Source organism: Streptomyces sp. NPDC002490, from assembly GCF_040296045.1.
Classification (GTDB): Bacteria; Actinomycetota; Actinomycetes; order Streptomycetales; family Streptomycetaceae; genus Streptomyces.
Genome location: NZ_JBEOWM010000046.1, coordinates 1 through 48,315 on the forward strand (window position 1 = coordinate 1; position 48,315 = coordinate 48,315).

Annotated in this window: 35 protein-coding genes; 14 read left to right on the top strand and 21 right to left on the bottom strand. The window is 72.6% G+C overall.

What is annotated here, in order from left to right:
- Window positions 1-188: 188 nt before the first annotated feature.
- From ABT092_RS24710 to ABT092_RS24730, 5 genes are read right to left on the bottom strand one after another with little or no spacing between them, the layout of a single operon-like run.
- Entirely contained in the window at window positions 189-1,499 is a 1,311-nt protein-coding gene (locus tag ABT092_RS24710) for a DUF58 domain-containing protein (protein ID WP_351247452.1), read from the bottom strand.
- An 11-nt stretch (window positions 1,500-1,510) separates the two neighbouring features.
- Window positions 1,511-2,500, bottom strand: coding sequence for an AAA family ATPase (locus tag ABT092_RS24715; RefSeq protein ID WP_351247509.1), 990 nt, complete (start codon window positions 2,498-2,500; stop codon window positions 1,511-1,513).
- On the bottom strand, window positions 2,500-3,732 hold the full coding sequence (locus ABT092_RS24720) for a DUF4350 domain-containing protein (protein ID WP_351247454.1): 1,233 nt from the start codon (window positions 3,730-3,732) through the stop codon (window positions 2,500-2,502). Before ABT092_RS24720 ends, ABT092_RS24715 begins: the two co-directional genes overlap by 1 nt.
- The gene (locus ABT092_RS24725) at window positions 3,729-4,439 is read right to left on the bottom strand and encodes a DUF4129 domain-containing protein (RefSeq protein ID WP_451363581.1); all 711 of its coding nucleotides are present in this window, start codon (window positions 4,437-4,439) and stop codon (window positions 3,729-3,731) included. Before ABT092_RS24725 ends, ABT092_RS24720 begins: the two co-directional genes overlap by 4 nt.
- Before the next feature lie 4 nt (window positions 4,440-4,443).
- Window positions 4,444-5,691 (bottom strand): DUF7847 domain-containing protein, encoded by a 1,248-nt coding sequence (locus ABT092_RS24730; protein WP_351247456.1) that lies wholly within the window; start codon window positions 5,689-5,691, stop codon window positions 4,444-4,446.
- A gap of 477 nt (window positions 5,692-6,168) precedes the next feature.
- Here ABT092_RS24730 and mtrA point away from each other — a divergent pair, with 477 nt between their 5' ends.
- From mtrA to ABT092_RS24760, 6 genes are all read left to right on the top strand, one after another.
- A complete protein-coding gene (mtrA, locus tag ABT092_RS24735) occupies window positions 6,169-6,858 on the top strand; it encodes a two-component system response regulator MtrA (protein ID WP_351247458.1) in 690 nt (229 codons plus the stop codon).
- A gap of 1 nt (window position 6,859) precedes the next feature.
- Window positions 6,860-8,998 carry an MtrAB system histidine kinase MtrB gene (gene mtrB, locus ABT092_RS24740; RefSeq protein WP_351247460.1) on the top strand — a complete coding sequence of 713 codons (2,139 nt, stop codon included), beginning with the start codon at window positions 6,860-6,862 and terminating at the stop codon, window positions 8,996-8,998.
- Window positions 8,991-10,895, top strand: a complete 1,905-nt coding sequence (locus tag ABT092_RS24745) for an LpqB family beta-propeller domain-containing protein (RefSeq protein WP_502968496.1) — start codon at window positions 8,991-8,993, stop codon at window positions 10,893-10,895. The genes mtrB and ABT092_RS24745 overlap by 8 nt, the downstream gene beginning before the upstream one ends.
- Window positions 10,896-11,016: 121 nt before the next feature.
- Window positions 11,017-11,733, top strand: coding sequence for a ComF family protein (locus ABT092_RS24750; RefSeq protein ID WP_351247462.1), 717 nt, complete (start codon window positions 11,017-11,019; stop codon window positions 11,731-11,733).
- A 398-nt stretch (window positions 11,734-12,131) separates the two neighbouring features.
- Window positions 12,132-12,830, top strand: a complete 699-nt coding sequence (gene hpf / locus ABT092_RS24755; RefSeq protein ID WP_445401540.1) for a ribosome hibernation-promoting factor, HPF/YfiA family — start codon at window positions 12,132-12,134, stop codon at window positions 12,828-12,830.
- Window positions 12,831-13,045: 215 nt separating this feature from the next.
- Window positions 13,046-13,786: a response regulator gene (locus ABT092_RS24760; RefSeq protein ID WP_351247466.1), complete on the top strand. Its 741-nt coding sequence runs from the start codon at window positions 13,046-13,048 to the stop codon at window positions 13,784-13,786.
- Window positions 13,787-13,870: 84 nt separating this feature from the next.
- Here the strand turns inward: ABT092_RS24760 and ABT092_RS24765 are convergent, their stop codons facing one another.
- Both ABT092_RS24765 and ABT092_RS24770 read right to left on the bottom strand, forming a co-directional pair.
- Window positions 13,871-15,049 carry a winged helix-turn-helix domain-containing protein gene (locus ABT092_RS24765; protein WP_351247468.1) on the bottom strand — a complete coding sequence of 393 codons (1,179 nt, stop codon included), beginning with the start codon at window positions 15,047-15,049 and terminating at the stop codon, window positions 13,871-13,873.
- Window positions 15,050-15,092: 43 nt separating this feature from the next.
- Window positions 15,093-15,728, bottom strand: a complete 636-nt coding sequence (locus ABT092_RS24770; protein WP_351247470.1) for a GNAT family N-acetyltransferase — start codon at window positions 15,726-15,728, stop codon at window positions 15,093-15,095.
- Between the two features lie 230 nt (window positions 15,729-15,958).
- Between ABT092_RS24770 and secA the strand changes: the two genes are divergently transcribed.
- Window positions 15,959-18,778: a preprotein translocase subunit SecA gene (secA, locus tag ABT092_RS24775; RefSeq protein WP_351247472.1), complete on the top strand. Its 2,820-nt coding sequence runs from the start codon at window positions 15,959-15,961 to the stop codon at window positions 18,776-18,778.
- A gap of 58 nt (window positions 18,779-18,836) precedes the next feature.
- Here the strand turns inward: secA and ABT092_RS24780 are convergent, their stop codons facing one another.
- Entirely contained in the window at window positions 18,837-19,352 is a 516-nt protein-coding gene (locus tag ABT092_RS24780; RefSeq protein WP_351247474.1) for an Rv3235 family protein, read from the bottom strand.
- A gap of 350 nt (window positions 19,353-19,702) precedes the next feature.
- Here ABT092_RS24780 and ABT092_RS24785 point away from each other — a divergent pair, with 350 nt between their 5' ends.
- Both ABT092_RS24785 and ABT092_RS24790 read left to right on the top strand, forming a co-directional pair.
- Window positions 19,703-20,212: a DUF6912 family protein gene (locus ABT092_RS24785; RefSeq protein ID WP_351247476.1), complete on the top strand. Its 510-nt coding sequence runs from the start codon at window positions 19,703-19,705 to the stop codon at window positions 20,210-20,212.
- Window positions 20,213-20,263: 51 nt separating this feature from the next.
- The gene (locus ABT092_RS24790) at window positions 20,264-20,926 is read left to right on the top strand and encodes an HAD family hydrolase (RefSeq protein ID WP_351247478.1); all 663 of its coding nucleotides are present in this window, start codon (window positions 20,264-20,266) and stop codon (window positions 20,924-20,926) included.
- Window positions 20,927-21,006: 80 nt separating this feature from the next.
- On the opposite strand, the gene ABT092_RS24795 is transcribed toward ABT092_RS24790, so the two are convergent.
- Complete coding sequence (locus ABT092_RS24795; protein WP_351247480.1) at window positions 21,007-21,564, bottom strand: DJ-1/PfpI family protein; 558 nt, start codon at window positions 21,562-21,564, stop codon at window positions 21,007-21,009.
- Between the two features lie 592 nt (window positions 21,565-22,156).
- Between ABT092_RS24795 and ABT092_RS24800 the strand changes: the two genes are divergently transcribed.
- From ABT092_RS24800 to ABT092_RS24820, 5 genes are all read left to right on the top strand, one after another.
- Window positions 22,157-27,106 carry an NAD-glutamate dehydrogenase gene (locus tag ABT092_RS24800; RefSeq protein ID WP_351247482.1) on the top strand — a complete coding sequence of 1,650 codons (4,950 nt, stop codon included), beginning with the start codon at window positions 22,157-22,159 and terminating at the stop codon, window positions 27,104-27,106.
- A gap of 188 nt (window positions 27,107-27,294) precedes the next feature.
- Window positions 27,295-27,876: a GtrA family protein gene (locus ABT092_RS24805; RefSeq protein ID WP_351247484.1), complete on the top strand. Its 582-nt coding sequence runs from the start codon at window positions 27,295-27,297 to the stop codon at window positions 27,874-27,876.
- Between the two features lie 11 nt (window positions 27,877-27,887).
- Complete coding sequence (locus tag ABT092_RS24810) at window positions 27,888-29,384, top strand: hypothetical protein (RefSeq protein ID WP_502968497.1); 1,497 nt, start codon at window positions 27,888-27,890, stop codon at window positions 29,382-29,384.
- A gap of 76 nt (window positions 29,385-29,460) precedes the next feature.
- Complete coding sequence (locus tag ABT092_RS24815) at window positions 29,461-31,713, top strand: CDP-glycerol glycerophosphotransferase family protein (protein WP_351247486.1); 2,253 nt, start codon at window positions 29,461-29,463, stop codon at window positions 31,711-31,713.
- Window positions 31,710-33,392: a glycosyltransferase family 2 protein gene (locus tag ABT092_RS24820; protein WP_351247488.1), complete on the top strand. Its 1,683-nt coding sequence runs from the start codon at window positions 31,710-31,712 to the stop codon at window positions 33,390-33,392. Before ABT092_RS24815 ends, ABT092_RS24820 begins: the two co-directional genes overlap by 4 nt.
- Here ABT092_RS24820 and galE read toward each other — a convergent pair.
- The 12 genes from galE to ABT092_RS24880 form a co-directional block, all read right to left on the bottom strand.
- Complete coding sequence (galE, locus tag ABT092_RS24825) at window positions 33,337-34,461, bottom strand: UDP-glucose 4-epimerase GalE (protein ID WP_351247491.1); 1,125 nt, start codon at window positions 34,459-34,461, stop codon at window positions 33,337-33,339. The genes ABT092_RS24820 and galE overlap by 56 nt on opposite strands.
- Before the next feature lie 261 nt (window positions 34,462-34,722).
- Entirely contained in the window at window positions 34,723-36,345 is a 1,623-nt protein-coding gene (locus tag ABT092_RS24830) for a glycosyltransferase family 2 protein (RefSeq protein ID WP_351247493.1), read from the bottom strand.
- Entirely contained in the window at window positions 36,318-37,517 is a 1,200-nt protein-coding gene (locus ABT092_RS24835; RefSeq protein ID WP_351247517.1) for a glycosyltransferase 87 family protein, read from the bottom strand. Before ABT092_RS24835 ends, ABT092_RS24830 begins: the two co-directional genes overlap by 28 nt.
- Window positions 37,518-37,911: 394 nt before the next feature.
- Entirely contained in the window at window positions 37,912-38,775 is an 864-nt protein-coding gene (locus ABT092_RS24840) for an NAD-dependent epimerase/dehydratase family protein (protein WP_351247495.1), read from the bottom strand.
- A gap of 138 nt (window positions 38,776-38,913) precedes the next feature.
- A complete protein-coding gene (locus ABT092_RS24845; RefSeq protein ID WP_351247497.1) occupies window positions 38,914-39,819 on the bottom strand; it encodes a carbohydrate ABC transporter permease in 906 nt (301 codons plus the stop codon).
- Window positions 39,816-41,120, bottom strand: coding sequence for a carbohydrate ABC transporter permease (locus ABT092_RS24850; RefSeq protein WP_351247519.1), 1,305 nt, complete (start codon window positions 41,118-41,120; stop codon window positions 39,816-39,818). The genes ABT092_RS24845 and ABT092_RS24850 overlap by 4 nt, the downstream gene beginning before the upstream one ends.
- Before the next feature lie 44 nt (window positions 41,121-41,164).
- Entirely contained in the window at window positions 41,165-42,571 is a 1,407-nt protein-coding gene (locus tag ABT092_RS24855; RefSeq protein ID WP_502968498.1) for an ABC transporter substrate-binding protein, read from the bottom strand.
- A gap of 262 nt (window positions 42,572-42,833) precedes the next feature.
- Window positions 42,834-43,160, bottom strand: coding sequence for a hypothetical protein (locus ABT092_RS24860; RefSeq protein ID WP_351247499.1), 327 nt, complete (start codon window positions 43,158-43,160; stop codon window positions 42,834-42,836).
- Window positions 43,123-43,347: a hypothetical protein gene (locus ABT092_RS24865; protein WP_351247501.1), complete on the bottom strand. Its 225-nt coding sequence runs from the start codon at window positions 43,345-43,347 to the stop codon at window positions 43,123-43,125. The genes ABT092_RS24860 and ABT092_RS24865 overlap by 38 nt, the downstream gene beginning before the upstream one ends.
- Before the next feature lie 90 nt (window positions 43,348-43,437).
- On the bottom strand, window positions 43,438-44,661 hold the full coding sequence (locus ABT092_RS24870; protein WP_502968499.1) for an NsdA family TPR-like regulatory protein: 1,224 nt from the start codon (window positions 44,659-44,661) through the stop codon (window positions 43,438-43,440).
- A gap of 30 nt (window positions 44,662-44,691) precedes the next feature.
- Window positions 44,692-46,014 (bottom strand): NsdA family TPR-like regulatory protein, encoded by a 1,323-nt coding sequence (locus tag ABT092_RS24875; protein WP_502968500.1) that lies wholly within the window; start codon window positions 46,012-46,014, stop codon window positions 44,692-44,694.
- 34 nt (window positions 46,015-46,048) lie between these two features.
- Entirely contained in the window at window positions 46,049-47,530 is a 1,482-nt protein-coding gene (locus ABT092_RS24880; protein ID WP_502968501.1) for an NsdA family TPR-like regulatory protein, read from the bottom strand.
- Window positions 47,531-48,315: the final 785 nt, after the last annotated feature.

Genomic DNA, 48,315 nt, shown 5'->3' on the forward strand with positions numbered 1-48,315 from the left:
CGCCCGTGGTTGCGGGCGGGGCGCCCGTTTTTCTTTTGACCCCCCCCCACAAAATATTTTTGTTTGTGGGGGTGGGCCCGCGTCGGCATCCCCCCGCCCCCCCACGACTTTTTTGCGTTCACGGCCGTGTGCTGCCCGAGCCGTCCGTGGGGATCCTGTGGTGGAGAATCCCCACGGACGGCCGTGCGTCAGAGGCGGCCGGCGGCCTTGAGGGCCAGATAGGCGTCCGCCACGGCGGGGGCCAGGTCCTCCGGAGTGGTGTCGACGACGGTGACGCCGTGACGGCGGAGCAGATCGGCGGTGTGCTGCCGCTCGGTCCGGGTGCGGGCGGCGGCAGCGGCTCCGTACACCGCTTCCACCGTGCCGCGGGCCGTGGCCATGGCGGCGAGGCGGGGGTCGGCGACGGCAGCGACCAGCACCGTGTGGCGTTGGGTGAGCCGGGGGAGGACCGGGAGCAGGCCCTCCTCGACGGGGGTCGCGTCCAGGCCGGTGAACAGCACGATCAGGGAGCGACGGGGGGCGGCCCTCACCGCGGTGGCCACCAGGCCGCGGGCGTCCGTCTCGACGAGCTCCGGCTCCACGGTGGCCATGGCGTTGACCAGGGCCGGTAGCAGCTGCCCGGCCGTCTTGCCCTGGACGAGGGCGCGGGGCCGGCGGTCATGGGCGAGGAGGTCGACGCGGTCGCCGGCCCGGGAGGCCAGGGCGGCGAGGAGGAGCGCCGCGTCCATGGCGGCGTCCAGTCGGGGCGCGTCGCCCACCCGGCCCGCGGAGGTGCGGCCGGTGTCGAGGACCAGCAGGACGTGACGGTCGCGTTCCGGGCGCCAGGTGCGCACTGCGACCGAAGAGGTGCGCGCGGTCGCGCGCCAGTCGATCGAGCGGGTGTCGTCACCGGGGACGTACTCGCGGAGGCTGTCGAACTCGGTGCCTTCGCCGCGGGTGAGCACACTGGTGCGGCCGTCCAACTCGCGGAGCCTCGCCAGTTTGGACGGGAGGTGCTTGCGGCTGTGGAACGGGGGCAGGACGCGCACCGTCCACGGCACCCGGTGGGAGCCCTGGCGGGCGAACAGACCGAGGGGGCCGTAGGAGCGGAGGGTGACCCGGTCCGCGTGGCGGTCGCCGCGGCGGGTGGGCAGCAGTCGGGTGGTGATGCGGCGGCGTTCGCCCGCGGGCACGGTCATCCGGTGCCGGGAGGCCTCCGCCTCCGTGCCGGGCGTCCACGCGCTGGGGGGCCAGGCGTCGCGGAGCCGGGCGCGCAGCGGGCGGCCGGTGGGGTTGGTGACCGTCAGGGTGACCCGGGCCGGCTCGCCGAGGCGCACGGAGGTGTCGCCGGAGCGTTCCAGCCGCAGTCGTCGTACGGGGGCGGCCAGGGCGGCGTCGCAGGCGCAGGCCAGGGCGAGCGGGGCGTTGACGGCGAGCACGCCCGTCCAACTGGGGTCCCAGAGGCCGACGGGCAGGGCGCCTACGGCGGCCAGGAGGGCGGCGCGTCCGGTGAAGGGCATGGGTCCTCGGCTCAGCGGGGTACGGGGACGTGGGCGAGGATCGCGGTGATGACGGAGTCCGCGGTGACGCCCTCCATCTCGGCTTCCGGGCGGAGCTGCACCCGGTGGCGCAGGGTCGGCAGGGCCAGGGCCTTCACGTCGTCGGGGGTGACGTAGTCGCGGCCGGTGAGCCAGGCCCAGGCGCGGGCGGTGGAGAGCAGGGCGGTGGCGCCGCGGGGGGAGGCGCCGAGGGTCAGCGACGGCGAGTCGCGGGTGGCGCGGCAGATGTCGACGATGTAGCCGGCGATCTCGGGGGAGACGGAGGTGCGGGCGACGGCGTCCCGGGCCGCGGCGAGAGTGGCCGCAGTGGCCACCGGGCGTACGCCGGCGGTGCGCAGGTCACGCGGGTTGAAGCCGTCGGCGTGGCGGCGCAGCACGTCGATCTCGTCCTGCCGCTCGGGCAGGGGCACCGTCAGTTTGAGGAGGAACCGGTCGAGTTGGGCTTCGGGGAGGGGGTAGGTGCCCTCGTACTCGACGGGGTTCTGGGTGGCGGCGACGAGGAACGGGTCGGGCAGCGGGCGGGCGGTGCCGTCGACGGTGACCTGGCGTTCCTCCATGGCTTCGAGGAGCGCGGACTGGGTCTTGGGCGGGGTGCGGTTGATCTCGTCGGCGATCAGGAGGTGGGTGAAGACGGGGCCGGGCTGGAAGGAGAACTCGGCGGTGCGGGCGTCGTAGACGAGGGAGCCGGTGATGTCGCCGGGCATCAGGTCGGGGGTGAACTGGACGCGTTTGGTGTCGAGTTCGAGGGTGGCGGCGAGTGCGCGGACCAGGAGGGTCTTGGCGACGCCGGGGACGCCTTCGAGGAGGACGTGGCCGCGGCACAGCAGGGCCACGACGAGGCCGGTGACGGCGGGGTCCTGACCGACCACGGCCTTGGCGATCTCGGCGCGCAGGGCCTCCAGGGAGGCGCGGGCGGCCTGCGGATCGCCGGTGGTGCCGGCGGTGTCAGTGGTCGGGTCCATCATGAAACGCGTACCTCTCTTTCGAGGGCGTCGAGGTGGTCGGCGAGGGCGAGGAGGGCCGTGTCGTCCCGGGGCGGCGGGCCGAAGAGGAGGGTGTGGGGGTCGGGGAGTCGGGTGGTGGCCGCGGTGCGGGCGGTGAGCGGGGGGAGGAGGTGTTCGGGGGAGTGGGCGCGGGCGGGGGGCACGCCGAGGAGGGGGGCGAGGCGGCTGCGGGTGGTGGCGCGCAGGGCGTCGGCGGCGCGGTCGCGGGCGCGGGCCTTGTGGTAGAGGCGGGCGCGGCCTTCGGTGGTTTCGGAGGCGCGGACGGCGACGGGGAGGTGTTCGGGGACCAGGGGGCCGAGGCGGCGGGCCCGCCACAGGGCGAGGACGACGGCGGCGATGCCGAGTTGCAGGGTGGCCCAGCCCCAGCCGGCGGGGACGTGGTCGGTGAGGCCGCGTTCCTCCTGGACGGTGGCGGTCTCGTCGGAGAGGGAGGGCAGGTACCAGGCCAGGTGGGGGCGGGAGCCGAGGAGTTGTAGCGCGAGGGAGGCGTTGCCGTGTGCGTCGAGGCGTTCGTTGACCAGGACGTGGGGGGAGCCGAGGACGGTGGTGCCGGTGGTCGGCGTCGGGGTGTCGCGGGGCTCCGGGGCGGCGGGGTCGGTGGGTGCGGGGAGGTGGACCAGGGTGGGCAGCCGGTCGCTGGGGTAGCAGGTGAGGGCGTCGGGGACGGCGACGTGGTAGCGCAGGCCGCCGGTGTCGGCGTCGCCCGCCCGTTCGGCCGCGGGGAGGGTGCAGCCCGGGGGGAGGGTGCGGTCGGGGCTGGTGGCGTCGTCGGGGGTGACCCCGGGGGCGAGGGCGTCGGTGGAGAAGTCGGGGGCGACGAGGACGGTCCGGGCGTCGGGGTGGGCGATGGCCGTGCGCAGGGCGTCCTGTTGGTCCGGGCCGAGCAGGTCGGGGGCGGCCACCAGCAGGGTGGTGTCGGGGTCGGCGGCGGCGGCGGTGGCGGCGTCCAGAGTGGTGACGACACGGGTGTCGACGCCGCGGTCGGCGAGGAGTTCGCTGATGGCGAGGGAACCGAGGGGGTCGGCGGAGCGGGGGTCGAGCCGGCCGTGCACGGTGCCGGAGCGGAGCGCGGCGATGACGATCGCGGTGAGGAGCAGGAGCAGCAGGGCGACGAGGGGGCCCCGCGCCCGGTGCCACAGGTGGCGTGGGGTGGGCGCGGTGGAGGTGCCCGCCGTGGTGGTCTCGGTCATGCCGTGCTCCCGGGGGCGAGGGCCGGGCGGGTGTGCTGGAGTTCGGCGTCGAGGTCCGTCAGGCGTTGGTACGCGGCCCGGTCGGCGGTCCGTCCGCCGTAGGTGACCTCGTCGAAGGTGCGGGCGGCGGCCCGCAGCCGGTCGGCGTGGTCGGGCAGCGGGCGGCCCGCTTCGGCGGCGGCCTCGTCGGCGGTCCGGCCGGGGCGGGCGTCGAGGAGGGCGCGTTCCTCCAGGGACCGGACGACGGCGCGCATGCGTTCCTGGACGGCGGGGCCCCAGTCGCCGCGGTCGGCGTGCGCGGTGGCGGCGGTCCGGTGGTCGGCGGCGCTGCGCGGCCGGTCGTCGAAGAGGGCGGCCGGGGAGCCGGCGGTGCGGGTGGGGGTGCCGAGTCGCCACCACAGGGCGGCGACCAGGGCGCAGACCACCAGGGCGAGGACCAGCAGGCCCAGCGCACCGCCCGGGGTGGCGCCGGAGGCGGCGGCGAACAGGTCCCCCACCCAGTCGAAGAACGCGTCCGCGGCCCGTTGGAGGAGGCCGGGTTCGTTCTCCTGGTACACGGAGCGGGAGAGTTCGTGCTCGGCCGCCTCCCGGGCCGGGTCGCGGGGCACGGTCAGGGGCGGGCCGTCGCCGTCGGCGCCCCGGGCGGGCGGGCCCGCGGCGAGGACCGGCACCGGTGCGGTGTCGGACGCGCCCCCCGTCGCGCTCACGCGGTCAGCTCCCCGGGGGACGGTGGTCGGTGGCCGGGGTGGTGGTGTCGGCGGCGCGCGCCAGTTCCAGGTCGAGGCCCTCGCGGCGGATGCGCTGGTCGATGTAGAGGAGGACGGTGACGCCGGCGGACACCGGGAAGGTGAGGGTGGACGCGATGACCGAGCCGATCCCGGTGACGATCAGGAACGTCCAGGAGGCGCCGGTGGTGGTGAGCAACCCGGAGTCGACGTCGCCGCCGGCGACGGCCGCGACGATGGTGAACGGGATGAGGACGAGGAACGCGACGATGTTGGTGATCAGCCCGGCGAGCAGGGTGATGCCCAGGACGCGCCACCAGGAGCCGCGCACCAGCTTCATGGAGCGGCCCATGGCCTTGCGGATGCCCTGCTTCTCCAGCATGAGGGCGGGTGAGGCCAGCCAGAGGCGGAACATCAGCCACACCACGACGACCAGGGCGGCCAGCATGCCGAAGACGGTGACGACCAGGCCGTCGTTGCCGGAGAGGCCGATCAGGAAGCCCGGGGCCAACCCGACGGCCATGATCAGCATGGGGATGAGCATCAGCAGCAGCGTCAGTCCGAGCAGGCGCAGCAGGCGGGGGCGGGCGTCGATCCACGCCTCCCGTATCGACACGGGCCGGCCCAGGACCGCACGGCTGGTGACGGTGGTGAGCAGGGCGGTCGCGACGATGGTGCCCAGCAGGGTGATCACCAGCGCCGCACCGCCGCCGGTGATGGCGGCGACCAGGCTCTCGCCGATCTCGTCGGCGGAGGCGCCGGGGTCGTCGAGGGCGCTTGAGTCGAGGTCCTTGAGGAGGGTCCCCTGGACCAGGACGAGCGTGAGTTGGGTGACCACGGCGACGGTCAGCGAGATGCCGAGGACGGTGCGCCAGTAGGTGCGCATCATGGTCACCGTGCCGTCCAGGATCTCGCCGACGCCCAGCGGGCGCAGCGGGATCACTCCGGGCTTGGCGAACTGCGGTTGCGCCTGCCAGCCGCCCCAGCCGGGTCCGGGGGGCGGCGGGGTGCCCCAGCCGGGGTGTTGGGGGGCGCCGCCCTGGGGCGGGCCGGGCTGACCGCCGGTGCCCGGAGCGGACCAGCCGCCGGCCGGGGGCTGGTCCTTCGACCACTTCGAGGCGGGACCGGTGTGGGGGGCCGGCCGGTCCGTGGACCCGTCGGGGCGCGGGGCGCCCTCGCCGTCGCCGCCGGAGGGGGCGGCGCCGGGCGGGGTCCAGCCCGGAGTGTCGTTCATCGTCGCTCCTCGTTCCTGTGTCTGGCGCCCGGTGTCGCCGCGGGACGCGTCGGCCGCGCCCCGCGCGGCCGCGGGTGCGGGCACGTCGGCAGCCATCGTGTCACGCCGGTCCGTCAGACGAACCGGCCGGATCGGGTGGACCGCAGGGGCCGGGACCGGTAGACCTTCGGGTGTCGGACGGGAGCCGGGACGTGGTGGACGCGTGCGGGGCGGGCAACGGGAAGGGCGGACGGAACGGATGGTCGACCAGTACCGGTCGTCGCTGCGCCGGGGCGCGGGCCGCCCGAGGTCCGTCGACGGTTCGAGCGCCGGCACGGTGGGGAGCCATCCGGTCGCGGTGCGTAGCCGCGTCCGGGCTTGCCGGTGCGGTGGTCGTCGCTATCGCCGCAGGTGGTCGCGGACCATCGCCCACCGTCACGGCCCCGGCACGCGCCGGGCTGTGTGTCAGGTCACGCCAGGTAACAAAGAGATAATGGGATGATGTCGTTTATGAAGGGACGAGTCCTCGTCGTCGACGACGACACAGCACTGGCCGAGATGCTCGGCATCGTGCTGCGCGGTGAAGGTTTTGAACCGTCGTTCGTAGCGGACGGCGACAAGGCGCTAGCCGCCTTCCGGGAGGCCAAGCCCGATCTGGTCCTCCTCGACCTGATGCTGCCCGGCCGCGACGGCATCGAAGTGTGCCGTCTCATCCGGGCGGAGTCCGGCGTCCCGATCGTCATGCTCACAGCGAAGAGCGACACGGTCGACGTCGTCGTCGGCCTGGAATCCGGCGCCGACGACTACATCATCAAACCCTTCAAACCGAAGGAACTGGTCGCCCGCATCCGGGCCCGACTGCGCCGCTCCGAAGAACCCGCACCGGAACAGCTCACCATCGGCGACCTCGTCATCGACGTCGCCGGCCACTCCGTCAAGCGCGACGGCCAGTCCATCGCCCTCACCCCCCTGGAGTTCGACCTGCTGGTCGCCCTCGCCCGCAAGCCCTGGCAGGTCTTCACCCGCGAAGTCCTCCTCGAACAGGTCTGGGGATACCGGCACGCCGCCGACACCCGCCTCGTCAACGTCCACGTCCAGCGGCTGCGCTCCAAGGTCGAGAAGGACCCCGAGCGCCCCGAGATCGTGGTGACCGTACGCGGAGTCGGCTACAAGGCCGGGCCGAGCTGACATGACCGGGAACGACGGAGTCGTCCCGGCCCCGGCGCCCGGCACCCCGGGCACGGGTGCCGGACGGCCTGTCGGCCCCCGCGGCCCGGTCCGGACCCGGCTGCGACACCTCTTCGACGGCGCACTGCTCCTCCAGGACGGCGTCGGCAACAGCCCCGTGCTGCGCCTCTTCGCCCGCTGGGTCCGCCGCCCCCTGCTGCCCGCACTCCGGCTGTGGCGCCGCAACATCCAGCTCAAGGTCGTCGTCACCACCCTGCTGATGTCCCTCGGCGTCGTGCTGCTGCTCGGCTTCGTCGTCATCGGCCAGGTCCGCAACGGCCTCCTCGACGTCAAGGTCAACGCGTCCCAGAGCCAGGCCGTCGGCGGCTTCCAGGACGCCGAGTCCCGCGCCCGGTCCGCCCGCGAGGCCAGCCCCGAAGGCGCCGCCGACGGCCTGCCCGGCCAGAACGCCGCCATCTGGCTCAACGACCTCGTCCAACAACTCTCCAGCAGCGGACAGGGCGCCTTCCACGTCGTCACCCTCTCCCCGCTCGGCGAGAGCGACACCGGCACCGGCAGCGCCCGCGCCCCCCGCGGCTCCGGCAACATCGACGCCACCGCCAGCGTCCCCGAAACCCTCCGCGAACGGGTCGACGCCCACACCGGCGCCTCCCGCAGCTACACCAGCATCCACTACAGCGACGGCCGCCCCTCCCAACCCGGCCTCGCCATCGGCAAGCAACTCGCCACCCCCCAGACCGACCGCTACGAGCTGTACTACCTCTTCCCCCTCACCCAGGAGGAGAAGACGCTCAGCCTGGTCAAGACCACCCTGGCCACCGCCGGACTCTTCCTCGTCGTCCTCCTCGGCGCCATCGCCTGGCTCGTCGTCCGACAGGTCGTCACCCCCGTCCGGATGGCCGCCGGCATCGCCGAACGCCTCTCCGCCGGACGCCTCCAGGAACGCATGAAGGTCACCGGCGAGGACGACATCGCCCGCCTCGGCGAAGCCTTCAACAAGATGGCCCAGAACCTCCAGCTCAAGATCCAACAGCTGGAGGAGCTGTCCCGGATGCAACGCCGGTTCGTCTCCGACGTCTCCCACGAGCTGCGCACCCCCCTCACCACCGTCCGCATGGCCGCCGACGTCATCCACGAGGCGCGCGAGGACTTCGACCCCGTCACCGCGCGCTCCGCCGAACTCCTCGCCGACCAACTCGACCGCTTCGAGTCCCTCCTCGCCGACCTGCTGGAGATCAGCCGCTTCGACGCCGGCGCCGCCGCCCTCGAAGCCGAACCCATAGACCTCCGCGAAGTCGTCCGCCGGGTCGTCGGCGGAGCCGAACCCCTCGCCGAACGCAAGGGCACCCGCATACGCGTCGTCGGCGACCAACAACCCGTCGTCGCCGAAGCCGACGCCCGCCGCGTCGAACGCGTCCTGCGCAACCTCGTCGTCAACGCCGTCGAACACGGCGAGGGACGCGACGTCGTCGTCCGACTCGCCGCCGCCGGCGGCGCGGTCGCCGTCGCCGTGCGCGACTACGGCGTCGGCCTCAAACCCGGCGAAGCCACCCGCGTCTTCAGCCGCTTCTGGCGCGCCGACCCCGCCCGGGCCCGCACCACCGGCGGCACCGGACTCGGCCTCTCCATCGCCCTGGAGGACGCCCGCCTGCACGGCGGCTGGCTCCAGGCGTGGGGCGAACCCGGCGGCGGCTCCCAGTTCCGCCTCACCCTGCCCCGCACCGCCGACGAAGCACTGCGCGGCTCCCCCATACCCCTGGAACCCGAGGACTCCCGCCGCAACCGGGCCGCCCGACCGGCGCTCCCCGCCCCCACCACCACCCCGCACTCCGGCGCGCTCGCGACGGTGCCCGCCCAGGGCCCCGCCGCCCGCGGCCGGACCACGGGCGGCACCGAACTCCCCGGACTTCCGAACCTGCCCGCCACCCTCACCGCCCCCGCCGGCACCACACCCCGCTGCGCCCCGACCGTGAACCCCGCCGCGCTGCCCAGCAACGGCGCCCGCGTCGTCCCGCGCCCCGGCGACACCGAAGCACCCCCCCGCGACACCGCGGCGGACCAGCACCCGACGCTCCCCGACGCCCCCCGCGCCGGCGCGCCGACACCCGACGACGAGGGGCGGGAGGCCACCCGTGGGTGACGCCGCGGAAACAGCCCGACAGCACCGGCAGCGGACCCCGGGACGCCCCGGACGGGGACAGCCCGCCCGCGCCCGTCGGCACGCCCTCGCCCTGGCCGGCTGCGGTGCCCTCCTCGCGGGCTGCGCCTCCATGCCCGCCAGCGGCGACCTGCGCGGCGTCGACGGCGCGCAGCTCCCCGACTCGCAGGTCAGGGTCTTCGCGATGCCCCCGCGCGAGAACGCCGACCCCGCAGAGATCGTCCAGGGCTTCCTGGAGTCGCTCACCAGCGACGACCCCCAGTTCGAGATGGCCCGCAAGTACCTCACTGAGAAGGCGTCCGAGGAATGGCGCCCCGAGGTCTCCACCTCCGTCCTCGCGGACGGCCCCCACACCACCGCCCAACGCCCCGGCGACGACGGCGCCCGCACCTACACCCTCACCGGCACCCGCATCGCCACCGTCGACGTCCAACACGCCTACAAGCCCGCCAGCGGCACCTACAGCCAGCCCGTCCACCTGGTCCAGGACCCGGCCTCCGGCAACCAGTGGCGCATCGACCGACCGCCCCGCGGCGTCGTCCTCGGCGAATCCGACTTCCTGCGCATCTACCGCCCCGTCAACAAGTACTACTTCGCCGCCGACGACACCCACGGCCAGGGCCAGGAACGCCTCGTCGCCGACCCCGTCTACGTGCGCCAACGGGTGGACCCCGTCACCCAGACCGTACGGCTGCTGATGGAGGGCCCCACCCAGTGGCTCGCCCCGGTCGTGCGCTCCGAGTTCCCCAGCGGGATACGACTCGACACCAGCGCCGAATCCCTCGCCCCCGACAGCAACAACACCCTCAAGGTGCCGCTGGAGCCCGCCGGGGACGGCATAGGCCAACCCCAGTGCACCAAGATGGCCGCACAGCTGATCTTCACCCTCCAGGACTGGGCCGCCAACGGCATCGAGGAGGTGGAGGTCCAACGCTCGGACGGCTCCCCGCTCTGCCGCCTCACCGCCGACCGCGCCGAGACCGTCGCACCGCACCGCACCCGCGGGAACCCGGACTACCAGTACTTCCTCGACGACAAGAAGCGGCTCGTCCGCCTGCCCGGCATCAGCACCGGCGCCGACCCCGAGCCGGCGCCCGGCCCGCTCGGCACCACGGAGAAGCCCTTCGGCTCGGTGGCCGTCTCCCGCGAGGAGGACCAGGCAGCCGGGGTGTCCCTCAACGGACGCGAACTGTACGTGGGAGCCCTCGCCGCCGGAACCGCCCTCGGCGAGCCGGTGCTGACCAGCCGGGCCAAGAACGTGAAGGACGGCCTGACCGCGCCCAGTTGGGACGGACGCGGCGACCTCTGGGTCGCCGACCGCAACCCCGGCGACTTTGGCCTTTACCTGCTGCGCCAGGGCTCCGGCACCCCCGTCCCCGTCCAGACGCCCGGCCTCGCGGGCGGACGGATCGAGGCGGTGCGGGTCGCCGCGGACGGGGTGCGCATCGCCCTGCTCGTCGAACGCGAGGGCTCCCGGACGCTCCGCATCGGCCGGGTCGAACGAGAAGCCCCCGGGAGCGCCGGCGTCTCGGCCGGCAGCGCCGACCACCCCACCGGCACCGTCCGGGTCGCCGAACTCCGCTCCGCCGCGCCGCAGCTGGAAGAGGTCACCGCCATGTCCTGGGCGGGTGGCAGCCGGCTGGTCGTCGTCGGCCGGGAGAGCGGCGGCGTCCAGCAGATCCGCTACGTGCACACGGACGGCTCCACCCCGGAGGGCGGCGCGCTGCCCGGACTCACCGGAGTGCAGGAGATCGCCGCGAGCGACGACGAGCGACTGCCGCTGGTCGCCCACTCCGACGACGGGATCGTCCGCCTGCCCCCCGGGGAACCGTGGCGCACGGTCCTCAAGACCGGGACCTCGCCCGTCTACCCCGGATGACCGCCCCCGCCGAGGCCAGAGGATAGGGCGAAACGGCTGGTCAGAGCCATTTCGTCGAGTTATCCACAGCCCGTTGTCCACAGGGGTGGCCGACTTCGTCGACCCTTGGCAGAGTGGAGGCATGCGGCGCTGGTGGCAGGACTTCACCGACTTGGCGCTGCCGACCGCGTGCGGCGGGTGCGGCACCCCCCGTACGGCACTGTGCGCACGGTGCCGGGCCGCGCTGACGGACGGCGCGGCCCGGCGGGTCCGCCCGCGGCCCGAGCCGTCCGGGCTGCCGGCGGTGCACGCGGCGGCGCCCTACCAGGGCGCCGTGCGGCAACTGGTGCTCGCGCACAAGGAGCGCGGCGCCCTGGCCCTGACCGGGCCCCTGGGCGAAGCACTGGCGGGGGCGGTGGGGGGAGGGGCGGGGGTGGGGGGAGCCCCCCGAACCGCCCTCCTCCACCTGGTGCCGGTGCCTTCCTCCCGTGCGGCGACCCGCGCCCGGGGCCACGATCCGACCCGCCGGATCGCCCGGGCGGCTGCCGGGGCGCTGCGGCGGGCCGGGTGGGCGGCGCAGGTGGTTCCGGTGCTGCGGCAGCGGCGGGGCGTGCGGGACCAGGTGGGGCTGGATCCGGGGGAGCGCCGGGCCAATCTGCACGGTGCGCTCCGGGTGGCGGAAGGAGGTCACGCATTGCTCGCGGTGGGCGGACGGGTGGTGATCGTGGATGACGTGATGACCACCGGAGCGTCATTGTCGGAGGCGGCCCGTGCATTATCGGCCGTGAACGGGGTAAGGGACCTGACTGCCGCCGTGGTGGCCGCCCCGTCGGATTCTTTCGAAAGGAACCGGAACTGACGAACCGGAACTGACAGGGAATCTGCTTCGTTGCAGGTAGTGAGAGGTTGAATTCGGATGAGTGGAGGTGGGGCGGCAAGGAGGGTGACGTCATCCCTCCGGGCGAGATATGTTCGGTGGTGAGGGAAAGGCAAGCGCCGAACCCTCGATATCGGAATGCCGTTGCCCGTCGCAGTTCTGATCGGTTGCGGATCGCTATCCGGATCGGTTCCGAAGTGGGGGAGCCGAAGTCGGAAGGTGATTTTGGAAAAGGTCGGGAAGCGAGGGGTGGGGATCTCGTCCCCGGGGGAGGAGGAGGTGAAGGTCGCCGAGTCCGTGGCCTCGGGAGTCGCCGGGGCCTGGTGCAAGAGGGAGACGCTCCGCCGAGCGGGCGGAGCCATCCGGGAACGGAGTTCTGCGTGGACATCGTCGTCAAGGGCCGCAAGACCGAGGTGCCCGAGCGGTTCCGCAAGCACGTGGCCGAGAAGCTGAAGCTGGACAAGATCCAGAAGCTCGACGGCAAGGTGATCAGCCTCGACGTCGAGGTGTCCAAGGAGCCCAACCCCCGACAGGCGGACCGGTCCGACCGGGTGGAGATCACGCTCCGGACCCGTGGCCCGGTGATCCGGGCGGAGGCGGCGGCCAGCGATCCGTACGGGGCGCTCGACCTGGCGACGGACAAGCTCGAAGCACGACTGCGCAAGCAGCACGACAAGCGGCGCACCCGCCGCGGCAACGGCCGGATCTCCGCGGCCGAGGTCGCCGACGTGGTTCCCGACGCCGCCCACCTCAACGGGGACGGCACCATCGCCCGGGACGAGGAGCCCGACGGCGTCGAGGTGCCCACCAAGAAGATGGGATCGCTGGAGGTCAAGGGCGACGGCCCCCTGGTGGTCCGCGAGAAGACCCACGTGGCCGCCCCGATGAGCCTCGACCAGGCGCTCTACGAGATGGAGCTGGTCGGGCACGACTTCTACCTCTTCGTCGATTCCGAGACGAAGGAACCCAGTGTCGTCTACCGACGGCACGCCTACGACTACGGCGTCATCCACCTCTCCACGGACACGATGGTCACCCAGATCGAATCGGCGGGCGCGGGAGGCGCGCTCGGCGGCTGACGGACACCCACCTCCCCGCGGAGGTGTGCCCCCGGGGGAATCGTGCGCCCCCGGGGGCACCCCCGTGCTACGAGCGGTGAACTCCGCCGTCACCGCTGGGGCGCCCGGGCATGAAATCATGGCCGGGCGTCAATCGGGTTGCTGCCGCCCCGGATTGACATCGCACAAGCCGGGCGGCACCCAGACGGGCCCGCGGGCCTTCGGGGGGAGAAACGATGCCGGACAGCTTCGGACCGCTGCGCGACGGGAACGCCCGTGGCGCCGTTGGCATGGCACCGACCGAGGATTCCTCCCGGGAGCCCATCAGGGTGCTGGTGGTCGACGACCACGCGCTGTTCCGCAGAGGCCTGGAGATCGTCCTGCACGCCGAGGAGGACATCCAGGTCGTCGGCGAGGCCGGGGACGGGGCGGAAGCCGTGGACAAGGCGGCCGATCTGCTGCCGGACATCGTGCTGATGGACGTCCGGATGCCCAAGCGCGGCGGCATCGAGGCGTGCACCGCCATCAAGGAGGTCGCCCCCAGCGCGAAGATCATCATGCTGACGATCAGCGACGAGGAGGCCGACCTCTACGAGGCGATCAAGGCGGGGGCGACGGGGTACCTGCTCAAGGAGATCTCCACGGACGAGGTGGCGACGGCGATCCGCGCGGTGGCGGACGGGCAGTCGCAGATCAGCCCGTCCATGGCGTCGAAGCTGCTCACCGAGTTCAAGTCGATGATCCAGCGCACCGACGAGCGCCGGTTGGTACCCGCCCCGCGGCTCACCGACCGCGAGTTGGAGGTGCTCAAGCTGGTGGCCACCGGCATGAACAACCGGGACATCGCCAAGGAACTGTTCATCAGTGAGAACACGGTGAAGAACCACGTGCGCAACATCCTGGAGAAGCTCCAGCTCCACTCCCGCATGGAGGCCGTGGTCTACGCGATGCGGGAGAAGATCCTGGAGATCCGCTGAGGACCGCCCCCGGGCGGGTGGGCAGCCGCCCGGTACCCGGCCCCGGACCTCCGGGGCCGGCGCGGGGGCCCGGACGGGTCGGGCTCAGCGCAGGGCGGCCGTCAGTGCGGCGGCCCACTCCGGGCGGTCCAGCCGCTCCACGCGCACGTCATCGCAGCCGACCCACTCCGCGGCCTCCCGCAGGGCCCGGGCCATGGGCTCGACGGCCTTCGCGGACTCCAGGGACACCTGCTTGGCGACGAGGGTGCGGCCGTCCCGGGCCGGGTCGACCCGGCCGAGGAGCCGCCCGCCGGACAGCAGGGGCATCGCGAAGTAGCCGTGCACCCGCTTCGGCTTCGGTACGTAGGCTTCGAGCCGGTGGGTGAAGCCGAAGATCCGCTCGGTGCGGGCGCGTTCCCAGATCAGCGAGTCGAACGGGGACAGCAGGGTGGTGCGGTGGCGCCCGCGGGGTGGCGTCTCCAGGGCGGCGGGGTCGGCCCAGGCGGCGCGGTCCCAGCCCGCGACGGTCACCGGCACCAGCCCGGAGTCGGCGATCACCGAGTCGACCTGCTCGCCCTTGAGCCGGTGGTAGTCGGCGATGTCGGCGCGGGTGCCGACACCCAGGGAGCGGCCGGCGAGCCGGACCAGCCGGCGCAGGCACTCGCGGTCGTCCAGTTCGTCGTGGAGCAGCTCGGCGGGGACGGCGCGTTCGGCGAGGTCGTACACGCGCTTCCAGCCGCGGCGCTCGACGCACACCACCTCACCGTGCATCAGGGCGCGTTCCACGGCGACCTTGGAGGCCGACCAGTCCCACCACTCGCCGCCGTTCTTGGCGCCGCCCAGTTCGGTCGCGGTGAGCGGGCCCTCGGTGCGCAACTGGTGGATGACCCGCTCGTAGGCGCCGTCCGGGAGGTCGTGGTGCCACTGCGGCCGGTTGCGGTAGGCGCGGCGGCGGAACGCGAAGTGCGGCCACTCCTCGATGGGCAGCAGGCACGCGGCGTGGGACCAGTACTCGAACGCGGTGGGCAGGCCCTGGGCGTCGGGCGTCCAGTAGGCGCGGTCGACGGTCGCCCGGCCCACGGCGCCCAGCCGGGCGTACGGGACGAGTTCGTGGGAGCGGGCCAGGACGGAGATGGTGTCGAGCTGGACGGCGCCGAGGTGGCGCAGGGCGCCCCGCACGCCCGCCCTCCGGTCGGGGGTGCCGAGGAAGCCCTGGGCGCGCAGCGCCGTGCGGCGGGCCTCGTCGGCGGAGAGTTCGGCGGCGGGCTTCGGCGGGGCGGTCATGAGTCGAACGATAGAGGGCGGCACTGACAGTGCGGCCGGGGCGTCAGGCCCGGCCGGGGCGGGCGGCGCGGTCGCCGTCGCGGGCCGTTCCGGCGGTGTCGGCCGGGAGGTGGGGGAGGGGGCTCGGCAGGCCCAGGTCGTGCGGGAGGAGGGCGCCCAGCCAGCAGTCGCGCACGGTGCCGCGGTTGAACAGGCCGGCCCGTTGGGTGCCCTCCACGACGAAGCCGACGCTCTCCGCGACGGCCCGTGACGGTGCGTTGCCGACCTCGGCGCGCCATTCCAGCCGGGTGCAGCCGAGTGCGGTGAAGCTCCAGTGGGCGAGGGCGCGCACGCACTCCGCGGTGTAGCCGCGGCGCCGGTGCCCGGCGGCGGTCCAGTAGCCGACCTCCCAGGTGTTCTCCCGGGGGTGGTGGACGCTGACGGCGGCGACCAGGGGGTGCGTGCCGTCCTCGGCGGGGGCGTGCGGGCGGACGGCGAAGGCGTACTCGGTGCCGTCCCGCCAGGCGCCGGGGGCGATGCGCTGGACGAAGAGGGCGGCGTCCTCGTGGGCGTAGGGGGAGGGGACGGTGGTCCAGCGCTGGATGTCGGGGTCCTGGCAGGCGGCGTGCACCTCGTCGGTGTCGGCGGGGGCGAACGGGCGCAGGACCAGGCGCTCGGTGGTGAGGGTGACGTGCTCCATCACCCGATGATGCCCAGGGGTCGGTGGCGGGGCCAGGCGTTTTCTCCGGACGGGTGCGGTGATCCGTGCGCAAATCGCCGGGGGTGCGGCACCTTCCGCGGGCTCGGCCCGTTGTCCGGGTGGCCCCCGTGGCCGTGGACCTCCCGGTGTGGCGCGGTCCTCGCATACGATGGCCGTTGCCCAACGGAATCCGACCGTGCCAGGCCCGACCGGCAAGGAGATCTACCCCCGTGTCCGTCCTCCAGAAGATCATGCGTGCAGGCGAAGGCAAGATCCTGCGCAAGCTGCACCGCATCGCGGACCAGGTCAACTCCATCGAAGAGGACTTCGTCTCCCTCTCCGACGCCGAGCTGCGGGCCCTCACCGACGAGTTCAAGGAGCGGTACCAGGACGGCGAGTCCCTGGACGACCTGCTGCCCGAGGCGTTCGCGACGGTCCGCGAGGCGGCCAAGCGCGTGCTGGGCCAGCGGCACTACGACGTCCAGCTGATGGGCGGCGCGGCGCTGCACCTCGGTTACGTCGCGGAGATGAAGACCGGTGAGGGCAAGACGCTGGTGGGCACGCTGCCCACCTACCTGAACGCGCTGTCCGGCAAGGGCGTGCACCTGATCACGGTGAACGACTACCTGGCCGAGCGCGACTCGGAGCTGATGGGGCGGGTCCACAAGTTCCTGGGCCTGTCCGTCGGCTGCATCCTGGCGAACATGACGCCGGCGCAGCGGCGCGAGCAGTACGCGTGCGACATCACCTACGGCACGAACAACGAGTTCGGCTTCGACTACCTGCGCGACAACATGGCGTGGTCGAAGGACGAGCTGGTGCAGCGCGGCCACAACTTCGCGGTGGTCGACGAGGTCGACTCGATCCTGGTCGACGAGGCGCGCACCCCGCTGATCATCTCTGGTCCGGCCGACCAGGCGACCAAGTGGTACAGCGACTTCGCGAAGTTGGTGAAGCGCCTCACCCGCGGTGAGGCGGGCAACACCCTGAAGGGCATCGAGGAGACCGGCGACTACGAGGTCGACGAGAAGAAGCGCACGGTCGCGATCCACGAGTCCGGGGTGGCCAAGGTCGAGGACTGGCTGGGCATCGACAACCTCTACGAGTCGGTGAACACCCCGCTGGTCGGCTACCTGAACAACGCCATCAAGGCGAAGGAACTGTTCAAGAACGACAAGGACTACGTCGTCATCGACGGCGAGGTCATGATCGTCGACGAGCACACGGGCCGCATCCTGGCGGGGCGCCGCTACAACGAGGGCATGCACCAGGCGATCGAGGCGAAGGAGGGGGTGGACATCAAGGACGAGAACCAGACGCTCGCCACGATCACCCTCCAGAATTTCTTCCGCCTCTACGGCAAGCTGTCCGGCATGACCGGTACGGCGATGACCGAGGCCGCCGAGTTCCACCAGATCTACAAGCTGGGCGTCGTGCCGATCCCGACGAACAAGCCGATGGTGCGCAAGGACCAGTCGGACCTGATCTACCGCACCGAGGTCGCGAAGTTCGCGGCGGTGGTCGACGACATCGTGGAGAAGCACGAGCAGGGCCAGCCGATCCTGGTCGGCACGACCTCGGTGGAGAAGTCCGAGTACCTCTCCCAGCAGCTGTCCAAGCGCGGGGTGCAGCACGAGGTGCTGAACGCCAAGCAGCACGACCGGGAGGCGACGATCGTCGCCCAGGCGGGTCGTCGGGGCGCCGTGACGGTCGCCACCAACATGGCCGGCCGCGGTACGGACATCAAGCTCGGCGGCAACCCGGACGACCTGGCCGAGGCGGAGCTGCGCCAGCACGGCCTGGACCCGGTGGAGCACGTGGAGCAGTGGGCGGCGGCGCTGCCCGCCGCGCTGGAGCGTGCCGAGCAGGCCGTGAAGGCGGAGTTCGAGGAGGTCAAGGACCTCGGCGGGCTGTACGTGCTGGGGACCGAGCGCCACGAGTCGCGCCGCATCGACAACCAGCTGCGCGGTCGTAGCGGTCGGCAGGGCGACCCGGGCGAGTCCCGTTTCTACCTCTCCCTCGGCGACGACCTGATGCGGCTCTTCAAGGCGCAGATGGTCGAGCGGGTGATGGCGATGGCGAACGTCCCGGACGACGTTCCCATCGAGAACAAGATGGTGACCCGGGCGATCGCCTCGGCGCAGTCGCAGGTGGAGACGCAGAACTTCGAGACCCGCAAGAACGTCCTGAAGTACGACGAGGTCCTGAACCGGCAGCGCGAGGTCATCTACGGCGAGCGCCGTCGGGTGCTGGAGGGCGAGGACCTGCACGAGCAGATCCAGCACTTCATGAACGACACGATCGACGCGTACATCGACGCGGAGACCGCGGAGGGCTTCGCGGAGGACTGGGACCTCGACCGGCTGTGGGGCGCCTTCCGCCAGCTGTACCCGGTGAAGGTGACCGTGGACGAGTTGGAGGAGACCGCGGGCGACCGGGCCGGGTTGACCGCGGAGTTCATCTCCGAGTCGGTCAAGGACGACATCCACGCCCAGTACGCGGCGCGCGAGGAGCAGCTCGGCTCGGAGATCATGCGCGAGCTGGAGCGCCGCGTGGTGCTCTCGGTCCTGGACCGCAAGTGGCGCGAGCACCTCTACGAGATGGACTACCTCCAGGAGGGCATCGGGCTGCGCGCGATGGCCCAGAAGGACCCGCTGGTCGAGTACCAGCGCGAGGGCTTCGACATGTTCTCGGCCATGATGGACGGCATCAAGGAGGAGTCCGTCGGCTACCTGTTCAACCTGGAGGTCCAGGTGGAGCAGCAGGTGGAGGAGGTGCCGGTGCAGGACGCGGCGCCCTCGTTGGAGAAGCCCGCGGCGGGCGGGGAGGCGCCGGTCGCCGCCCGGCCGGAGATCCGGGCCAAGGGCCTGGAGGCCCCGCAGCGTCCGGACCGGCTGCACTTCTCGGCGCCGACCGTGGACGGTGAGGGCGGTGTCGTGGAGGGCGACTTCGAGACGGGCGAGGGCGACCCGGTCCGGTCCTCGGCGGACGGTCTGACCCGTGCCGAGCGGCGCAAGCAGCAGCGTGGTGGGCGTCGCCGCAAGAAGTGAGCGCACGCAGGAGATGACGACGGGCCGGTCCCCCCGGGGGCCGGCCCGTGGTGCGTGGTCAGCGGCGGCCGAGGTCGAGGGCGGTGCAGCGCCAGCGCCGGTCGTCGGTGCGTTCGAGGCGGAACGCCATGGCGCTGAGCCGGTCGCCGGTGGCGATCCGGGCGAACGCCTCGACGGCGCCGGGGCGGGGCACGCAGTAGCCGACGTCGCGGACGACGGGGGCGGGGCCGTCCTGGGGCAGCGGGCTGCGGTCGGCGAGCCGGGCCAGTTCGTCGTAGGCGCCGCCGGCCATGTGCCGGAGCATGGAGTGGACCGGGCGGCGGCCGGTGAGGACGGCGAGGAGCCGGTCGGCGAACAGGTCGGTGGGGCGGGGCGCGGGGCCGGTGGCGGGTCGGCGGGAGCCGGGGTGCCGGCCGGCGGGGTGCGGGCGACGGGGGTCGCGGCGCCCCGGCGGGCGGGAGCGTGCCGGGCGTGCGGGGTGTCGGGGGAGGGCGCCCGCGCTGGTCGCACGCTCCGGAGCGGGTGCGGGGTCGACGGGCGTCCCCGGGCCGGGAGCGGCGTCCGTGCGGGTCATGACCTTGCGCATGGTGAACCCCCGATCGCCGGGCCCCTCCCGGGGCTACCCGGCGGTAGCTTCTGGTTGCGGATCTTGTACGCGGGCCGGGAACGGGGGTGCAACACGCCCGGGACCAGGGGTCGGCGGGCCCCGGATTCACCTATCCGGGGGACCCCGGGAACCGGGGCCGCCGGGGTTCCGTCCGGTCGGGCGGGGACCCCCGCCGGGGGTGGCACCGGTGGGGCGCGGGTGATGCACGGGGGCGGCCCGATCGGGGACCCCCGCACGTATCCTGGGTCAACCGGTCCCCGCGGATCAGCCTTCCGGGAGCCCTCGCGAGGGAGCCCCGTCCCAGAAAGCGGCCAGCCATGCGCGTGTACGTCCCCCTGACCCTGCCCGCCCTCGCCGAGGCGTACCGGACGGGGGAACTGGGGCCCGGCCCGTTCACGGCGTACGCGGTGACGCCGGCGCTGCGCGAGTGGTACCTCTCCGACGATCTGGAGGAGTTGGAGTACGCGGCGCTGAACCGGGCCGCGGTGGCCTCGCTCCGACTGCTCGCGGTCGACCCGGGCTGCCCGCGCCGGCGGGTCGTGGTGGCGGTCGACGTCCCCGACGGCGCCGCCGTGCCGGACCCCGACCGGGGTTTGGACCCGGGCGCGCTGGGCGAGGTGCGGGTCGCCCGTGCGGTCGCCCTGGCCAGGGCGGCGGCGGTGCACCTGGACTCCGACGAGGCCCGGGCGGACGTCACCGCGGCGGCCGCCGCGCTGGGCGCCGCCGACCTGGGGGACGACGACGCGCGGTTCGTGGTCGACGGGGCCGAGGACCACGATCTGCTGTGGTACGCGACGCAGGAGATCCCCGGCCTGATCGCGGACTGACCGGCCCGCGGCCGCGCCCCGGTGTCAGTGGCAGCGGGTACGTTGGCGGGCATGGGGACGCAGGGAGCACACATCGTCTGGGACTGGAACGGCACGCTGTTCCACGACGTCGACGCCGTGGTGGCGGCGAGCAACGCCGCGTTCGCGGAGATCGGCCTGGGGCCGATATCCGTGGCGCAGTACCGGGAGCTGTACTGCGTGCCGATCCCCAAGTTCTACGAGCGGTTGATGGGGCGGACGCCCACCGCGGGCGAGTGGCTCACCATGGACGGGGTCTTCCAGCGGCACTACGCCGAGCACCGGGACGGCTGCGGGCTGACGGAGGGCGTCGAGGAGCTGCTGGCCGGCTGGCGGGGCGCCGGCCGGAGCCAGTCGCTGTTGAGCATGTACGGGCACGAGGAGCTGGTGCCCCTGGTGCGCGGCTTCGGGATCGAACCCTTGTTCGCCCGGGTCGAGGGGCGGCTCGGGCCGTCCGGGGTGTCCAAGGCGGAGGCGATGACCCGCCACCTCGACGCCCTGGCGGAGGTGCCGGCCTCGCGGGTGGTGGTGATCGGGGACGCCGCGGACGACGCGGTGGCGGCCCGTGCGGCGGGCGCCGAGGCGGTGCTCTACACCGGCGGTTCGCACGGCCGGGCGAGCCTGGAGGCGATGGGGGTGCCGGTGGTGGACTCGTTGGCCGAGGCGGTGGTGGAGGCGGAGCGCCTGCTGGGCTGAGCCCCGCGGACCGGAGCCGCGGTCCGAGCCGGCGGGGACGGAGCGGCGGGCGGGGGCCGGCGAAGCGGCCGGCCCCGGGCTCAGGCGGCCGTCTTGAGGACCTTCAGGAACTCCCGCATCCACGCCGGGTGGTCCGGCCAGGCGCGGGAGGACACCAGGGTGTCGTCCACCACCACCTCCGCGTCCTGGAACTCGGCGCCGTTCACCTCCATGTCCGGCTCCAGCGCCGGATAAGCGGTGACCCGGCGGCCCCGGAGCGACCCGGTGGCCGCGGTCAGCAGCGGGCCGTGGCAGATCTGGGCCACCGGCTTGTCGGCGTCGAAGAACGCCTTGAGGATCTTGCGGAGTTCCCCGTCGCCGCGCAGGTACTCGGGCGCCCGCCCGCCGGGGATCACCAGGGCCGCGTAGTCGCCGGGGTCCACCTCGGAGAAGGCGAGGTCGGCGGGCCAGGTGTAGCCGGGCTTCTCGGTGTAGGTGTCGAATCCGGGTTCGAAGTCGTGCACCACGAAGCGGAGCTGCTTGCGGCTGGGCGCCGCGATGTGGACCTCGTACCCCTCCTCCCGCAGTCGCTGGTAGGGGTACAGCACCTCCAGTGACTCCGCGGCGTCACCCGTCACGATCAGGATCTTCGTCGCCATCGCGGTCCTTGCTCCTCCCGTGTGTGCACCGGTGCGCCGGCACCCGATCGGTCGTGCGCCGGAGCCCGGCGCGTACCGTCGTTCCGTCACCGCTCACGCTGCCGCGCCTGCGGAGTGTCGCCAAGGGGACACCAGGGGATGTCGGGGGCGCACGGGGACACACGGGGGCGGACGGCCGGAGAATTCCCGGGGGTGCGCCCCGTGTGCCGGGCCCTGCACCATGTCCGTTCCGGGCGGGGTGTGCAGAGTGTCAAAGTTTGACCGCTTGTTTTGTACACATACGGCTCATGACGGCTCCCCGGTGGGGGGCGATAGCCTGGACCCGTGATCAGCGCGATATCCCGCAGGGGCGTCGTAGCCCCTGCCCTGCGCCCGGTGCACGCGGAGGACTTCCGTGCCCGGGCCGTCGCTGGTCCTCGCGCACGGGGCACCCGCCCGGCCGTCACCCCGGTGACCCGCCCGGTCGACCCCGCCCCGCACCTCGCGCGGTGCGACGTCACCCCGCTCCCCACCCGACGGCACGGGCCGCGGTGCGGTGTCGCTTCACCCCCTTCTACGTCACGCAACGGCGCGCGACAGGAGTCAGAGGACAATGCAGACCAAGCTGGACGAAGCCAAGGCCGAGCTGCTCGCACGGGCCGCCCGGGTAGCTGAGAACAGTCCGGTCGGGGGAAACCTACCGACCGGTACGACGGGGGAGGGGGCTCCGGACCGGGAGACCCTGCTCGCGTTCCTCCAGCGCTACTACCTGCACACCGCCCCCGAGGACCTCGCCGACCGCGACCCGGTCGACGTCTTCGGAGCCGCCCACTCGCACTACCGGCTGGCCGAGAACCGTCCGCAGGGCACGGCCAACGTCCGGGTCCACACCCCCACCGTCGAGGAGAACGGCTGGACCAGCAGCCACTCCGTGGTGGAGGTCGTCACCGACGACATGCCGTTCCTGGTGGACTCCGTCACCAACGAACTGTCCCGACAGGGACGCGGCATCCACGTGGTGATCCACCCGCAGGTGGTGGTGCGCCGCGACGTCACCGGCAGGCTCCAGGAGATCCTGCCCGCCGAGCGGGCCACCGGCCCCCGCGGTGCCCAGCCGCACGACGCGCTGGTCGAGTCGTGGATCCACGTGGAGATCGACCGCGAGACCGACCGCGCCGACCTCAAGCAGATCACCACCGACCTGCTCCGGGTCCTCTCCGACGCCCGCGAGGCCGTCGAGGACTGGGAGAAGATGCGGGACGCGGCCCTGCGCATCGCCGACGACCTGCCCACCGAGCCCACCGCCGACGACCTGCGGGACCAGGAGGTCGACGAGGCCCGCGAACTGCTGCGTTGGTTGGCCGCCGACCACTTCACCTTCCTCGGCTACCGCGAGTACGACCTGCGGGACGACGACTCCCTGGCCCCCGTCCCCGGCACCGGCCTGGGCATCCTGCGCTCCGACCCGCAGCACGGCGGCGAGGACGACCACCCGGTCAGCCCCTCGTTCAACCGGCTGCCCGCCGACGCCCGCGCCAAGGCCCGCGAGCACAAGCTGCTCGTCCTCACCAAGGCCAACAGCCGGGCCACCGTGCACCGGCCCTCGTACCTCGACTACGTGGGCGTCAAGAAGTTCGACACCGAGGGCAACGTCATCGGCGAACGCCGCTTCCTCGGCCTGTTCTCCTCCGCCGCGTACACCGAATCGGTGCGTCGGGTGCCCGTGGTGCGGCGCAAGGTCGAGGAGGTGCTCCAGGGCGCCGGCTTCTCGCCCAACAGCCACGACGGGCGCGACCTGCTCCAGATCCTGGAGACCTACCCGCGCGACGAACTCTTCCAGACCCCCGTCGACGAACTGCGGGCCATCGTCACCAGCGTGCTGTACCTCCAGGAGCGCCGCCGGCTGCGGCTGTACCTGCGCAAGGACGAGTACGGCCGCTACTACTCGGCGCTGGTCTACCTGCCGCGCGACCGGTACACCACCGGGGTGCGGCTGAGGATCATCGACATCCTCAAGGAGGAGCTGTCGGGTGCCAGCGTCGACTTCACGGCGTGGAACACCGAGTCGATCCTGTCCCGACTGCACTTCGTGGTCCGGGTCGCACCGGGCACCGAGCTGCCGGTGCTCAGCGACGCCGACAAGGACCGCATCGAAGCCCGGCTGGTGGAGGCCGCCCGGTCCTGGGCGGACGGTTTCGCCGAGGCCCTGAACGCCGAGTGCGGCGAGGAGCGCGCCGCCGAACTGCTGCGGAGCTACGGCAACGCCTTCCCCGAGGGGTACAAGGCCGACCACTCGCCGCGCGCCGCGGTGGCCGACCTCAGCCACGTCGACGCGCTGAGGGGCTCCGCCGAGAACTTCTCGCTCAGCCTGTACGAGCCGGTCGGCAGCGCCCCCGACGAACGCCGCTTCAAGATCTACCGCACCGGGGAGCCGGTCTCCCTGTCGGCGGTGCTGCCGGTGCTCAGCCGGCTCGGCGTGGAGGTCGTCGACGAGCGCCCCTACGAGCTGCGCTGCGCCGACCGAACCACCGCGTGGATCTACGACTTCGGGCTGCGGATGCCGAAGTCGGTGAGCGGCGGCAACGGCGACTACCTGGGCGAGGACGGTCGGGAACGGTTCCAGGACGCCTTCGCCTCGACCTGGACGGGCCTGGCCGAGAACGACGGCTTCAACGCCCTGGTGCTGGGCGCCGGGCTGACCTGGCGCGAGGCCACGGTGCTGCGCGCCTACGCCAAGTACCTGCGGCAGGCGGGCTCCACCTTCAGCCAGGACTACATGGAGGACACCCTCCGCGACAACGTCCACACCACCCGGCTGCTGGTGTCCCTGTTCGAGGCGCGGATGTCGCCGGAGCGCCAGCACGCCGGCACCGAGCTGATCGACGGGCTGCTGGAGGAGCTGGACGGCGCGCTCGACCAGGTCGCCTCGTTGGACGAGGACCGCATCCTGCGCTCGTTCCTCACCGTCATCAAGGCGACGCTGCGCACCAACTTCTTCCAGCGCGGCGCCGACGGCGGACACCACCCCTACGTGTCGATGAAGTTCGACCCGCAGGCCATCCCGGACCTGCCGGCGCCCCGCCCGGCGTACGAGATCTGGGTGTACTCGCCGCGGGTGGAGGGCGTGCACCTGCGGTTCGGCAAGGTCGCGCGCGGCGGTCTGCGCTGGTCGGACCGGCGGGAGGACTTCCGCACCGAGATCCTGGGCCTGGTGAAGGCGCAGATGGTGAAGAACACCGTGATCGTGCCGGTGGGCGCGAAGGGCGGGTTCGTCGCCAAGCAGCTGCCCGACCCGTCCGTGGACCGGGACGCCTGGCTCGCCGAGGGCGTCGCCTCGTACACGACCTTCATCTCGGCGCTGCTCGACATCACCGACAACCTGGTCGGCGGGGAGGTCGTGCCGCCGCAGGGCGTGGTCCGGCACGACGAGGACGACACCTACCTGGTCGTCGCCGCGGACAAGGGCACCGCCACCTTCTCCGACATCGCCAACGGCGTGGCCGGCGAGTACGGCTTCTGGCTCGGTGACGCCTTCGCCTCCGGCGGCAGCGCCGGCTACGACCACAAGGGCATGGGCATCACCGCCCGCGGCGCCTGGGAGTCGGTGAAGCGGCACTTCCGGGAGCTGGGCCACGACACCCAGACCCAGGACTTCACCGCGGTGGGCGTCGGCGACATGTCGGGCGACGTGTTCGGCAACGGCATGCTGCTGTCCGAGCACGTCCGGCTGGTGGCGGCCTTCGACCACCGGCACATCTTCATCGACCCGGAGCCGGACGCGGCCGTCTCCTACGCGGAGCGGCGCCGACTGTTCGAACTGCCGCGCTCCTCGTGGGCCGACTACGACACGGACCTGCTGTCCCCCGGGGGCGGGGTGTTCCCGCGCAGCGCCAAGGCGATCCAGCTCAACAGCCACATCCGGCAGGTCCTGGGCATTCCCTCGGGCGTGTCGAAGATGACCCCCGCGGACCTGATGCGGGCGGTGCTGAAGGCCCCGGTCGACCTGCTGTGGAACGGCGGCATCGGCACCTACGTGAAGTCCTCCGCGGAGACCAACGCCGAGGTCGGGGACAAGGCCAACGACGGCATCCGGATCGACGGCGCCGACCTGCGGGTCAAGGTCGTCGGCGAGGGCGGCAACCTGGGCTTCACCCAGCTCGGCCGGATCGAGTTCGCCGAGACCGGCGGCCGGATCAACACCGACGCCATCGACAACAGCGCCGGCGTCGACACCTCCGACCACGAGGTCAACATCAAGATCCTGTTGAACTCGGTGGTCGCGGACGGCGATCTGACCGTCAAGCAGCGCAACACGCTGCTGGCCCAGATGACCGACGAGGTGGGCCGTCTGGTGCTGCGCACCAACTACGCGCAGAACGTGGCGCTCGCCAACGCGCAGGCCCAGTCGGCTTCGCTGCTCCAGGCGCACCAGCGGTTCATGCGCCGGTTGACCAAGGACGGCGCGCTGGACCGGTCCCTGGAGTTCCTGCCCACCGACCGGCAGATCCGGGAGCGGCTGGGGCAGGGCCGCGGACTGACCCAGCCCGAGCTGGCGGTCCTGATCGCCTACACCAAGATCACCGCGGCGGACGAGCTGATCGGCACCGAGCTGCCGGACGACCCCTACCTCCAGCGGCTGTTGTACGCCTACTTCCCGGCGGCGCTGCGCGAGCGGTTCGGGGAGCAGATCGACGGGCACGCCCTGCGCCGGGAGATCATCACCACCCTGCTGGTCAACGACACGGTGAACAGCGGCGGTTCGACCTTCCTGCACCGGCTGCGGGAGGAGACCGGGGCCTCGCTGGAGGAGATCGTGCGGGCGCAGCTCTCCGCCCGGGAGATCTTCGGACTGGGCGGGGACTGGGACGCGGTCGAGGCCCTGGACAACCAGGTCGCGGCCGACGTGCTCACCCGGATCCGGCTGCACTCGCGGCGGCTGGTCGAGCGCGGCACCCGCTGGCTGTTGAACAACCGGCACCAGCCCCTGGAGCTCGCCTCGACCGTCGACTTCTTCGCGGACGGGGTGGCGCAGGTGTGGACGCAGCTGCCGAAGCTGCTGCGCGGCGCCGACCTGGAGTGGTACGAGCGCATCCGCGAGGAACTGACCGGGGCCGGGGTGCCGGAGGAGTTGGCGGCCCGGGTGGCCGGGTTCTCCTCGGCCTTCCCGACGCTGGACATCGTGGCGGTGGCGGAGCGGATGGACAAGAACCCGCTGGCGGTCGCCGAGGTGTACTACGACCTCGCGGACCGGCTGCGGATCACCCAGTTGATGGACCGCATCATCGCCCTGCCGCGGGAGGACCGCTGGCAGTCGATGGCCCGGGCGGCGATCCGCGAGGACCTGTACGCGGCGCACGCGGCGCTCACCGCGGAGGTGCTCACGGCCGGCAACGGGTCCTCCTCGCCGGAGGAGCGGTTCACCGAGTGGGAGGAGAAGAACGTGGCGATCCTCGGGCGCGCCCGGGCCACGTTGGACGAGATCCAGGGCTCGGAGGACTTCGACCTGGCGAACCTGTCGGTGGCGATGCGGACCATGCGGACGCTGCTGCGCACCCACACCTGAGCGGGCCGGGGCCGGCGGTCCCACCCCGGGCGGTGACGAGCGCCCCCGCACCCGGTGCCACCGGGTGCGGGGGCGCTCGCCCGTCCCGCCCCAAGAACGGGGCAACTCGGGCAAGTGCTGACAATCACCAGCAAACATGGTCATGGGGTCTATGGTGGACCCGATTGTCAGACCGAGGGGTGCCGCTCGTGACCGTCCATGCTTCCGGCGACTCGACCAGCCCGCCCGACCGTCGACCCCCGGCGCGCGCCGGGGCGCGGGTCGGCGGCCGACCGCGTCGACTCGCGCTGGAAATCGCCAAGTTCGGAGTCGTCGGCGGCTCCGGCGTCGCGGTCAACCTGGTGGTCTTCAACCTGCTGTTGCACGGGCTCGGCAGCGGGCCGATGACCGCCACCGTCCTCGCCAGTTGCGCCGCCATGAGCAGCAACTACCTGGGCTTCCGGTTCTTCGCCTACCGCGACCGGACGGCCCGCACCCGCCCGCAGGTCGTGCTCTTCTTCGTCTTCAGCGGCGCCGGCGTGATGATGGAGAGCGTGCTGTTCTCCCTCGCCTACCACGGCGCCCAACTGACCGGGCCGCTCGCCTCCAACCTGGCCAAGGCCCTCTCCATCGGCCTCGCCTCGGCGTTCCGCTTCCTCGTCTACCGCACCTGGGTGTTCCCCCGGCCACGCCCGCGCACCACCGGCGCGCACCGCCCCGGGGCCTCCCGCGGCCCCGACGTCCTGCCGGGCAGCCGCCGCCCCGCCGAACCCACCCGCGCCGGACGGTGACGCTGGCCCGGGTGCGCACCGCCCCCTCCGCCCCCGACGCCCCCCGCCCGGCCCGGTCCCTGGTCCCGCGCGCGGTGTGGACCGCCGCGGCCCTGTCGGTCCTGCTGTTGCTCCTGGTGAGCCTGCGGCTGCCGTGGATCGGCGACCTGGGCATGCACGCGGCGACCTTGGAGCGGCTCCGCCACGACCTGGTGAACCCCGGCAACCCGCTGGTGGACGCGGACACGCCGAGCCCGTACTACTCGCCGTGGGCGGTGTTCTTCGCCCTGGTCGCCGACGTCAGCGGCGCCCCCACCTTCGGGGTGCTGCGGGCGGCGGCGCTCGTCGGGCTCGCCGTGCTGCTCAGCGGGGTGTGGCGGTTCGTCCGCACCCTCACCGAACGGACGGCCGCGGTTCCCCTCGCCCTGCTCTGCCTGACCCTGCTGTGGGGCACCCGGGTCTTCGCCTGGAGCGGCTTCACCGGACTCGGCTCGCTGGCCCTGACCGTCTCCTACCCCAGCACCCTCGCCCTCGGCCTCGCCTTCCACCTGTGGGCGTGGCTGCGCCGGGCCCTGGCCGCGGCGGCTTCCTGGCCGGTCTTCCTGGGGCTGGGACTGCTGTGGGGCACGATCGTGCTGGTCCACCAGTTCACCGGGGTGGTGGCCGGGCTCGGAGTGCTGGCCCTGGTGCTCGGCGCGCGGCCCTGGCCGCCGCGGGCGGTGTGGGCACGACTCGCCGGCGGCACCGCCGCCGCCGGCGCGCTGGTCCTGGCCTGGCCGTACTACGACCTGCTGGCCCTGTGGGGGGCCGACGGGATGGACGCCATCCACCGGCCGCTGTACCGGGACACCGCCATCCGGTTCGGGCTGGTGGCCGTCGGACTGCCCGCGCTCGCCGCCCGCTGGTGGCGGGACCGGCGCGACCCCCTGGCGCTCTTCTTCCTACTGGGGCTGCTGCTCGTGGCCGCCGGCGGCGTCAGCGGTCACTACGCCTGGGGACGGGCCCTGCCCGCGGTCCTGATCCCCGCCCAACTCGCGGTCGCCATCGAGGTCTTCGCCGCCACCCGGCGCTGGTGGCGGACGACGCTCGCCCTGCTGCTGGCCGCGGCACTGGCCGTCGGGGCCTGGATGCAGATCGGCACCCTCGGCTACGCGGTGCCGCACCACTGGCTCCCGGACCCGGTGGCCGCCAAGGCGCGGGAGCCCTGGCACGGCTACCGCTGGACCACGCCGTGGGTGCGCTACGGCGACGTGGTGATGGCCCGCACCTTCCCCGCCCGCCAACTCCCGGCGCACGGGGCGTACACCGTCGCCCCCGGCTACCCGGACGTCCTGCTCCCCGACCAGCGGCAGCGGATCGCCGCCACCGAGCGGTACTACGCCGAGGACACCGCGGCGGGCGAGCGGGCCCGCATCCTCGCCGCCCACCGGGTGCGCTGGGTGCTGGACGGACCCCGCCGGCCCGGGGACGGGCTGCGGGAGGTGGCGGAGGGGTCGAACGGGGAGCGGCTGTACCGGGTGGTGCCCTGAGGGCGGGGAACCCGCCCGGCGCGGGCCCGGCGGGGCACGGGTGACGGAACGGATGCGGACACGGAGGAGGCGCGTGATGACGGATGACACACCGGTGCCGACCGGCGCGGACGAAGGCCCCCGACTGAGCGCGGTGGTCCACGGCAGGAACGTGCAGGGCCACCTCCAGGAGTGCCTGGAGGACCTCGTCACGGGGCCGGCCGCCCCCGTGGAGGTGATCGTCGCGACCACCGACCCCGCCGCCCACCGCCTCGCCGAACGGTACGCCGCCCAGGACCCCCGGCTGCTGCCGCTGCCGCTGCCGGACGGCACCGGGGAGGCCGCCGCCCGGGCCGCCGGCGCCGCCCGGGCCACCGCCCCCTGGCTCCACTTCGTCCCCGCCAAGGACCGGGTGCCCGGCGGTGCCTGGCGCACCGTCACCGACCTCGCCGCCGTCCAACCCCCCGACGTGGACGTGCTGGTCCTGGACGCCGTCCACTCCACCTGGTGGGCCACCGGACGACCGTCCCCCGACGCGTCCGTGCTGGCCCGCGCCGGCCGGGTGCCGCGCACCCTCGACGACTGCCCCGACCTGTGGCGGGTCACCCCGCTGCTGGGCGCCCGGGTGCTGCGCACCGACCACTGGCGCGCCCACCCCGAGTGGGCCGCCGAACCGGACGCGGAACTCCTCGCCTACGCGGTCCTCGCCCGGGCCCGCCGGATCACCGCCCTCGACCACCCCGTCCTCGACGACCGCCGGCTGCGCACCGCCAGCCTGCCGCCCCCCACCCCCGAGGACCACTACGGCCTGGTCGGACGGTACGAGGCCGTGCAGGAGGTGCTGGCCGCACAGGGCGCCTCCACCGCGGTCCGGGCGGCGCTCTACGACGTGATGGTCCGCGAGTGGCTGCGCGTCATCGCCCGCGGCGCGCTGCCGGAGCCGGTGGCCCGCGAGTTCTTCCACCGCGCCGCCCGCGCCGCCGCCCGCTGGCGTCCGCCCGGCCATCCGGCACCCCCCGGACTGGACGGGGTCCGCTACCGGCTGCTGGAACGCGACGCCTACCGGCCCTACCGCGCCGTGCAGGGCGTCAACCACCAGCAGCGCGAGGTGCGGGAGCGCTGGCGCACCCGGGGCCGCCGGGCCGCCGCCAAGCTGCGCGACCACCGCTACCGCCGCGCCCTGGACCGGCCCGTCCACGACGACCTGGCCGTGTTCTCCGCCTACTGGGACCGGGGCGTGACCTGCAACCCGGCCGCCATCGCCGAGAAGCTCGCCGCCCTCGCCCCCGAGGTGCGGCAGGTGTGGGTGGTCGCCCGGGACCGGGTGCCGCTGCTGCCGCCCGGCACCCGGTACGTGGTGCCGGGCACCCCCGACTACTGGGAGGCGCTGGCCCGCGCCCGGTTCCTGGTCAACAACGTCAACTTCTCCGGTGCGGTGGTCAAACGGCCGGACGCGGTCCACCTCCAGACCCACCACGGCACCCCCCTCAAGCGGATGGGCCTGGACCAGCTGTCGTACCCGGCCGCCGCCAAGGGCCTCAACTTCCGCGCCCTGCTGGCCCGCGTCGACAAGTGGGACTACAGCGTCTCCGCCAACCCGCACTCCACCGAGACCTGGGAACGCGCCTACCCCTCGCGCTACGTCTCCCTGGACCACGGCTACCCCCGCAACGACGTGCTGCACCGGGCCACCCCCGCCCGCATCCGCGCGGTCCGGGAACGCCTCGGCATCCCCCGGGGCCGGACCGCGTTCCTGTACGCCCCCACCCACCGCGACTACGAGGCCGGCTGGACGCCCCGGCTGGACCTGGCCGCCCTCGCCGCGCACCTCGGCGAGGACGCCGTGCTCCTGGTGCGCGGCCACTACTTCTACGGCGGCACCTCGCCGCTCGCCGGGCTCCGCCGCGACGGCCGGGTGGTCGACGTGTCCGCCTACGACCCCGTCGAGGACCTCCAACTCGCCGCCGACGGACTGATCACCGACTACTCCTCCCTGATGTTCGACTACGCGGGCCTCGACCGGCCGGTACTGGTCTACGCCGACGACTGGGAGACCTACGCCAGGACCCGCGGCGTCTACTTCGACCTGACGAGCCAGGCGCCCGGCCACGTGGTGCGCACCCAGGAGGAGTTGACCGAGGCGATCCGCTCCGGCGCCTGGCAGGACGCGGCGAGCGCCAAGACCCGGGCCGCGTTCCGCCGCAGGTTCTGCGCCTACGACGACGGACTGGCCGCCGAACGGGTGGTGCGCCGGGTCTTCCTCGGCGAACCCGAGTCGGCGCTGCCGCCCGTGGTGCCGGTCGACGAACGGCGGCCCGTCCCCACCCCCCAGGAGGCCGACGCGACATGAGCCCGCACGACCGACCGACCTCCCCGCACCTGGTGCACGCCGCCACCGCACCCGGAACGCCCGACGTGACCGTCACCGTCATCGTCCACGACGACGCGGCCCGACTGCCCCGTGCGGTCGACTCGCTGCGCCGGCAGAGCCACCGGGCGATCGAGATCGTCATCAGCGACGACCACTCCACCGACGACACGCCCCGGGTCGCCCGGCAACTGGCCGCCGCGGACGACCGGATCACCGTGCTGCGGCTGCCCGAGAACAGCGGCGGGTGCAGCGCCCCGCGCAACCGGGCCCTGGACGTCGCCCGCGCACCGTTCCTGATGTTCCTGGACAGCGACGACGAACTCCCGCCGCACGCCGTGGAGACCCTGCTCGCGGCGCACCGGGAACGCCCCGTCGACTTCGTGATGGGCGCCGTCGAACGGGTCCGCGTCGACACCGGCCGGGTCTCCACCTGGATGCCGCACCTGGTGGCCGAGCGGCGCACCGTGCCCGGCATCGAGGCCGAGCCCCGCCTGCTCTTCGAGCACCTGGCGACCAGCAAGATGTACCGCGCCGAGTTCCTGGACCGCAACCGGCTGCGCTTCCCCGAGGGCATCCACTACGAGGACCAGCTCTTCTCCGCCCAGGCGTACTGCCTGGCCAGGGAGTTCACCGTCCTCACCGACACCGTCTACCGCTGGTACATCGCCCCGCACGCCGCCGCCGGCACCGCCTCCATCTCCAACCAGCGCCATCTGCTGGGCAACGTCCGCGACCGGGTCCACGTCGGGCGGCTCATCGACGACTTCCTCCGCGAGTCCGGCCACGCCGCGCTGCGGCCGGAGAAGGACTACAAGTTCCTCAAGCACGACTTCCGGATGTACGCCGGTGACCTCCCGTACCGCGACCACGCCTGGCTGGCCGGCTTCGCCGACCTGGTCAACCCCTATCTGGCCACGCTCGCCCCGGCCGCCTACGCCCGGCTGCCGCGCGCCGAGCGGGTGGTGCTGCAACTGGTGCGGGACGGCCGGCTCGCCGAGGCCCGGGTGGCCGCCCGGGGGCTCGGCCAGGGCGTCGCCCCCCGCACCGTCACCGCCGGCCCGGACGGGCGGCTGTACTGGGGGGACCGGGTCCCGGCGACCGCCACCGGGCGGCGCGAACTGGACCTCGACGACCAGCGGGTGGACGCCGGCCCCTTCCCGAGCGCCCTGTTCCGGCACGAGATCCTCGACCTGAGGGCCGCCCCCGGCGCCGCGGTCGACCTGGTGGTGCGCACCCACGACCCCGGGTTGCGGCTCCCGGTCGGACCGCAGGCCGCGGCCCTGGCGGTGGCGCCCGGCGGGGGTCGGCTCGAAGTGCCGTTCCGGATCGACCCGGTGCGGCCCGGGGTGTTCGAGGGCCGGGTGCGCCTGGACCTCGCGGCGGCCCCGCTCCCGCTGCACGGCTTCCCCGGCGTCCGGCACCCCGTGCTGGTGCTGGCCCAGCGGGGCCTGCGCAACACCGGGCTGCTGCTCGCCCCGCTCGGCTTCCCCCCGCTACGGGCACGCGTCGACTACCGGCACGGGCTCGCCCCGCACCTGGTCACCGTGGAGCCCGAGCCGCGGGGCGCCGGCCGGCTCCAGATCCGCTGGGACCCGGTCGGCCTCACCGCCCGGGTGACCCGGCCGCTGGCCGAGCGGGTGGCGCCGTTGCTGCGCTGAGCCGTCCGGAGGTCCGGGCGGCGGCCACCGCCGTCGGCCCGGCGGGGCGCGCGGCGGTCGCGGAACCGGTCGCGGTCCGGGCCCGGGGGCGGTCCGCCCCGGGGTGGGCCCGCAGCCAGCCCGCCCGGGCGGAGGTGACGATGTCGGCGAGCGAGTGCCGGGGCCGCCAGCCGAGCACCTGGGCCGCCCGGTCCACGTCGGCGACCAGCCGGGCCGGGTCGCCCGCCCGGCGGGGCAGCACCTCCGGCTCGTCCTCCCGGCCCGCCGCGGCGGTCACCGCCGCCACCACCTCCCGCACCGAAACGCCCTCGCCACGACCGACGTTGAGGGTCAGCCCGGTACCGGCACCGGACGCGGCCGCGAGCCGTTGCGCGGCGGCGACGTGGGCATCCGCCAGGTCCGCCACATGGACGAGGTCGCGCACGCAACTGCCGTCGTGGGTGGGGCGGTCACCCCCGTACACCTGCGGCGGCAGCCCGTCGCCGAGCCGGTCCAGGGTCTGCGGGACGAGCCCGACCGCCGCCGTGTCCGCCAGCTCGGGCACCGCCGCGCCCGCCACGTCGAAGTGGCGCAGGACCGCCGTGGCGATGCCGTGGGCGCGCCCGGCGGCCCGCACCAGCCACTCGCCGGCGAGCTTGGTCTCGCCGTAGGGGCTGACCGGTTGGCAGGGGGTGTCCTCGGCGATGAGGTCGGCGGCGGGCGCCCCGTACACCGCGGCCGAGGAGGCGAGGACGAACGAGGTCACGCCCGCCTCGACCACGGCGTCCAGCAGGACCCGCAGCCCCTCCACGTTCTCCCGGTAGTAGCGCAGCGGCTGCTCGACGGACTCGTCGACCCGGTGGCACCCCGCGAGGTGGATCACCCCGGTGATCCGGTGGCCGTCGAGGGCCCGGGCGATCAGCTTGGGTTCCCGGGTCGACCCGACGACCAGCGCCACTCCGTCGGGGACGCGCTGGGCGTCGCCGACGGACAGGTCGTCGTAGACGACGGTCCGCTCGCCCGCGGCGCGCATCGCGCGGACGACATGGGCCCCGATGTAGCCGGCACCACCGGTGATCAGCCAGGTCATGGTCGCTCGTTCACCCTGTCCTGTGGTCGGTGTGCGCGCTGCGGGGCGCGCACGGAAGCGTGCGGAGGGAGCGGTGATCGTACGGATGCGCGGGGGGCGAGCAGCCGTACGGGGCGCAGTCTGTCAGAGCGGACGACCACCGCGCTGAGCTGCGGAGCAACCGATCACCGGATTCCCCATATTCTGACTTCCCGTCAATAACGAGTGCAAGAGCGGTTCTTGGGAGAAACGGCAGGGATGCGTGGGGCGCGGGGTGCGAACTCAGCCGCCGCCCCTGACCCCCGTCAGCCGTACCGCCCGTCGCTTCAGCACCGACAGCACCCCGTGCGGCCCGTGGGCCACCCGTACCGCCAGCGCCCCCGAGTGGGTGGCGTACGGCTGGACCAGCAGCACCCCGTGCCGTGCGTCGGGCACCGCCCGGCGGCGCAGCAGCCCGGGCCCGGTGTCGGCGTGCGCGGTGGCCTCCCGCTCGCCGCCGTCCGCGAACCGCAGCCGCACCCGCAGGTCCCAGGTGCCGGCGCCCAACCGTCCCAGCGGCACCCCGGTGTCGACGACCCAGGTGCCGCTGCCGGGCTCGGAGACGAACGGGACGGTGTGCCGCAGCCCGGGCCGTCCGGTGCGACGGTCGAGGAACACCACCTCCGCCCCCAACGGGCCGGCCGCCAACACCCGCCCGTACAGCTCGTGCAGGCGCAGCCGCAGCCGCGTCCCGCCCCTGCGGGCGCCGGGCCGCAGCTCGGCCGTCACCGCCAGGGGCAGCGCGGACAGCGGGCGGCGCAGCAGCGCGTCGAGCGGCACCGGGACCTTTGCCGACCACACGGGGGTGCCGTCCCCGTCGCGGGCGTACGGCGGCAGCAGCCGGGCCGGTCGCGCGGCCAACTCCCGCACCCGGTCGAGGTCGCGGGGGGCCGGCGAGGCCAGCAGCACGGCGGCCAGCAGCCGGCCGGGCCCGCTCGCCGGCTCCAACTCGGCGCGCTCGAAGGTCTCCAGGTGGGCGCGGGCCTCCATCCACCAGGCGGTGCGGTACGCGGGGGAGCGGCGCCCGAGGTCACGGGCGTACATCCGGAGTGACAGGTCGAGGAACGCGGCCCGGGCGGCGTGCGCCAGGGCGTCCTGGCCGGCGGCCCGCAGCACCTCGACGGCGGTGCGGTGCGCCGTGGTGCGGGCCCGCCAGTTGTCGATGCCGGCCCGGTCCAGGGAGATCGACAGCCGCTCGGCCCGCCGCCGCACCTGCCACACGTACACCACGTCCGGGATCAGGGCGAGCCGCGGTCCGGCGGCGAGCACCCGGGCGCCGAACACGAAGTCCTCGTAGGGGAAGCGCCCGTCCGGGAACCGGATGCCGTGCGCCCGCAGGAAGCCCGTCCGGTAGAGCTTGTTGACGCACAGGGTGTCCCGGACCAACTCCGGCCGCTCGGCGGGGCGCGCGAGGGTGGCGGGCGCCGCGGGCGGTGCGTACAGCCGGGGTTGCCAGGGCCGGTCGGGGCCGTGCGGCACCTCCCGGCGGACGCACGCGCCGGCGACCACCTCCACGTCCCGGTCCCGGGCGGCGGCCAGCAGCCGTTCGACGGCGCGCGGGGGCAGCAGGTCGTCGCTGTCGAGGAACATCACGAAGGGCGTGGTGCAGGCGTCCAGCCCGTCGTTGCGCGGGGTGCCGCAGCCGCCGCTGTTGACGGCGCGCCGCAGCACCCGCAGCCGGGGCTCCGCGGCGGCCAGTGCGTCCAGCAGCGCGGGGGAGCCGTCGGTGGAGCCGTCGTCGACGGCGATGACCTCCCGCACCGCGGGGCCCTGCGCCAGCGCGGACCGCACCGCCTCGACCACGTGCGCGGCGTCGTCGTACCCGATGACCACCACGCTCACCGGAGCGTGCTCGGCGTGTGCCACGGCGTCCCCTCCCCGCCGGGCTCGGACGGCGCCGGGACGGCGGCCGGGTCGGTGCGGACGGTGGCGCGCCACAGCCGGACGAGGGACAGCGCGGTCGCGGCGAGCAGCAGCCCGTTGCGCACCGCCAGCAGCAGACAGCCGGTCCAGGTGGAGGCGGTCACCTCCCCGTACGCCATCGGGTAGACGACCGTGCTCACCGCGGTGGCCGCCAGGACCAGTCCGACCACCGGGCGTTGGGTGGTGCGCGGCGAGGTGAGGCAGACCGCGGCCAGCCCCAGCAGCCACACCAGGTACTGGGGGCTGATCACCCGACTGGTCACCGTGAAGAGCAGCACCGCGCAGAGCGCGGCGTCGAAGGGGGTGGCCGCGCTCCAGTGCCGGGCCCGCAGCCGCCACCCCACCAGCAGCAGCCCGGCGACTGCGGTGAGCGCCAGCGAGGCGGTGGCGACGGCCCCCACCTGGGGTCCGACGAACTCCATCGCCCCGTAGCGGTAGCGCACGGTGCCCGGCCAGCCCGCGAGCCGGGCGAACCCCAGCACCGTGCCGCCCAGGGACTCGATCTGCACGCCCCGCGCACCCTGTTCGCGCAGGAACGCCGCCGACCCGTCGAAGGCGAGGGCGAGCAGCCCCAGCACCGCCGCCCCGGTGACTGCGGCGGCGGCCCACGCCCGCCGGGCGGCCCGTCCCGGCGGCGCGCCCAGCAGCACCAGGACCGGCCACCCCTTCACCGCGGCCCCGAGCGCCGCCCACGCCCCGCCCGCCCGCGGGGACCGGGCGAGGGTCAGCAGGGCGGCCACCGCGAGGGCGGTGACCAGGACGTCGTAGCGGGCCAGCGGCAGGTGCAGCAGCAGCGGCAGCCCGCACAGCCAGACCCGGGCCCCGGCCCGGCTGCGTCCGGGTCGGCCGCCGGCGCGCACCAGCGCCGCGGTGACCAGGGCGTCCGCGGTCAGGGTCAGCGCCACGAACGCCTCGAAGTAGCTCAGCCAGGGCACCAGTGCGGGCGCCAGCAGCACCGGCCCGGCGCCCGGCGGGTACTGCCACAGCGGGTCGCCCACCGGGAAGCCCCCGGCGGCCAGCTGCTCGGCCCAGTGGGCGTACAGCCGGTACACCTCCCGGGGCACGCCGCCGGAGCCGAGCAGTTCCGGGTCGCTGTGCAGGAGCAGGTACAGCATCACGCCGCGGGTGGCGAGCCAGCCGGTGGCGTAGCGGAGGGCGGTGCGGGGGTCCGCCCGGGGGACGAGCGGTGCGCCGGGGACGGCGGTGGTCGTCTGTGGGGTCACTGACGGGAGCGTATGTCCCGTATTGGTAGATATTGCGGTGAATCACGGGGCGGGTCGCCTACTCGCCCCACACCCGTTCGGCTCGGCGCTCCTGCCGCCCGGGGCGGGGCGACGGACCAGTGGGCGCGCTCACGGGGCCGTCCCGTGGCGGAGTCCGTCGGCCGTCCGGCTCGGATGAACGGTCGGAAGCCCTCGTGTCAGCTGCCGGGTCAGGGACCCGACGCCGCCCGGGGCCTTCGCGCAGGGGCGCGGGTCCCGGGCCCTCCCACCGGTGGAGGCGGGACCGTCAGCCGGCGGTGCGGGTCCCGGCCAGCAGCGCGGTCACCCCCCGGCGGGGACGGTAGCCGAGTACCGCGCGCGCCCGCGCCGACACGTAGACCCGGTCGATCGTCGTCGGCAACTCCCATCCGTGCCGGCCGAACCCGGCTGCCACCTCGGGGGTCCGCCGGGTGATGAGCGCGGCCGGATCGTGCCGCAGCCCTCCGCAGTCCTCCATCCGCCACGGGTACGGGCCGGCGATGTTCAGCACTCCGGCCGCCTCCCGGGGGCCCAGGACGGCGAGCAGGTGGGCCTCCGTCACATCGGCTGCGTCCACACCCCGGTAGAGCCGGTGCCGGGCCAGGACCGCGGGTGGTTCGGGGAAGCACCGCGCGATGCGCAGGCACACCGTGCTCATCGCGCCCGCCGCGGAGAGCACCAGGTCTTCCGCCGCGAGCTTCGTCTCGTCGTAGATGTCACGAGGTCGACAGACGACGTCCTCGGTGACCCAGGCCGCCTCGTCCGCCGACTCCAGGGCGTACCCGTACACCGAGGTCGAGCTGGTGTGGACGAAGCGCCGTACTCCCGCGGCGGACGACGCGTCCAACAGGTCCCGGGTCGCCCCGACGTTGATCGCACGGAACTCGTCGTCCGGGCGCACCCCGACGTGAGGCGCGTGCAGGGCCGCCGTGTGCACGACCGCCCGGGCCCCGGACAGCACGTGGCGCCACGACGCAGGGTCGCGCAGGTCCGCCACCACGGACGTGTCGGGCGACGGCAGGCGATCCACCCCGACGACCGGGCAGCCCGCGGCCCCGAGGCGGCGCACGATCGCCGAACCGACCAGTCCCGCGGCCCCGGTCACCACGACGTGCCCCGACGGTTGCGACATGAACACCTTCCCCTGGGGTGGGCGGACGGTCGGACGCACTGCCTTGGGGGTTGGCGCACCCCGGGCCGCCACGGGAGGACGCGGAGTCCAGTGTTCCGCAACCTGGGCCGGTCCGGCGGCCGGGGACGGGGCGAACCCCTACTTCACCGCCCCCGCCATCACCCCCGACACGAACTGCCGCTGGAAGGCGAAGAAGACCGCCAACGGAACCACCAGCGACAGGAACGCCCCCGGCGCCAGCACGTCCACGTTGTTGCCGAACTGCCGCACCTGGGTCTGGAGCGCCACCGTGACGGGCTGGTTGGAGGCGTCCGTGAAGATCAGGGCCACCAGCATGTCGTTCCACACCCACAGGAACTGGAAGATGCCCAGGCTGGCGATGGCGGGCCCGCCCAGCGGCAGCACCACCCGGGCGAACAGTCGCAGCTCGCCCGCCCCGTCCAACCGGGCCGCCTCCAACAGCTCCCGCGGGATCTCCGCGAAGAAGTTCCGCAACAGGAACACCGCGAACGGCAGACCGAACCCCACGTGGAACAGGACCACCCCGGCCACCGAACCGAAGAGCCCCACCTCCCCGTACAGCCGGGCGATCGGCAGCAGCGCCACCTGCACCGGCACCACCAGCAGCCCCACCACCCCCAGGAACCACCAGTCCCGCCCCGGGAAGTCCAACCAGGCGAAGGCGTACCCGGCCAGCGCGCCGATGACCACCGTCAGCACCGTGGACGGCACCGCGATCCACACCGTGTTCAGCAGGGAGTCGGTGATGGAGGCGTTCTCCAACAGCCGGGAGTAGTTCTCCACGGTCAACTGCGCCGGCTCGGTGAGCACCGTCCACCAGCCGCTGTCCGCGAGGTCCCGCGGTCCCCGGAACGAGGACAGCAACAGCCCGACCGTCGGCACCAGCCAGAACACCGCGGCCACCACAAGCACCGCCCGCAGCAGCCCGCCGCCCGCCGCCCGCGCCAGACGGGTGCCCACCGCCGCCCGTCCCTTCGCCCCGGGGACCGTGCCGGTACGGGACTCCGTGCGCTCCGCGCTCATCGCCTGCCCTCCCGTCGCAGCCGTCGGATGTTGAACACCATCACCGGGATCACCAGCAGCAACAGCAGCACCGAGATCGCGCTCGCCACCCCGGGCCGGCCGTCACTGAACGCCGACCGGTACAGCTGGAGCGCCAGCACGTTGGCGTCGTCCTGCGAGGAGCCGGGCGCGATGATGTAGACGAGGTCGAACACCTTCAGCACGTTGATCATCAACGTGACCAGGACCACTGCCAGCACCGGCGCCAGCAACGGCACCGTGATCCGGCGGAACACCTGCCACTCGGTGGCCCCGTCCACCCGGGCCGCCTCCAGCAGCTCCCGCGGCACGCTCGCCAGCCCCGCCGCGATCAGCACCATCGCGAAGCCCGCCCACATCCACACGTACGCCACGATCACCGCCGGGGTCACCAGCGCCGGCCCCAGCCAGTCCACCCCGCGGTACGGCTCCCGGAAGTTGTCCGCCGGCAACCGCAGGTGCGTCCCGTCCGCCGCGGCCGGCAGCACGAAGGTGCCGTCCGCCGCCGCCGTGGTCCGGGCCACCACCGAACCGTCGCCCCGCACCGCCTCGATCCGCATCCCCGGATACCCGAACTCCCCGCCGTCCACCCCGCCGAGCGTGCCCACGCCCTTGCCGCGGGTGAAGTCCTGCCAGGTCGTCCCCGTCACCCGGGCCGGATCGGCGCCGGCCGCCCGCGCCGCCCGGGCGTCCCCGGGCATCGCGTCCGGGGCCACCCCCACCAGCGGCAGCACCACCGGCTCGCCCACCCGCACCGGCTCCCGGGTGACGAACGCCCCGCTGCCCGCCTCCCGCAGCGGGGAGTCCCGCCCCGGGTGCGCCTTCGGGAACGCCGAGGACTCGGCGAAGGTGTCGTGCACCCCCACCCACACCGCGTTCGCCACGCCCCGGTCCGGGTCCTGGTCGTACACCAACCGGAAGATGATGCCGGCCGCCAGCATCGAGATCGCCATCGGCATGAAGAGGACCAGCTTGAACGCCGTGCCCCAGCGGATCCGTTCGGTCAGCACCGCGAAGACCAGCCCCAGCGCGGTCGCCACCGCCGGGGCGGCCACCACCCAGAACACGTTGTTCCGCAGTGCCGTGCGGATGCCGTCGTCGGTGAACAGCTCCCGGTAGTTGTCGAACCCCGCGAAGCCGCCCCCGTCGTCGCTGACGAAGCTGCGGACCAGCGAATAGCAGATCGGGTACACCACCAGCGCCCCGAGCAGCACCACCGCCGGCAGCAGGAACGCCGTCGCCACCAGCCACCGGCCCGAACCCCGCGGGCCCCCGCGCCGCACCCGTCGCGGACGGGTGCCGTCCGTCGTCGCCGACGCCACCGGCCTCAGTCCCCGTACGCCTTGGCCGCTTCGGCCTCCAACCGCTGCTGGGTGCCGGCCACGTCGTCCGGGTCCTTGAGGAAGTCCTGGAGGACCTTCCACATGCCCTTGCCGGGCGTCCCGCCGAACGCCTGCGGCGTCTGGTCCGACAGGTCGAACCGGAAGTCGTCACCCGCGCCGACCAGCGCCTTCGCGATGTCCCGCTGCACGTCGTTCGGGTACGCCGCCGGGTCCAGGTTCTTGTTCGGCGACAGGAACCCGCCCTCCTTCGCCCAGACCTCCGCCGCCTCCGGCGAGGCCAGGAACGTCAACAGCGCCTGCCCGGCCTTCGAGTCCTTCAGCAGCACCGCCGCGTCGCCCCCGCTGACCACCGGCGGCCTCCCGCCCACCGCGGGGAACGGGAACACCTTCGCGTCCTTCCCCACCTCGGCCTTGGCCTGCGCCACGTTCACGCCGACGAAGTCGCCCTCGAAGACCATCCCCGCCTTCGGCTGGTCCCCGCCCGTGAACGTCTGCTCCACCGACCGCGGGAACTCCGTCTGCAAGGCCCCGTCCGCCCCGCCCGCGAGGTAGTCCTCCTCGTCGAACAACTCGGCCAGGGTGGTCAGCGCCGCCTTCACCGAAGGATCGGTCCACTTGATCTCGTGCGCGGCGAGCCGGTCGTACTTCTCCGGGCCGGCCTGCGACAGGTACACGTTCTCGAACCAGTCGGTGAGCACCCAACCGTCCGCCCCGCCGATCGACACCGGCGTCACCCCGGAGTCGTACACCGTCCGCGCGGTCGCCAGGAACTCCTTCCAGGTCTTCGGCTCCTCGGCGCCCGCGTTGGCGAAGACGGCGGTGTTGTACCAGACCAGCGACTTGTTGGCGGCCTTGAAGTACACCCCGTACTGCTCCCCGTCCACCACCCCGAGGTCCTGCCACCCCTGCGCGAAGTTCTTCGCCAACTGGGCCTTCACCGCGTCGTTCACCGGCTTGGCCCACTTCTTCTCCACCGCCTGCTTCACCGCCCCGACCTGCGGCAACAGCGCCACGTCCGGTGGAGCCCCGCCGGCGATCTTCGAGCCCAGGAAGTTGACGATCGGGTCCTGCGCCGGCACGAACGTCACCTCGGCGCCGGTCCGTTCCTCGAACTCGGCCAGCACCTTCTTGAAGTTCTCCTGCTCCGGCCCCGTCCACACCGCGGCCACGTCCAGCTTCTGGCCGTCCAACTCCGGTAACCGCAGGGACGATCCGCCCGGCGTACTGCTCGCGCCGCCACCCTTGTCGTCGTCGCCCCCGCCGTCCCCGCAGGCGGTCACCCCCCACACCAGCGTCCCCGCCGCGGCCACGGCCACCAGCCGCCGCGTGCGGCCCGAGAACCGGAGCCGGTGGTCGCCGCGGCCCCTGGTCTTCCTACCCGTGCTGCGCATCACTGCCCCGTCCTCTTGACGCGCTCGTCGCGCGTGCCTGCGAACGTCCGTGGGCCCCTGTGTACGCGGGACGGTTCCTCCCCACAAGGGCCCCGACGCCCCGAACTCACCGATCGTGACGCCCTCGTGACGTTGTGGGCGGGGCGTCGGCCACCGTGCCGATTCCGTGGGGCTGAGGCGGGGCGTGCGACGGCCCCGCCCCCTCCGGCGGGAGGGCACGGGGCCGGTCCGTGGCGTCAGGACGCCGACGAGGCCGGGCCCCCTACCGGGGTGGGGCGGGCACCACGGCGGGGGTGGCCATGCCGTTCGCGGCCAGGTCGAAGTGGTCCAGCACCACGCTCCGCACCAGCACGCCCGGAAAGTCCTCGAAGCGGTTCAGCGTGTCCGCGATGGCGGCGGTGAGGGTCTCGGCCCGGACGACGCAGAGGAACCCCGAGTACCCCGGCCCCTCTTCCAAGCCGATGCCGCCTTCCGAGAAGCGGTCGAGGCCGTCCAGAACGTCCTGTTGCTCCTCGCTGAGCGGGGCATCCAGCACGAGGTTGAAGCACCAACTACGTACAGTCGCGGTGCTTCCCTGTGAATTGGTCAATCTTGTTCGCCTCTTCTCCCTGGCTGCTGGGCGTGCAGTACACAGTGACCTTCTTGCTGCACGGGCAGCAGACAACCCATCCCCACCTATGGCGGTTTTTGTCGTGTGTCACCTTGAGGCCTGCTGCTTCGGCCCTCTTGAGTGCCGCTTCCACGTCCTTCTTCTGGTGACGATCCCCTTTGCCCATGCCTGTACGTCCTACTCTGCGTGGCAGGAGCATGCGGGTCGGGCGCCTGAAGATCACCCGTACGGGCTTGCGGCGACATCGGTGGGTGTGTCACCGAACGTGACGGATTTTCACCACAGCTCGGGCGCGTTCGTGTAGTTCCCGAGCTGTGGAGTTCTTCAAGAACGGTTTGAGGGCGCTCAGCATCGAAGCCATCCTCTGGTCCGCTCGGCCGGATTGAACGAACGGATAGTCCTTCAGCGCCTGGCTCCAGCTGGCACAGGCGGCCTCCAGATGCCCGATCCTCAGTTGCCTTTCGGCGAGAGTCGAATGGTCGAGCACCGAGCGTCGACGCTGGGTCCGGTTCCGTTGCAGGACGGTGTACCGCTTGAGCGATTGGACGGAGCCTTCGGTGTCGTTGAGCCCGTGCTTCACCTGGGCGATGTCGAATTCCAGTACCGCTTCCCTGTAATGCCCCATGACCGCCCTGCTGGAGGAATCCGCCTTGCCCATCTCCCTCTCCGCCTTCCGGAGGAAGGGGAACGCGGCAGCTGCCCCTTCCGTCAAGGCGCTGGCATACGCTCGCTGGCCTGCGAGGAAGGCCCGCATGTTGGGCGCAAGCGAGCCGAAGTCCGCCATGGCTGCCGAGGTCAGTCGCAGAGCCGTCTCGTGGTGTCCGAGTTGGAGTGCCTGAGAACTCATTCCGTGCAGGGCGAGGGAGTGCGCGTCCCTGTCGTCAGCGGACTTCGCCAGTTCCATGGCCTTGAGGTAGTACCGCTGCCCCAGCCCCTGCTGGCCTTCGTCGACAGCCATGTAGCCGGTCAGGTAACACAGATCGGAAGCCGCGGACAGCATCCTCTTGCGCACCGAGGCGGATCCGGACGTCGAGAGGTACGGGGCGAGGGTGTTCACGATGAACGAGGCGGCCGTGGGGCGCGTGTTCTGTCCGCCGAATTGGTAATCGAGGTCGGAGAGGTGTCGGGTCACGGTGGTGACCAGCTCGATTTCCCCCTCCCCGATGCGGCGCACCCGTCCGTCGTGGGCGAGGGACAGCCTGTCCAAGGCGTCCTGCCAATCGGGGATGTTCAATCCAACAGAGAAGATTCCCGCGCTGAGTACACTCCGTCGGGCCGGGTCCATATCAAGCCTCCCAAGCTCGATAAGTTCCTGAACGATTCCCACATCTGCTGCCGAGTTCGCTGGTGTGGGAAAGCCGGCATCGGTATGGGAAATTTTCCGACCGAGCCGGCGGGTGGGCTTCCTTGTGGAGCCGGTCCAGGTGAGCGTTCGGTTTCCGTGGCTCCACAGGTCTCCCCCGGCCGGTTGGCCGTTCAAGTGACCCGTCGCGTCAAGTGGACCGACCTGTCAGCTCTTGATGTCGAGGAGGGCCCTTTCGTAGATTTCTCGGGCGTGGGAGTTCTTCCGGTGGGGACTCAGTCGGCGCGGGATCTCTGAGACGAACTGATCCACGGCACCTGACTTGATCTCCGGGTGCTTGTCGAGGACTTCTCCCCAGGTGGCGCATGCCAACTCCAGATGCCCCAGCTCCAGTTGCCTTTCGGCCAACATCGACTGGAACCTCAGCTCCGTCACGCGCGAGTCGGTCTTCGCCCTCAGCTTGAAGTGGAGTTGGAGCGCTTCGACGCTGCCCGCAACATCTCCGAGCGCATGGCAGACCTGGGCCGTGTGATAGGCAAGTGTCGCGGGAGTGTATCCACCCAGTTGGGTCTTGCCGCTACCCAGAACATCCATTGCCCTCTCGGTTTCCCGAATGCTGCGCAGTGCGGCGGCGCGATCGCCTGCGAGTGCGTAGCCGTGGGCTTGCTGCCCGGACATGAACGCGCGCATCAACGGTCCGGCGATCGGCGCGGAGGCCGCTGCCGCGTCTGCCAGGCGGGACGCGGAGGCGCCGTGTCCCAGGTCAGCGGCCTGCACAGACATGCCTCGGAGAATATGGCAGTACGTGAGGTAATCGCTGCTCGCCCCAGCCAGTTCCAGTCCTTTGGCGTAGTACCTCTGTCCCAGGCCGTGAAGCCCTTCGTCCACTGCCATCCAGCCGGTGATGTAACACAGGAACGCCGTGGCGGTCAGCATGGACTTGCGAACTTCATCGGAAGCTTCCGCGCGGAGAAAAGGGGCGGTGATGTTCGTGAGAAAGGCTGCGGCCATCGGGCGGGAGAAGCGGCCGCCCCGCTTGTTGTAGATCGCGTTCAACTGATCGGTCATCTCAGTGACCATTTCGACGTCCGACACACCCACGCGTGCTATGGATCCGGATGAGGCGATCTCCATTCTGCCGACAAGGTCCTGCCAGTTGGGGATGGTCATCGCGACGGAGAAGAGGCTTGCTGAGAGGAATTTCCGGCGCTCCATGTCCTGTCTCCCCATCTCGATCAACTCTTCTGTGAAAGATTGGAGTTCCGTTTCATGGGTGGGTTTCGGAAACCCTGCGTCAGTGTGGCTGACCGGTCGGTCTAACCGGCGGGAAAGGGCTTCGAGGATGAGTTTTCGTACGTCCTCCCTGGGCATGGCGCCCTTCCGCCAGTAGTGGACGGTGGATTCTCCGAAGGTGGTTGGGGTTCCTCGTTCGGTCCCGATCGCATTGACGGAGCGGGCGAACTGCCCTTGGGTCCAGTGGGCTTCCTTGTGGAGCCGGTCCAGGTGAGCGTTCGGTTTCCGTGTCCCCACAGGTCTCCTCCGGCCGGTTGGCCGTTCAAGGCTTTCAAGTTCCGCTGCCGTGCTTGAGGCTGGCTCGTGCCCGCTCGTGGACCTCCCGGGCTTCGGGCGTGGAGCGGTAGGGCCGTAGTAGCCGGCCGATGTTGGCGATGTGTCGGTCCACCTTGCCGGAACGGACTGAAGGGTACTCGTCAAGAACGTGATTCCACGTGGTGCAGGCGGCATCCAGGAGCCCTAGTTCCAGTTGACGTTCCGCCATCATGGAGTTGAAGCGAAGAGCTGAGCGCCTGGTTTCGCCGGACCGCCGCAACCGAAAATGTGACTTCAGGGAGTCTACGCTTCCCGCTGTGTCCCCCAATGCGTAACGGACTTGGGACGTGTGATAAGCCAAGGTGGCCGGGTCATAGCGTCCGAAGGTATGGGACCCGCTCTCGGCTCTCTCCATGGATCGTTCTGCCTCCCTGAGGCTGCGTAGGGCTTCGCCGCGATTGCCGGCCACCGCGAAGGCATGGGCTTGTTGCCCGGTCATGAAGGCCCGCAGACGCGGCCCGGTCTGCGGCGATGAGGCCGAGGCCGCATTCGCCAGATTCACGGCCAGCTTCCCGTGCCCCAGGTCGACCGCCTGAACCGAGATCCCGCGGAGGACATGGCAGTACGTCATGTGGTCGCCGCTCGCACCTGCAAGTTCCAGCCCCTTGACGTAGTACTTCTGTGCCAGCCCGTGCGCGCCCTCGTCAACGGCCATCCATCCGGTGATGTAGCAGAGGAAGGCGGCGGCGGACAGCATCGCTTTGCGAACCTCGTTCGGTCCGTCCTGCCGCAGGTAGGGGGCGACGGTGTTCACCAGGAAGGCGGCTGCCAGGGGACGGGTGTGCTGGCCTCCGAGAACGTCGTAGGTTCCGGCCAGGCGATCCGTCATCTTCGTGACGGTCTCGACTTCGGGCATGCCGATCCGAAGTTTTGTGCCGGACTGGACTGCTTCCATTCTGCCGACGACGTCCGGCCAGTCGGGAACGGTCATCGCGACGGAGAACAGGCTGGCTGAGAGAAGGCTGCGACGCTCCATGTCCTGTCTTCCCATCTCGATCAACTCTTCTGTGATGGAGTGGAGTTCTGCTTCATGGGCTGGGCCTGGGAACCCTGCGTCAGCGTGGCTGACCGGTCGGTCTAACCGGCGGGAAAGGGCTTCCAGGATGAGTTTTCGTACGCCCTCCCTGGGCATGGCACCCTTCCGCCAGTAGTGGACGGTGGATTCTCCGAAGGTGGTTGGGGTTCCTCGTTCGGTCCCGATCGCATTGACGGAGCGGGCGAACTGCCCTTGGGTCCAGTGGGCTTCCTTGTGGAGCCGGTCCAGGTGAGCGTTCGGTTTCCGTGTCCCCACAGGTCTCCTCCGGCCGGTTGGCCGTTCAAGGCTTTTAAGTTCCGCTGCCGTTTCAACGGTACCTCTGCCCACCGCTGGAGTGTTGCCTAGTGCGACGCGATAGTCACGGACAGGAGTGAGGGGTGAAGCCTGGCTCATGAGCAGCATTGGTGCTTGTCAGGTGGGGGGTGGTGGCCATGAGGCAGCCGGCGGTCAACTCCAAGTGGGCGACCTTGTGTTTGACACTCGAAAGAGTGTCCTCGGGGTGGTGGTGGATGACGTGCGGGGGTGGTACTTCCTGCGTCCGCCGGGTGGTGGTGTGGAGTGGGAGGTGCCGTACGGGGAGGTGCGGTCTGTTCGGGGGGCTGACCGGGAGGGGCCGGCGGTGGCCGTGGGGAACGTGCGGGGTCGTCGGGGTGGGGTGTGGGGGTGAGGCGGCGGTTTCGTCATCTGGTGTGGACGCTCAGGGTCGTGGAGTGCAAGGGGTGGGTGCACATCCAGTGTGTGTCGGGGAGTCCGCGGTGCGGGGAGGTTCCGCCGGGTCGACCGGGGTCCCGCAGTCCGGAGGAGGCGTTGGGGTGGGCGGAAGGGCACTTCCGGGCCACGGGACACCGGCGTTACGACCGGTTGTTGTTCGACACGGTCCAGTGGGACCCGCCCCGGGACGTCGACCCCCGCACCCTTCCCGGGGTGACCACATGACCCGTCCCGTCCGGTCGCTCACCGGACCTCCGGGCGCACCTCGCCCGTCACCCTCTGGTCAACCTTCGATCATCCCCGGCAGGACACATGACGCACCGCTCTGACCGACTCGATCAACTCCGCAGCGCGTTGGACGTGTTGGAGGGCTGGCCCGGCAGCGATCACCAGCACCGCAAGGACATGCAGGCCCTGGCCGGTCGGGTGGTGCCGTTGGTGTGGGCGGAGTTGCGGGAGCGGGAGGTGTGGCACCG

What these genes read in the sequence shown, in the direction of transcription:
- ABT092_RS24750 (WP_351247462.1), top strand. Translation starts at nt 11,017, where the DNA reads ATGCGGCGCTGGTGGCAGGACTTCACCGACTTGGCGCTGCCGACCGCG.
- ABT092_RS24815 (WP_351247486.1), top strand. Translation starts at nt 29,461, where the DNA reads ATGACGGATGACACACCGGTGCCGACCGGCGCGGACGAAGGCCCCCGA.
- ABT092_RS24780 (WP_351247474.1), bottom strand. Translation starts at nt 19,352, where the DNA reads ATGACCCGCACGGACGCCGCTCCCGGCCCGGGGACGCCCGTCGACCCC.
- ABT092_RS24710 (WP_351247452.1), bottom strand. Translation starts at nt 1,499, where the DNA reads ATGCCCTTCACCGGACGCGCCGCCCTCCTGGCCGCCGTAGGCGCCCTG.
- mtrA (WP_351247458.1), top strand. Translation starts at nt 6,169, where the DNA reads ATGATGTCGTTTATGAAGGGACGAGTCCTCGTCGTCGACGACGACACA.
- ABT092_RS24765 (WP_351247468.1), bottom strand. Translation starts at nt 15,049, where the DNA reads ATGACCGCCCCGCCGAAGCCCGCCGCCGAACTCTCCGCCGACGAGGCC.
- ABT092_RS24795 (WP_351247480.1), bottom strand. Translation starts at nt 21,564, where the DNA reads ATGGCGACGAAGATCCTGATCGTGACGGGTGACGCCGCGGAGTCACTG.
- ABT092_RS24840 (WP_351247495.1), bottom strand. Translation starts at nt 38,775, where the DNA reads ATGTCGCAACCGTCGGGGCACGTCGTGGTGACCGGGGCCGCGGGACTG.
- galE (WP_351247491.1), bottom strand. Translation starts at nt 34,461, where the DNA reads ATGACCTGGCTGATCACCGGTGGTGCCGGCTACATCGGGGCCCATGTC.
- ABT092_RS24880 (WP_502968501.1), bottom strand. Translation starts at nt 47,530, where the DNA reads ATGCTGCTCATGAGCCAGGCTTCACCCCTCACTCCTGTCCGTGACTAT.
- ABT092_RS24800 (WP_351247482.1), top strand. Translation starts at nt 22,157, where the DNA reads ATGCAGACCAAGCTGGACGAAGCCAAGGCCGAGCTGCTCGCACGGGCC.
- ABT092_RS24785 (WP_351247476.1), top strand. Translation starts at nt 19,703, where the DNA reads ATGCGCGTGTACGTCCCCCTGACCCTGCCCGCCCTCGCCGAGGCGTAC.
- ABT092_RS24845 (WP_351247497.1), bottom strand. Translation starts at nt 39,819, where the DNA reads ATGAGCGCGGAGCGCACGGAGTCCCGTACCGGCACGGTCCCCGGGGCG.
- ABT092_RS24835 (WP_351247517.1), bottom strand. Translation starts at nt 37,517, where the DNA reads ATGCTGTACCTGCTCCTGCACAGCGACCCGGAACTGCTCGGCTCCGGC.
- ABT092_RS24720 (WP_351247454.1), bottom strand. Translation starts at nt 3,732, where the DNA reads ATGACCGAGACCACCACGGCGGGCACCTCCACCGCGCCCACCCCACGC.
- mtrB (WP_351247460.1), top strand. Translation starts at nt 6,860, where the DNA reads ATGACCGGGAACGACGGAGTCGTCCCGGCCCCGGCGCCCGGCACCCCG.
- ABT092_RS24770 (WP_351247470.1), bottom strand. Translation starts at nt 15,728, where the DNA reads ATGGAGCACGTCACCCTCACCACCGAGCGCCTGGTCCTGCGCCCGTTC.
- ABT092_RS24855 (WP_502968498.1), bottom strand. Translation starts at nt 42,571, where the DNA reads ATGCGCAGCACGGGTAGGAAGACCAGGGGCCGCGGCGACCACCGGCTC.
- ABT092_RS24730 (WP_351247456.1), bottom strand. Translation starts at nt 5,691, where the DNA reads ATGAACGACACTCCGGGCTGGACCCCGCCCGGCGCCGCCCCCTCCGGC.
- ABT092_RS24760 (WP_351247466.1), top strand. Translation starts at nt 13,046, where the DNA reads ATGCCGGACAGCTTCGGACCGCTGCGCGACGGGAACGCCCGTGGCGCC.
- ABT092_RS24865 (WP_351247501.1), bottom strand. Translation starts at nt 43,347, where the DNA reads ATGGGCAAAGGGGATCGTCACCAGAAGAAGGACGTGGAAGCGGCACTC.
- ABT092_RS24820 (WP_351247488.1), top strand. Translation starts at nt 31,710, where the DNA reads ATGAGCCCGCACGACCGACCGACCTCCCCGCACCTGGTGCACGCCGCC.
- ABT092_RS24790 (WP_351247478.1), top strand. Translation starts at nt 20,264, where the DNA reads ATGGGGACGCAGGGAGCACACATCGTCTGGGACTGGAACGGCACGCTG.
- ABT092_RS24715 (WP_351247509.1), bottom strand. Translation starts at nt 2,500, where the DNA reads ATGGACCCGACCACTGACACCGCCGGCACCACCGGCGATCCGCAGGCC.